Genomic DNA, 56,042 nt, shown 5'->3' on the forward strand with positions numbered 1-56,042 from the left:
CGGGCACGCTCCTGCCCGCCAGGCGTCGCCTCAGTTGCTGCAGCGTCCGGCCTGGAAATGGCCCTGGGCCGTTTCCCGCACCCAGGTGCTGAGCCCGGACAGGCTGCCCAGGTACTGGTTGCCGCCGACGGTGTAGTAACCGTAATAGGCACGGCCGGCCATCACGTGGCTGAGGTTGCTGGCGTTCCACTCCTGGCAGGTGAAGGCCTGGCCGCTGCCGCCGCAGGCGGCGGGCCGCTGCGCGTACCAGCGTCCCGGCTCGCCCTCGTACAGCGGAACGTTGCTCCAGGTGTCGAACGAGCCACCGATGTCCACGCCGTCGTCCTTGGCGTAGGCACGCAGGTTGGAGGTGCCGCCGGCGTAGGCGCGACCGGCGCCGATGTGGGCGGAGGGCGAGGCGCTGACGACCTGGCAGGTTTCCACCGGGGCGTTGGGATCGTAGACCTCGACGGTACGGGTGAGCGTGCTGCGGTTGCCGTCGCTGTCGGTGGCCGAATACAGGCAGCTGTAGCTGCCGACGACGCTCGGGTTCACCGCGCTGCAGTCGGCGCTGACCGGCAGGCTGCCGTCTTCCGCGTCGCTGGCGCTGGCACCGGGGTCATTGAAGGTGCTGCCCAGCGGCACCGACAGCGGGTTGTCGCCCTGCAGAACGATCACCGGATGCCCCTGCGGCTGGCTGCCGTCACGGCTGTGGCGGCTGAAGAAGTCCCAGATGATGTCGGGATAGCTGGGGCCGACCTGAAGCGACCATTTGCCGTTGTTGCCCTGGGCACCGCCAATCCAGTAGTGGCCGTGATTGGTGTCCTGGGGGTTGGGCGTGGCCAGGGGGCCGTCGTAGATGACGGTTTCCACCAGCGAGCGAGTCGCCGTGGTGCTGTCCTGGGTGTAGGCGATATGACGGCAGCCGTAGTCGTTCTGATGGTAGGGCGAGCAACCGGTATCGGAGGCCTTGGTGGTCGCCGGGGTGTTGCGGCTGGCACTGCCGAACACCTGCAGGTGGGCGTCGCGCATGTTGTTGGCCGCGGTCTGCAGCACGGTGCAGTCGTTCCTGTTCTGCAGAATCATCAGGGGAATCGGGTAGGCATCGTTGACTTCGCTGCGCATGTCGGCCGCGACCTGGCTGACGCTGCGGAAGGTGGCCGAGCCCGGGCATTGCCCGGACAGCGAGACCGAGGACGCCGTTTCCCGGTACGGCAGGCCTGCCGCCGGCGCTGCCGCCGCCCAGTACTCGTTGTACGCCACGGCAGCGACCAGGGCCATGGCGCCGCCGGACGACAGGCCGGTGATGAAGCGCCGGTTGGCGTCGATGACGAAGTTGGCTTCCACCTGCTGGGCGATGCGGTGCAGGTCCGCGACCTCCCCGCCACCCTGGTGGATGTGCTGCTCGAACCAGAAGCCCCAGCAGTTCTCGTTGCGCAGCCCGTCGTAGCTGGTGATGAAGGGCGCCACCAGAATGAAGCCGTAGCGATCCGCCGCCGCCTTGAGGCCCCAGTCGTTGAGCACGTCGTCGTTGGTCTGCCGGCAGCCATGCAGCGCCATCACCATGGGGGCAGGCGTGCTCAGGCCGGTAGGGACATACACCTTGTAGCTGCGCTCGCGCGAGCCGCTGTAGGCCTGTTGCGGGGAGGTGTAGGAGAAGGTTTGCCCCGCCGTGACCGTGGTCGGCCACAGCAGGATCATCAGCAGGGAACACAGGGCAGCAGTGAAAAAGCGGCAAAGACGCTGATCCGCCATGCCTTGGGGCAAGGATTGCTTGGTCATGGGCGTACTCCGTTATTGACGTTGTTTTCTGGAGGTGCGCGACCACCCTGGGACAGCTCCGAACTGCGGCTGCCCGCCAGACGCTCGCCCTGACGTCTTTGGAATATTCGTGCCAACCGGCAAGGCCCAATGTTTTCAATGAGTTGGCATCAGCGGCGGGCTGAAGCGCAGGTCGTTTCCAGGATCTCGGACAGTTTTATCCGGCCGGCGCCCGCGCAGCGGCCCTTTGTGTCCAGAAGTCGGGAGAAGGCTGTCCAGCGGGTCAGACCCTGGCCCGGCAGCGCCCCGTCCCAGAGCGCCCTGCCCCGCTCCACCGGCATGCGCTCGACCAAGTCCGTCACGGCCTGGATGCCGGCAGCAGCCGCACCAGCAGCGCACCGCAGGAGGCGACGATGGCCAGCGCCACCACCCCACTCCAGCCCCACTGCGCCAGCGCCATGCTGCCCAGCCCGGCACCGCTCGCCATGCCGACGAACACCCCGGTGAACAGCACCGCATTCAGGCGGCTGCGCGCCGGCGGGTCGATGCCGTAGACGATGGTCTGATGGGCGACCAGCGTGGCCTGGATGGCGAAGTCGAAGCCGATGGCGGCGACCACGATCAGGCCCAGCTGGGCCTCGAACGGCAGCGTCTCGACCAGGCCCAGCAGGGCGAACGAGCCCAGCGTCAATGCCGCGCCGAGGCGGGTCACGCCTTCGGGACCGCGACGATCGGCCAGGCGTCCGGCGAGCGGCGCCGCCAGGGCACCGGCCGCACCGGCCAGGCCGAACGCCCCGGCCGCCGCGCTGCCCAGGCCGAAGCGGGCATGCAGCATCACCGCCAGCGTCGACCAGAACGCGCTGAACGCCACCGACAGCAGGCCCTGGGCCAGCGCCGCGCGGCGCAGGGCCGGATAGCGCGACCAGAGCTTGAGCATCGAGCCGAGCAGCGCGCCATAGCCCAGCGCGGTGGTCGCGGCGAAGCGCGGCAGGCCCCGCCAGGCACCGATGGCGAACAGCGCGATGGAGATCGCCGCCACCCCATACACCGCGCGCCAGCCGAACTGCTCGGCGATCAGTCCGCTCATCACCCGCGACAGCAGAATGCCGAGCAGCAGACCGGTCATCACCGTGCCCACGACCGTGCCGCGCTCGCTCTCCGGGGCCATGGTGGCGGCGGCCGGGACGATGTCCTGGGCCATGGTGGCGGCGAGGCCGATGGCCAGGCTGGCGACCAGCAGGGCTCCCACGCCCGGCGCGATGCTGCTCAGCAGCAGGGCCAGCATCAGCATGCCGGCCTTGGCCAGGATGATCCGCCGCCGGTCGTAGCGGTCCCCCAGCGGCGCCAGCAGCAGGATGCCCAGGGCGTAGCCGAGCTGCGTCAGCATCGGCACCAGGCCGACGGCACGCTCGCCAGCCTGGATGTCGGCGCCCAGCACGCCCAGCATCGGCTGGCTGTAGTAGAGGGTGGCGACGCTCAGCCCGGCCCCCGTGGCCAGGAGAAGCACGAGCCCGCGCGATAACGCGGGTGCGCTGTGCGCCAGCGCGGGGGAGCAAGGTGTCGAGGTCATGAGCGTTTTCCCAGAGGTTTGAACGAGGGCGTCATTCTCATCGCGTATCGAAAGACGCTGTAGTAGCCTTCCAGGCAAATCAGTTATGCACTTTACGTATGAGCGAACTCGTCACCAGCCTCGATCGTATCGAACTGCTGCGCACCTTCATCCGCATCGTCGACGCCGGCAGCCTGTCGGCCGCCGCCGCGCAGCTGAACACCACGCAGCCCACCGTCAGCCGTCGCCTGCAGACGCTGGAGCGCTCGCTGGGCCTGCAGCTGCTCAACCGCACCACCCACGGCATGCAGCTGACCGGCGATGGCGAGCGCTGCTACACCTACGCCCGGCAGGTGCTGGAAAGCTGGGCGGAGATGGAGGACGAGCTGATCGGCGCACGCGAAGACCCTCGCGGCACGCTGCGCGTGCAGGTGCCTCACGCCTTCGGCCAGGACCAGCTGATCGCCCCGCTGGGCGAATACCTGCGTCGCTACCCCAACGTGAGCGTGGAGTGGGTGCTGCACGATCGCAGCCCCGACTTCACCGCCGAGGGCATCGATTGTGCGATTCAGGTCGGCTTCATCGAAGACCCGTCGGTGGTCGCCATCCGCCTCGGCGAAGTGCCGCGGATCGTGGTCGCGGCGCCGCAGCTGCTCGGCGACGAGCCGCTGCCCGCCTCGACCGAACAGCTGCAGCGCCTGCCCTGGCTGGCGCTACGCACCTACTACACCGACGAGGTGGTGCTGACCTGCCTGCGTGACGGTCGCTCGCACCGCTTTGCGATCCAGCCGCGGATGAGCACCGACAGCCTCTATGCCCTGCGCAGTGCCGCGCTCGCCGGGCTCGGCGCCTGCGTCAGCTCGGCCTGGATAGTCGCCCGCGATATCGAGGAAGGCCGCCTGGTCCAGCTGATTCCGCAATGGCAGGCCGCGCCCCTGCCGGTCTACCTGATCTACCCGCATGCGCGCAGCTACCCGGCCAAGCTGCGCCTGTTCGCCGAGCTGATCCGCAGCCGCATGCCGAACCTCGTCGGCCTGCGCGCAGCAGGTGCCGAAGGTGCGCAGCCGGGCAGTCGTCACTGACGCGCCGTGCTCAGCGCAGCTTCTCCAGCATCTGGTAGTACCACATGCCGGCGGCCAGCATCGGGTTGCCGAGCTGGTCGCCCAGCGGCACCTTGATGTGTCTGCAGGCGGCGAAGGTGTCGTACTGCTCCAGGTCGCCGGTGATGGCCTTGGCCATGATCTCGCCCATGATGTGGGTGGTGGCGATGCCGTGACCGGAGTAGCCCTGGCAGTACCAGACGTTGCTCGACAGCTTGCCCAGCTGCGGGATGCGGTTCATCACGATGCCCATGGCGCAGCTCCACTGGTAGTCGATCTGCACGCCCTTGAGCTGCGGGAAGGTGCGCTCGATGCACGGGCGCAGCTCGCCGGCGATATCCCGCGAATCGCGCCCGGAGTAGTTGCAGCCGCCGCCGAACAGCAAGCGGCCGTCGGCGGTCAGGCGGTAGTAGTCGAGCACGAAGCGGCAGTCGTACACCGCCAGGTCCTGCGGATTGATCTCTTTCGCCAGCTCGCCCAGCGGCGCGGTGGTAACGATGCCGCCCATGGCCGGGAAGATCAGGCCCTTGAGCTTGCGCCGCTCCAGCTTGTGATAGACGTCGCCGGCCAGCAGTACCTGCTTGGCCTCGATCCGCCCGCCGCGGGTGACCACCGCCGGACGCGCGCCGTGGACGATCTCCAGCACCTCGGAATGCTCGAAGATCAGCGCGCCCAGGCTCTCGGCGGCCCTGGCCTCGCCGATGCACAGGTTGAGCGGGTGCAGGTGCATGTTGCGGGTGTTCCTGATCGCCCCGCAGTAAAGCTCGCTGCCCAGTTGCGCACGCACGCCGGCGGCGTCGAGCAGGGTCACCTCGTCACCCATGCCGCGGCGCTGCGCCTCTTCAAAGGAGGCCTTGAGCTCGTCCATATGGCTGGGCTTCATCGCCGCGTGCAGATGGCCGTGCTTGAGGTCGCAGTCGATGCCGTATTTGGCCACGCGGTTCTTGATGATCTCGTGGCCACGCCAGCGCAGGTGCCAGATGAAGTCGTCCACATCCTCGCCCAGGCTGTTGCGCATCTGCTTGCGCATGGCCTCGTCGCCGGACAGGCTGCCGGTGACCTGGCCGCCGTTGCGCCCGCTGGCGCCCCAGCCGACCTTGTTGGTTTCCACCACGGCCACTTTCAGGCCGCGCTCGGCCAGCTCCACCGCCGTGGCGATGCCGGTGAAACCGCCGCCGATGATGGCCACGTCCACCGTCACGCTGCCCTGCAGCGTCGGGTAGTCGGTCTCGAAGTTGAGCGAGGCCGAGTAATAGGACGGCGCGCGCTCGGCGGCGGGTTTGACGGGTTGGGTGATGGCGTTCATTGCAAAGTCCTCGAAGCGGCTATACGCCGTAGGGTGCGCCGTGCGCACCATGTATGGGTTCGGTGCGCCCAGCGCACCCTACTCAGGCGTTACTCAGATACCAGCGCCAGTCCTGCTCGCCGACCTCGCCCATGAACTGGCGATACTCGGCGCGCTTGACCGCGAGAAACACCTTGAGGAACTCCGCACCGAAGGCGTCGCGCGCCCAGCCGGAGCGCTCCAGCGCCTGGATCGAAGTCAGCCAGTCGGTGGGCAGCAGCTCCTTGGCCTGGGCATAGCCGTTGCCCTGCACCGGCTCCCCCGGATCCAGCCCCTCGCGAATGCCGCGGTGGATGCCGGCGAGGATCGCCGCCGCGGCCAGATAGGGGTTGGCGTCGGCGCCGCAGATGCGGTGCTCGACATGCCGGGTCGGCGCCGGGCCGCCCGGCACGCGCAGGCTGACGGTGCGGTTGTCCACGCCCCAGCTCAAAGCCAGCGGCGCGTAGCTGTTGGCCTGAAAGCGCCGGTAGGAGTTGGCGTTGGGGCAGAACAGCAGCAGCGAGTCGAGCAGGCTGGCGAGCATGCCGCCGACCGCCTGGCGCAGCAGCGGCGTACCGGCAGGGTCTTCACTTGCGAACAGGTTGGCGCCGTCCGCATCGGCCAGGCTCACGTGCATATGCATGCCGGTGCCGGCGATCTCGGCGAACGGTTTGGCCATGAAGCAGGCCTGCATGCCGTGGGCATGAGCGACGCCCTTGACCAGGCGCTTGTAGCGCACCGCCTGGTCCATCGCCGCGAGCGCCGGGCCGTGTTCCAGGGTGATCTCGACCTGGCCGGGGGCATACTCGGAAATGGCCGTGCGCGCCGGGATGCCCTGGGCCTTGCAGGCGGCGTAGAGATCACGCAGGAACGGCTCGATCTGTTCCAGCTCGCGCAGGCCGTAGACCTGGGTCTGCCGCGGGCGACCGCCGTCGGCGTCCAGCGCCGGCTGCGGGCGGCCCTGGGCATCGCGTTTCTGATCGAGCAGGTAGAACTCCAGTTCGCAGGCCATCACCGGGTGGTAGCCGTCGGCCTCGAGCTGCTCGATCACCCGCACCAACAACTGACGCGGATCGGCCGGCGTGGCCGGCAGGCCTTCGCTGGGGTGCATCGATACCTGCACCGCGGCGGTGGGGATCTGCCGCCAGGGCAGACGCACCAGGCTGCCGGGCAGCGGGTAGGCGCGGCAGTCGATATCGCCCACCTCCCAGACCAGGCCGGAGTCCTCGACGTCCTCGCCCTGGATGGACAGGCCGAGCATGGTGCTCGGTAGTGGCCGGCCGCTCTGGTACAGCGCCCGCAGCTCCTCGCGGTGCAGCAGCTTGCCGCGCGGCACGCCATTGGCGTCGAGGATGAACAGCTCGATCAGCTCGATATCGGGGTTGTGCGCGAGGAAGTCCAAGGCTTCCTGCACGGGGGCAAAAGTCGTCATATCGCACTCGCTTGCGCCAGTCGGGCGCTCGGTGTCCGCACGGCCCATTCGATTCTCGAACAGGTTGCACAGGCAGACAAATGGGCATCAGCGGCTGCGGACATGGCGCAGCCATCGGAGTCAGCGGGTGGGGACGATGTCCGGCGGGCGCGCGTGGCGGCAATGCCACAGCGCCCAGAAGGCGAGGATGATGGTCAGCAGCGGGTTGAGCCGCTCGAGCAGGCGGCGCCGCGCCGGGGCGCGGTGGAGCGGAACAGGGACTTGGCAGGCCGGGGAGTTCATGGCTTGGCAGCGTCGCACAGGGTCTGACGTGCGTTAAATCGGGATTTTCATACGCTTGGTTATGCGCCAGCTAAACAAAGCCATACCAGATAATCCGCCGCGATGGAAATCCTGCGCCCTGGCAGCGTTGCTACCCGCGCCCGTCACTCATGCGCTTCAGGCGCCGAGAAATCTGAGAAAAAATGTGCAGAATCTTTTCCAATAAACACCTCTATACTCTGCCAAGAGTATGATTATAAAGGCCTGAACAGGTCCTCTAAATCCGCAGAAAAATGTGCAGAATACATTCATGATCAGTGACAAGAACTACCTGCTCCCCGCCCTACCTGGGGAGCTGCCGGTAGACATTCTGGAAAAGGCCTCGCTGTTGCCCGCCAAAGCTGCCTTTCTCGATGGCCGTCTGGCGCCTGCCACTCGGGCCAGGCTGGTCTCGCTACTGGAAGTCACCAACACCTATTACTCCAACTTGATCGAGGGGCAATACTCTGCCCCGGCCGATATGCAGCGCGCCCAGGCAGCGCCAAAGCGCGAGCGCAAGCAACTCAACGACCTGGCGATGCAGCAGTTAGGCGTACAAACCAGCTTTGAGCGCATCCTGCGTCGCTGGGATGAAGACATTACCTGGTCGACCATGTTTTCCCCCTGGCTGGTCAAACAGGTGCATAAAGCCCTGTTCAAGCACGCTCCTGCCGAGCAGCTTAAGTTGCATGACAGCGAACGCTACCTGGTGCCGGGCAAACTACGCGCTGAACCTGACGAGCAGGTCGAGGTGGGCCAACATCTGGCGCCCGATGCTCAGGTAGTGCACCCCATGCTAGAACTGCTGCAACAGTTCATGGGTGGCTATAAAGACCCTCGCACGCGTTTGATCGCCGCCCTTGCCTATCATCACCGACTCGCCTGGGTTCACCCTTTCATGGATGGTAACGGTCGCCTGGTAAGGCTGATGACCCATCTGCAACTGGTATATCTTGATCTGCGGCCCAACCTATGGTCGCTATCCCGCGGGCTGGCACGCCGCCAAACCGACTACTACGCGATGATGGCTAATGCCGACCGACCCCGTGAAGGCGATCTGGACGGTCGAGGCCAGCTCTCGCTCAAGCATTACCTGGATTTCATCCGCTTTATGCTGGATGTATGCCTGGACCAGATCGACTACATGAGCGAGGCGCTTGACCCGGCCAGGATGCGACAGCGCATCGAGCGCTTGTTCAAATACCATGAGCGCATCAATGCCGCGAAAATCCGCCCGGGCTCTGCAGCAGCCGTGCATGCATTGCTGAGCATGGGCACGATGCCGCGTGCGACCTTCAAAACCTTTCTCGGCCTGAGTGAGCGTCTGGCGATCGACGAGCTCAAGCGCCTCATCGAACTGGGCGTCGTCCTTAGCCCAACGCCCAAATCACGGAACGTGGAACCAGGCCTACCGGTATGGTTCGCGCAGGAAATTTTCCCCGATCTGCATCGTCGCTTTACCTAGCCGGCCAGGCCGCCCCTACGGCTCTGGCCGATAGCCCAGACGCAAGCCGCCCCAATGCCGCCCCTGCACCATGATGGGCACCGACAGGTCATGCATCAGCTCGCCGGTATCGCGCATGTAGGTCTGCAGCAGCAGGGCCTGCCTGTGGCTGCCGCAACGGATACCGGTGCGGTCGTTGAACAGGCGCTTGCCGCGGCTCTTGGCGGCATCCACCGCGGCATCGCCGGTGGGCGGGTGGTTGAAGGCGGCGTTGTGCGTGGGCACGTAGCCTTCCGGAGTCGTGGAGATGGCGAACACCAGCCCTTCGTGGCGCTTGAGCAAGGGCTCCTGCAGCGCCGGCAGCACCTGATCGGCGTACTGGTCGAAGCGGGTGCGGTACTTCTGCGGCTGGGTGCCGGGGATCGGCTGGTAGTGACGATCGAACAGGTCGTCGAGGCTGATACGCCCGGCCTGCAGGTCTTGTTCGAACTGTGCGGCGATGGCTGCCGCGCCCTCGCGGGCGAGGTCGTAGGCGCGCTGGTGATAGTCGTCCAGACCCACTTCGGCGAGCTGCTCGCTGACCGTCTCGGCCTGGCCGACCAGCTGTTCGGCGGCAGCGGCCAGTTGCCGCGTCTGCCCCTCGCTGCCCTGTACATCGTCCTGCAGCTGCAGCGCAGCCGCCGACAGGCTGGCCAGGCGCTGGTGATTGTCGGCGGTGCCGGCGCTGATCTGCGCCACCTGCTGCTCGACCTCCTCGGCCTGGTCGGCAATGCCGTGCAGACGGCTGCCGGCGGTCTCGATCTGCTGCGCGGCCTGCTCCAGCTCGAGGCTCTGACGCTGGATATGGGCGACCACCGCCGTACTCTGCTGGCGGATGTCGGCGATCATCTGGCTGACTTCCTCGGTGGCACTGGCGGTGCGCGCGGCGAGGTTGCGTACCTCGTCGGCGACTACGGCAAAGCCGCGGCCCATCTCGCCGGCGCGCGCCGCCTCGATGGCGGCGTTGAGCGCCAGCAGGTTGGTCTGGCTGGCGATGGACTGGATCACCTGGGTGACCTGCTCGATCTGTTCGGTGCGGCTGCCCAGACCGTCGATCAGCTCGCGGCTGGCCAGGGTCTGCGCGCTGAGCTGCTGCATGCGCGCGATGGCCTGATTGAGCTCGGCCTGGCCGCTGGCACTGGCTTCACGCACATGCTGCGCAGCCGCCAGGGTGTGTTCGGCGCGGGCCGCGCTGTCCTGCTCGGTATGGGTGATGGCTTCGGCCGCCTGGCTGACCTGCTGCACCGCCGCCAGTTGCGACTGCAGGCGCTCGGCCAAATGCTTGACGGCATGGGCCACCTTGGCCGCGGACAGCGCGTTGTGGCAGGTATGCCGCGACAGGCCGCGGCTGAGTTCGACGAAGTCCGTGCTGGCGGCCTGCCGCACGGCGGGCGCGGCATCGTCACGGCGCTGCCATGGACCAAGCCAGGGCCACAGCGCCAGCAGCAGGAAGGACGGCACGCTGATGTAAGCCGGCAGCTGCACCTGCTGGTAGACCAGCATCAGCGCGGCCAGCCCCACGGCATGGAGGAAACAGGCAACGGGTGAACGGATAAAGGCAGCTTGCATGACCGACCTCAGAGTTCTTGTTCTGGTGCGCGGCGAGGCGCTGTAGGCGGACGGGGTCACGACGGGTACTCTCCCTGAATATCCCACGCGACCTGGGCAGCAGGCTACGTGGATGCAGGCCCGGCGAAAAACACGCTATCAGAGCCGGGCACCATGGCCGCGATTCGAGCAGCTTGGAAGCACCGGCACCATAAAACTTTGGTAGCACCCTGCCATGAATTTAGACGGTCCTCCACCTGGCAGGCCGATAAATCCAACGCCGCCTTGCGCAGCCGCCGCGCCTCGGGGCAAGGCTGTTCCAGCACGCAGGCGGGTTGGCTGCCGGCATACACTGTATCGACGGCAAAGGCAGTGGCATGAGCGGATCGTGCAGAAGCCCGCTTCGGCCTTGACCCGTTGCGTCGCCACCCAAGCGGTTCGACGGCGGCTACCCCACCATGCGATGGCGCTTGACGAAACGTCGGTCCAGCCAGTCCTTGCAATGCCCGTACAGCTGCCCGCCAGCGCTCCAGTCATGCCAGCCCAGCAAAGCTCCACCATCACCGGTGGCGAGCAGCGCCAGGCTCTGCCATTGCGCCCGGTACTGACGCAGCGGGCGGCCCTGCAACGCGGCCTGCAGGTTGGCGCCGAGCACCGGCGCCTGGCGCACCGCGAAGCGCCCGCTGCGGCGCATGCCGTCGAGGCTGGCGCTGTCGCCGACGGCGAAGATCTGCGCGTGGGATTCGCTCTGCAGGGTCGGACGAATGGCGATGAACCCGGCTGCATCGCTGGCCAGCTGGCTGGCCGTCAGCCACGGCCAGGGCCGCGCACCACTGGCCAGCAGCAGGCGCCGCCCGCGCCATACCGGCTCGTCGCCGCTGAGCAGCCAGTCATCCTCGATCCGCCCGATCGGACAATGCTCGCGCACCTGCACGCCGCGCTGACGCAGATGGCCCAGTGCACGCAGGCGCAGCCCCGGCGACAAGCCATCGAGCAAGGTGCCGCCGCAGAACAGCGCCAGCGCCGGCACCTGGTCGGCCAGCGCCAGGGCCAGCTCCACGCCGCCGGCCCCGCCACCGAGAATGGCCATGCGCCGCGGCTCGGCCTGCCACTGCTGCCAGCCTTCGAGCAGCTTGTCGATGGGTCTGGCGGCCAGTACCTGCATGGCATCGCCCTGCTGCGGCGGGATGGCCATGCCGGCACCGACATTGAGCGACAGCCACTCGCCCGCAAGGCTGCGCCCATCGGCCAGGCGCAGCACGCGGGCATCGGCATCCAGCGCAGCGATCTCGCCCTCGATCAGATCGACCTTGGCCGCGCGGCACAGTGGCTGCAGTTCCACCCGGCAGTCCGCGGCGCTGAAGCGGCCGCTGATCAGCCCCGGCAACATGCCGGCGTACCAGGCTTCGGGGCCGAGGCTGAGCAAGGCGATGCGACCGGGCGGGCGCTCCACCAGGGCCCAGCGGCGCAATACACCGAGATGGGCATGGCCGGCCCCGGCCAGGATCAGGTCGTACTGGATCATGCGTTGTTGCATCCGTCGCGGTACTGGCTCGGCGTCTGCCCGGTCCAGCGTTTGAAGGCCCGGCCGAAGCTGCTGCTGTCGCTGAAGCCGAGCAGGTAGGCAATTTCGCTGATCGAACAGCGCGGGTCGCGCATATGCCGCAGGGCCAGGGCATGGCGTGTCTCGCCGAGCAGCGCCTCGTAGCTGGTGCCCTCGTCAGCAAGGTGGCGCTGCAGGCTGCGCAGGCTCAGGTGCAGGGTCTGGGCGATGCGCTCGGCGGACGGCTCTCCGTCGGGCAACTGCGCCTCCAGGCAGCTGCGCACCCGCTCGCTGCAACTGGCCGCCTGCAGTTGTTCCAGGTTGCGCCGCAATACCGCCTCGTTGTGTTCGGCCAGTTCCGGGTTGCCGTCGTCCAGGCGCTGCTCGAAGGCGGCGCGGGGAAAGCGCAGCAGGCTCTCGTCAGCCTCGAACTGCAGCGGCGCGCGGAACACCGCCTGCCAGGGCGTCGGGTCAGCCGGTCGCGGCCGTTGCAGCTGCACCAGCAACGGCGAGAAATCCCGGCTCAGACGATTGCGACAGCTACGCACGTAGATCGCGGCGAAGGCGTCCAGTGCCTCGGGCGCAGGTGCCGGGCTGCCTGGCGGTACACGAAAGCGAAACTCGTAGGCCTCGCCCACCTCGCGCAACTCCAGCTGCAGTGCATCGCTGACCACCCGGTGGTAACGCACGATGCGTTCGAACATCTCGCGCAGGCTGCTGCTGGCGATCAGCGCATAACCCAGGGCGTGGAAGGTGGTCGGGCTGACGTACTGCGAGGTCTTCAGGCCCAGTGCCGGGTCACCGCTGGCGGCCACCGCCAGTTGCCACAGGCGCGTGGTCAGCGATAGCGGGCAGCGTGCGTTGGGGTCGTCGAGCAGCGCCGGGTCGAGCCCCGCTTCGCGGCACAGGGCAGCGCTGTCGAGCCCGAGGGCATCGAGCTGCTTGCGCAGGGCGCGGGTCCAGCTGGCCAGGGTGGTGGGTTCGGCGGTCATGCAGATTGGCGTATCCGGTAGGCAGGTTGGCGTGCACGGTCGGGCGCTCTGACGACCGTCACGGCACAGTGAAGTCACAACCGATAACAAGAGGATGTCGGCATGTCCCCTTCTCCCGCAAGCCTTAATGACCAGCAACGCGCCGCTTATATCCGTGAACAGGTGATGGCCCACGGCAACGCCCTGCGTCAGCGCTACCCGATCCTGCAGCATCAGGACGCCCTCGGTGCCGGCATCCTGGCCTTCGCCCTGCTCGGCATGATCGGCTCGGCGGCGCTGTACATCGGCGGCCATCTGCCCTGGTGGGCCTGCCTGCTGCTCAATGCCTTCTTCGCCTCGCTGACCCACGAGCTCGAACATGACCTGATCCACTCGATGTATTTCCGCAAGCAGCCGCTGCCGCACAACCTGATGCTGGCGCTGGTCTGGCTGGCGCGGCCGAGCACCATCAACCCCTGGGTGCGCCGCCACCTGCACCTGAACCACCACAAGGTTTCCGGCAGCGAAGCCGACATGGAAGAGCGCGCCATCACCAACGGCGAGCCCTGGGGCATCGCGCGCCTGCTGATGGTCGGCGACAACATGATGAGTTCGTTCATCCGCTGGCTGCGGGCGAAGACCCCCGAGCACCGCAGGCTGATCCTCACTCGTACGCTGAAGGTCTATGCGCCGCTGGGGCTGCTCAACTGGGCGACCTGGTACCTGTTCCTCGGTTTCCATCTGCTGGACTGGGCCAGCGCCGCCCTCGGCGCGCCGATCGCCTGGTCGGCCACCACGCTGAGCGTGATGCAGGTGGTGAACGTCGCCGTGGTGGTGCTGGTCGGCCCCAATGTGCTGCGCACCTTCTGCCTGCACTTCGTCAGCTCCAACATGCACTACTACGGCGATGTCGAGCCGGGCAACGTGATCCAGCAAACCCAGGTGCTCAACCCCTGGTGGCTGTGGCCGCTGCAGGCGTTCTGCTTCAACTTCGGCAGCAGCCATGCGATCCATCATTTCGTGGTCAAGGAGCCCTTCTACGTTCGCCAGCTGACCGTGCCCTTCGCCCACCGGGTGATGCGCGAGATGGGCGTGCGCTTCAACGACTTCGGCACCTTCGCCCGGGCCAATCGCTGGACCCGCGCAGCGCAGGCGCGCGAGGAGCGCACGCAGGCGGCCTGATCGAGGCGCTGGGGGCGGCCTTTGCTCGTGCGATCCCGACGGATGAGACTCGCCGCGCAATCATCGCGCCAGTAGTCGGCTAGAATCCATCTGCGCCTGACCGCTCCCAGACCCGACTGCGTCCACCGGACTTCGGCGCCCTCGTAGTAGCCATGAGGCGCCAAGGATGCTTCGACCGCTTCGCTCACTGCTCTTGCTGCTATGCCTGGCCTGCACCTTGCCGGCCTGGGCCGGCGACGCGCTGCCACTGCTGAAGCTCAGCGCCGCCGAGCTGGCCAGCCCGGTGAGCATCGAGCACAGCCTGCTGCTGGAAGACCCCAGCGGCCAGCTGAGCGCCAGCGAGGTGCTGCAGCGCATCGCCCGCGAAGGCCAGCCGGTCGAGGGCACCGCCCGCATCGGCTACACGCGCAGCGTCTGGTGGCTCGCCGTGCAGCTGCAGGCGCCGCCGGCCGAGCGCCTGCAACTGATCATCGGCCAGACCTTCCTCGATGATCTGGAGGTCTGGCTGTTCGACGGCGAGCAGCCCCTGGGTCCGCTGTACAGCGGCGCGAAACGTCCGTTCGACGAACGTGGCGAACCCTATCCGCAGTTTCTGCTCAGCCTGCCTCGGCTCGATGATGGCCCGCACAGCCTGCTGCTGCGCGTGCAGAGTCATTCGGCGATCAACCTGCCGCTGCAGCTGGTCGGTGCCCAGCAGGGCCAGCAACTGATTGCCCACAGCTGGCTGCAGAGCGGTCTGCTGATCGGCGTGCTGATCGCCCTGGCGCTGTTCTATCTGGTCAAGTACAGCACCCTGCGCGAAGCGCAGCTGGCCTACTTCAGCCTCACCTCGCTGTGCGTGGCGCTGTACAACGCCAGCCTGTACAACCTGGCCGGGCTGCTCTGGCCACAGTGGCCGCATCTGCCCAAGCTGCTGGTCAATCTGCCCACCGCAGGCATGATGATCTTCAGCTCGCTGTTCATCGCCAGCGCCCTCGGTCTGCGACTGGGGCGCCTGCGCTGGCTGCGCAATGCGCTGTTCGCCGCCACCCTGGCGGTCAGCGTGGGCGGCCTGCTGGTCGAACATCCCTACGCCTACCAGACGTTGAACCTGCTGACCCTGGCCACCGGCCTCTATCAGCTGCTGCTGATGGTGCTCGGCATCGTCCAGCGCCGCCCCTACGCCCCCGGCTACCTGCTGTGCTGGAGCGCCGCGCTGGTGCTGATGCTGCTGGTGCCGCTGAGCCGCGCCGGGCTGATTCCGCTGCCGGCCGGCTTCTATGCGCTGTACGCCTACCTGCCGGCATTGAGCATGCTGCTGTTCGGTGCCCTGCTCGACAAACAGCTGGAACGCGTGCGTCGCGTGCTGCTGAGCAGCCAGGCGCAGGCCATCGACAACCTGGAGCAGTACCAGGCGCTGTTTCGTCACAGCGGCGAGGGCATCTTCCGCTGCCAGCGCGACGGCCGCCTGCTGGAGGCCAACCCGAGCCTGGCGCGCCTGCTCGGCAGCGACCTCCTGCCGGATGACCTCGACAAGCTGTCCCTGCAGCGCCTGGTGGGGGAAGCGCAGTGGCGTTCACTGCTGCGCCAGCTCGACGAGCAGGGCGGCGCGGTCAGCTGCGAATGCGAGCTCTACGACCTGGCGCAACGCCCGCGCTGGGTCTACCTGTCCCTGCACCTGCGCGCCCAGCAAGACTGCATCGAAGGCATAGTGGTCGATCTCAGCGAGCGCCGCGCCCTGGAAGAACGTCTGCAGCAACTGGCCGCACACGACGCCCTGACCGGCCTGCTCAACCGCCGCGAGCTGGAGAGGCTGCTCTCGGAAACCCTCGGCGGCACCGCCAAGCGGCGCTTCAGCCACCTGTTGCTACTGGGACTGGATCGCTTCAAGCAGGTCAACGACCTGTGCGGCCATTCGGCTGGCGACCAGTTGCTGCGCCAGCTGGCCGCCCAGCTGCAGCATCAGTTGCCGCGCCATGCCGAACTGGCCAGGGTTGGCGGCGACGAGTTCGCCGTGCTGCTGCGCGAGGTCGATGACGCAGCTGCGCTGGACCAGGCCGAGCAACTGCGGCGGGCCGTCGAGCAGTTCGTCTTCACCTGGCAGGGACGGCCGTTCCGCCTGCATGTCAGCATCGGCATGCTGGCGCTGAGTTCCGGCGTACGGGACTGGGAAACCGCGCTGAACTGGGCCAGCAGCGCCAGCCAGCTGGCCAAGCATCAGGGCCGCAACCGCGTGCAGCAGTTCAACCCGGCCGACGGCGCCCTGCTCGAGCATCAACGCCAGCTGCAGTGGATCACCCGCCTGCGCGAGGCCTGCGAACGCGGCCATTTCGAGCTGTTCTTCCAGCCGGTGCTGGCCCTGCAGAACGCCGCCGCCGGCCTGCACTACGAGGTGCTGCTGCGTTACCACGACCCGCACAGCGGCGAGTGGATCAGCCCGGTACAGTTTCTCGACGCAGCGGCGCGCTACGACTTTCTCGGCGCCATCGACCGCTGGGTGATCCAGCACCTGTGCGCCTGGCTGGCAGCCAACCCGCGCCACCTGGCGCAACTGGCGCAGGTCAATGTCAACATCAGCGCCAGTTCCCTGCTCGACTGCGGCTTCCATCGCCTGCTGCAGGACGAACTGCAGCGCCACGGCCTGCCGCCCGCCAAGCTGTGCATCGAAGTGACCGAGATGGTCGCCCTGGGCGAGCTGGGCGTTTCCGCGCAGTGGATCGAGGAACTGCGCAGCCAGGGCCTGCAGGTCGCGCTGGACGACTTCGGCAGCGGCTTCGCCTCCTATGCCTACCTGCGCCACCTGCCGCTGGACATCCTGAAGATCGACGGCAGCTTCATCCGCGGCATCGAGCACGATCCGATCAACCAGGCGATGGTCGGCTCGATGCGCCAGATCGCCACGCAACTCGGCCTGGTCACCGTCGCCGAGTTCGTCGAGACCCAGGCCAGCCTGGACTGCCTGCGCCGCCTGGGCATTGACTACGCCCAGGGTTATTTCGTCGGCCACCCGCAACCCCTGCGCCAGCTGGCCGATGACGCGCGCCGTCACGGTACTCAGCAGGCCTGATAGAGCTCCGCCGGTACGCGCTCGAGCAGCCCCTGCTGCAGACGCAACAGGCGCACGCAGCGCGCCTCGGCCAGGCTCGCCGGCTGCTCGCCGGGCGGCAGCGCCAGCAGCAGGCCGCTGAGATTGAGCACCAGTGCCTCGCGCGAGAACACGCCGCTGCCCAATCCATAGAACGCCGCGATCAGCTCGCGCAGGCCGAACGGCAGGCGCCAGCGGATACGCAGGGCCGAACCGAAGCTGGCCGCCCGGCGCTGCATGGCCTGCTCGATCTGCTCGTCGCGCAACTCGCCGCCCGCCTCCAGCCAGTCCTGCAGGCTGCGCAACAAGGCCAGCTCGCCCAGGTTGTGCAGCAGACCGGCGGTGTAGCACAGCTCGGCATCGAGCCGCAGTTCGAGCGCCAGCCAGCGCGCCAGGTCGGCACTGCGTCGCGCCTGCTGCCAGGCATGAGAAGCCAGCTCGGCCAGACGCGGATCGCGCAATTGCGCATTGCGCTGCAGGGCCAGCCCCAGCACCAGGTTCAGCGTACGCGCCACGCCCAGGCGATGCAGCGCCTGGGCCAGCGTCTGACAGGGCACGCCCTGATGCTGGGCGGCGGTGCTGGCGGCAGCGATCAGCAATGCAGTGATCTGCGGGTCGCTGGCGAATATCGCCTCCAGCTCGCCCAGGTCCTGCTCGCCGGCCTGCAGGCCCTGGCTCACCGCATTGCGCACATCGCTGAGCAGCGGCGCCCCCTGCCCTTCCTCGCGCACCGTATCGAGAAAATCATGCAGCTCGCTGACCAGCAGCGGCTGACGCACCACCACCGCGGCCGTAGCCGAAGGCAGCAGGGCCTGCAGGCGCTGGCGCAGACCCTCGGCATTGAAGGGTTTGGCCAGATAGGCACTGGGCGCCAGCGGGCGCGCCGCACGCACGCTGCTGGCATCGAAGCGACCACTGATGAGCACGAACGGCAGCGCCGGAGTCCGCGGGTGTCGGCGCAACTGGCGCAGCAGCTCCAGGCCATCGAGGCCGGGCAGCTCGCCATCGGCGATCACCAGGTCGGGCAGCCGACGCTTGCAACGCGCCAGCGCCGCCTGGCCATCGCTGACCTGCAGCACGCGGGCATCGCCACGCACGTCCAGCACCAGCTGCTGGAGCAGGTTGGAGGTCCAGGGATCGGCTTCGGCAATCAGGACTTCGACACAATGAGCTGGAGCGGTCATGCAAGCCTCTGGGCGAATGACGAACGTGCCCGAACCCGCATGCGCCCACACCCCCCAAAAGCTGGCGGATGAGTCAGTTCCATGGCAACGGCGCAGTCTAAACCGCGGTTTTGCGTGACGTAAGTCGCAGAAGGTCGAGTTGCGCAAAAAATTGCGCGACCAAAGGCCGCGCCAGCCGGCCCGTCAGGCATAAAAAAAGCCCGCCGATTAGGGCGGGCTTCTTCGACAGGCAGCCGATCAATTACTTGATCTTGGCTTCCTTGTACATCACGTGCTTGCGTACGACCGGATCGTATTTCTTGATTTCGATCTTGTCGGGGGTAGTGCGCTTGTTCTTGTCGGTGGTGTAGAAGTGGCCGGTACCGGCGCTGGACACCAAACGGATCAGTTCACGCATGACTCTCTCCTTAAACCTTTTCGCCGCGAGCGCGCAGCTCGGCCAGCACTACATCGATGCCACGCTTGTCGATCACACGCATGCCCTTGGCGGATACGCGCAGACGCACGAAGCGCTTCTCGGACTCGACCCAGAAGCGATGGTGCTGCAGGTTCGGCAGGAAACGACGACGGGTTTTGTTGTTTGCGTGGGAAATGTTGTTCCCGGTTACCGGACCCTTACCGGTAACTTGACAGACTCTCGACATGCCTCAGCCCTCTAAAACCACATGCCCAACCCGGCATGGGTTGGCCGCTTAAACTCAATGTCATTGGCGCTCAGCGCCGCGTTTCTCGAGGGTCTTACCGGGCGCACTGGATAGCGCAAGAACCGGGCCCCTAGAAAAGAGCGCTGCTTTATACCAGAAAGCCCCGGGGGCAACAAGGGAAACCGCAGGATAAAACACGAGGCCTGGCACACCGACAGGCCAGGGGCCGGGCTCCAGGGGCCTGATCAAGATTCGACCGCTCGTCGCCTTCTCCCGGTATTCATGCCCGCGCAAATCGACTAGGGTTGCAAGCCTAGCGTTCCACAGGGAACAAGGAGTTCGCCATGCGTCTGTTACTCGCCACCCTGCTATGCACCCCGCTACTGGCCCAGGCCGCCACCCTCAGCGTTTGCACCGAAGCCAGCCCGGAGGGTTTCGACGTGGTGCAGTACAACTCGCTGACCACCACCAACGCCTCGGCCGATATGCTGATGAACCGTCTGGTGGAGTTCGATGCCGAGCAGGGCAGGCTGCTGCCGAGCCTGGCTCGCAGCTGGTCGATCTCGGACGATGGCCTGGTCTACGACTTCAAGCTGCGCGACGACGTGCGCTTCCACCAGACCGCCGAATTCACCCCGAGCCGCACGCTGAATGCCGATGACGTACTGTTCAGCTTCCAGCGCATGCTCGACTCCGCACATCCCTGGCACCCGGTTGCCGCCAGCGGTTACCCGCACGCCCAGTCGATGCAGTGGCCCAGCCTGATCGCCAGGATCGAGGCGCCGGATGCGCACAGCGTACGCATCACCCTGACCCGCCGCGACGCCACCTTCCTTGCAACCCTGAGCATGGGCTTCGCCTCGATCTACTCCGCCGAATATGCCGACCAGCTCCTGGCCGCCGGCACACCGCAGAAGCTCAACAGCGCGCCGGTGGGCAGCGGCCCCTTCGTCTTCGAGCGCTTCCAGAAGGACGCCGTGGTGCGCTACCGCGCCAATCCCGATTACTTCGCCGGCAAGCCCGGCGTGGACCGGGTGATCTTCGCCATCACCCCGGACAGCGCCGTACGCCTGCAGAAACTGCGCCGCGGCGAATGCCAGATCGCCCTGTCGCCCAAGCCGCAGGACGTGCAGGCCATCGCTGGCGACGCCAGGCTGAAAAGCGCACAGACCGCCGCCTTCATGACCGCCTTCGTCGGTATCAACAGCCAGCACCCACCGCTGGACAAACCGCAGGTGCGCCAGGCGATCAACCTGGCGTTCGACAAGGCCAGCTACGTCAAGGCGGTGTTCGAGGGCAGCGCCGAGCCGGCCAATGGCCCCTACCCACCGAATACCTGGAGCTTTGCTCGCGAGCTGCCCGGCTATGCCCATGACCCGGCCAGGGCCCGCGCCCTGCTGGCCGAAGCCGGTTTGGCCGAAGGCTTCAAGACCACCATCTGGACGCGCCCCAGCGGCAGCCTGCTCAACCCCAACCCCAGTCTCGGCGCGCAGCTGCTGCAGGCCGACCTGGCCAAGGTCGGTATCGATGCCGAAATTCGCGTGATCGAGTGGGGTGAGCTGATCCGCCGCGCCAAGGCTGGCGAGCATGATCTGCTGTTCATGGGCTGGGCCGGCGACAACGGCGATCCGGATAACTTCCTCACCCCGCAATTCGCCTGCGCCTCGGTCGAATCCGGCCTGAACTTCGCCCGCTACTGCGACGAGGCGCTGGACAAGCTGATCGCCGAAGGCAAGGCCAGCAGCGACCAGAGCGAGCGCAGCCGCCTGTATCAGCAGGCGCAGAAGATCATCCAGGAGCAGGCGCTATGGCTGCCGCTGGCGCATCCCACCGCCTTCGCCCTGCTCAGCGAAAAGGTGCAGAGCTACATGGTCAGTCCCTTTGGCCGGCAGAACTTCGCTGCGGTGCGGTTGGCGCCCTGAGCTACATCATGGCGGGCTGAAGCCCACCCTACGCAGCGAATCCTCGTCGGGAGGGCGGGCTCCGACAGGTAGGGCGGGTGCAACCCGCCACCATCGCCGTGGCTGCCGCTGGCGCATCCCACCGCCTTCGCCTGCTCAGCGAAAAGGTACGGGGTTACAAGGTCAGCGCCTTTGGCCGGCAGAACTTCGCTGCGGTGCGGTTGGCGCCCTGAGCTACATCATGGCGGGCTGAAGCCCACCCTACGCATTGAATCCTCGTCGGGAGGGCGGGCTCCGACAGGTAGGGCGGGTGCAACCCGCCACCATAGCTACGGCGGGTTGCACTCGCCCTGCCTTTGCCGGCAAGCCCCTACATCCAGCCCAGCTCCGCCATGGATAGCGGCTCGCCGTCACCGACGATGAAGTGATCGAGCACGCGCACTTCCACCAGCGCCAGGGCATCCTTGAGGCGCTGGGTCAGCACGCGGTCGGCCTGGCTGGGTTCCGACACGCCCGATGGGTGGTTATGGGTGAGGATCACGGCAGCGGCATTGTTGGCCAGCGAGCGCTTGACCACCTGCCTTGGATAGACGCTGGCGCTGTCGATGCTGCCGCGAAACAGCACCTCGAACGCCAGCACGCGGTGCTTGGCGTCGAGAAACAGGCAGCCGAATACCTCATGCGGCTCGTGACGCAGTTGCGCCTTGAGGTAGTCGCGCACGGCCTGCGGGCTTTCCAACGCCGAATCGTGACGCAGGCGCTCGGCCAGATGCCGCCGCGACATTTCCAGCACCGCCTGCAGTTGCGCGTACTTGGCCGGGCCCAGGCCGAGGTGCTGGCTGAAGCCGGTCAGATCGGCTTCCAGCAAGGCTCTCAGGCTGCCGAATTCGCTTAGTAGATAGCGCGCCAGGTCCACCGCACTCTTGCCGGTCACCCCGGTGCGCAGGAAGATCGCCAAGAGCTCGGCGTCGGTCAGCGCCGCCGCGCCCTGCTCCAGCAGTTTTTCCCGCGGACGCTCTGCCGCGGGCCAATCACGAATGCTCATGTACACCTCCCTGTACGGCACCTCTAAAAACTACCTGCGTTGCCATCACTGCGTTAAAAACAAGCTCAAAATGCTCATTTACAGCTCGTAAACTCCGCTTTTTCGCTTGTTTTTGCCTTGTGCTGGCTGCCTCGCCTACGTTTTTTAGAGGTGCCTCATCTAGCCAGGCGCCCGCTGTTCCGCTGCGGGCGCTGTGCTATCGTAGCCCATCTTTTTACACGGGGCCGGCCTGGGGAGGCGTTGGTCACGTGGCGCACATCCACCGGTATATAAAAGGCAGGCCTATGCAGCGGCTGTATCGCAAACGCATCATCGTCGGCGTGGGAGGCGGTATTGCTGCCTACAAGAGCGCCGAACTGGTTCGCCGGCTGAAGGATCAGGGCGCCGAAGTCCGTGTGGTGATGACTCAGGGCGGGCGCGAGTTCATCACCCCGCTGACCCTGCAGGCCCTGTCCGGCCATCCTGTGCACCTCGACCTGCTCGACCCCGCGGCCGAGGCCGCGATGGGTCATATCGAACTGGCGCGCTGGGCCGACCTGATTCTCATCGCCCCGGCCACTGCCGACCTGATCGCACGCCTGGCCCAGGGCGTGGCCAATGACCTGCTGACCACCCTGGTACTGGCCACCGATGCACCCATCGCCCTGGCCCCGGCGATGAACCAGGCCATGTGGCGCGACGCCGCCACCCAGGCCAATCTGGAGCTGCTGCAAGGCCGCGGCATGCGCCTGTTCGGCCCGGCCTCCGGCAGCCAGGCCTGCGGCGACGTCGGTCTTGGCCGCATGCTCGAGCCCAACGATATCGCCCTGCTCGCCGCCGACTGCTTCCAGCGCCAGGCGCTGGACGGTCTGCACATCCTGATCACCGCCGGCCCGACCCAGGAAAACATCGACCCGGTGCGCTACATCACCAATCACAGCTCCGGCAAGATGGGCTTCGCCCTGGCCGAAGCCGCTGCCGAGGCAGGCGCCAAGGTCACCCTGGTCAGCGGCCCGGTGCACCTGCCGACGCCGGACCGGGTCAGCCGCATCGACGTGGTCAGCGCCCGCGACATGCTGGCCGCCTGCGAAGCCGCCATGCCCTGCGACGTGTTGATCGCCGCTGCAGCAGTGGCCGACTACCGCCCGGAAGTGGTCGCCCAGCACAAATTGAAGAAAGACCCCAGCAGCGGCGAAGGAATGCTCCTGCAAATGGTGCGCAACCCGGATATCCTCGCCACCATCGCCGGCCGCGACGACCGCCCCTTCAGCGTGGGCTTCGCCGCCGAGACCGAGAACCTGCTCGAATACGCCTCGCGCAAGCTGCGCGACAAGAATCTCGACCTGATCGTCGCCAACGATGTAGCCAACCCCAGCATCGGCTTCAATAGTGAAGAGAACGCCATCACCGTGATCGACCGCGAACTGCAGCAGATCAGTTTCGCCCAGACCAGCAAGGGCAAGATCGCCCGCCAGTTGATCACCCTTATCGCCGAACGACTGAACAAGAACTGACCATGCACGCTCTGCAAGCCAAGATCCTCGATCCTCGCCTCGGCCAGGAATTCCCGCTGCCGCAATACGCCACCCCCGGTTCGGCCGGCCTCGACCTGCGCGCCATGCTCAAGGAGGACGTCGTCCTCGAACCGGGTCAGACCCTGTTGATCCCCACCGGTCTGTCGATCTACATCGGCGACCCCGGCCTGGCGGCAATGATCCTGCCGCGCTCGGGCCTGGGCCACAAACACGGCATCGTGCTCGGCAACCTGGTCGGCCTGATCGACTCGGACTACCAGGGCGAGCTGATGGTGTCGTGCTGGAACCGTGGCCAGACGCCCTTCACCATCGCCATCGGCGAGCGCATCGCGCAGCTGGTGCTGGTACCGGTGGTGCAGGCGCATTTCGAGCTGGTCGAGCAGTTCGACGAAACCCAACGCGGCGCGGGCGGCTTCGGCCATTCCGGCAGCCACTGATCATCCCATCACAGGACGACCCGCCGAGGAGCACCGACGTGAAACTCTTCAAGCGCAGCGCCAAGGAAGCCGACACTGCCGCCAGCCTGATGCCGAGCGAGCCCAGGAGCAAGGCAGCCAAACCCTCGCTGGGCCAGCTCCTGCCGGGCCTGCTGGCAGCCCTGATCGGTACGGGTGCGGCCGGGGCTCTGCTGTGGTTCGCCGACAGCAGCAGCAACCAGGCGCGCCAGGCCGAACTGGCGCAAGCCCTCGGCAGCAACCAGGCCGCTGCCGTGCAGCAGGCGCTCAAGCAGATGCAGGCCGACAGCCTGGCCGCGGCTCGCAACCCGGAGCTGCTGCAGGCGCTGCAGAGCGGCGACAGCCTGCAGATCGGCGAAGCCGAACGCCGCCTGGGCTATTGGGATGGCGTGATCGATGCCCATCTCAATCGCCGCGGCGAAGCCGTGCAGAACACCAGCCGCGCCGCGCCGATGAATTTCGCCGGCCTGGACATGCTGCGCCGCGCCGAAAGCGGCCAGCAACCGGCCGTCGAAGCCTACCGGGTCGGCCAGCGCTGGCTGGCCTATAGCGCCGTGGCCCTGCGCGTCAGCGAAAGCCAGCCGGCCCAGGGCACGCTGCTGCTGGCCTTCGACCTGCAACGCCTGCTCGCCGCGCTGCCGACATTGCCGGCCGAATACGGCCAGGTACAACTGGTCCAGCAGTTCGCCAACACCCCGGAACAGGTGCTGCTGCAACGCGGTCAGCCTGGCGAAGGCGCCGCGCAGACCTTCGCCACTGGCAACCCCTACTGGAAAATCAGCTTCATCCCCGGCCCCGGCCTGGCCCAGGGCAGCCTTCCCCCGACGATGCTCGGCCTGGCGCTTCTGCTGGCCCTGGGCGGCGCCCTGATTGGCCTGATCCTGGTCCAGGGTGCCCTGCAGCGGCGCATCAATGGTGATGTCCAGCAGCTCGGAGAAATGCTGAAAGAACTCTCTGCGGGCAAGAACGTCAAAGCCTTCAGCCTCAGCGTACCGGCACTCGATACGTTGGCGCAGAGCCTGGCGCGCCTGCCGCGCCGCAGCAGCCCCGAAGGCAGCAGTACCGCCACTAAAGGAACAGCAGCGGCCCCTGCCACTCCGCCGGTCAGCAAACCTGCCGAGCTGGTCGATCCGCTGTTTCAGGACACCGATATCCTCGATATCGACATTCTCGATGAAGACCAGGATCTCCTGGGACTGGAGCAGAGCCCCGCAATGAGCACTAGCCAAAGCGCCCCGAAACTTCCCGCCGACATCTTCCGCGCCTACGACATTCGTGGCGTGGTGGGTGACTCCCTGACCGCCGAATACGCCTACTGGATCGGCCGCGCCATTGGTTCGCAGAGCCTGGCGCAGGGCGAACCCAAGGTGATCGTCGGCCGAGATGGCCGCCTGTCCGGCCCCGAACTGCTGCAACAACTGGTGCAGGGCCTGCTGGACTGCGGCTGCGAAGTCACCGACATCGGCATGGTGCCGACCCCGGTGGTCTACTTCGCCGCCAACGTACTGGAAGGTCGTTCGGCCGTGATGCTGACCGGCAGCCACAACCCGCCGGACTACAACGGCTTCAAGATCATCATCGCCGGCGACACCCTGGCCAACGAGCAGATCCAGGCGCTGAAAACCCGCCTGGACAACAACGACCTGGCCACGGGCGTCGGCAGCGTGCAGCAGGTCGACGTCCTGCCGCGCTACTTCAAGACCATCCGCGACGACATCGCCCTGGCCAAGCCGCTCAAGGTGGTGGTCGACTGCGGCAACGGCGCCGCCGGCGTGATCGCCCCGCAGCTGATCGAAGCGCTGGGCTGCAGCGTCATCCCGCTGTTCTGCGAAGTGGACGGCAACTTCCCCAACCACCACCCGGACCCGGGCAAACCGGAGAACCTGGTCGACCTGATCGCCCGCGTCAAAGCCGAGAACGCCGACCTGGGCCTGGCCTTCGACGGCGACGGCGACCGCGTCGGCGTGGTGACCAACACCGGCAGCATCGTCTACCCGGACCGCCTGCTGATGCTGTTCGCCAAGGACGTGGTCTCGCGCAACCCGGGTGCCGACATCATCTTCGACGTCAAGTGCACCCGTCGCCTGACCCCGCTGATCAGCGGCTATGGCGGCCGTCCGGTGATGTGGAAGACCGGCCACTCGCTGATCAAGAAGAAGATGAAGGAAACCGGCGCGCTGCTGGCCGGCGAGATGAGTGGTCACATCTTCTTCAAGGAGCGCTGGTACGGTTTCGACGACGGCATCTACAGCGCGGCGCGCCTGCTGGAGATCCTCAGCCTCGACAAGCGCAACGCCGAACAGGTGTTCAGCGCCTTCCCCAGCGACATTTCCACGCCGGAAATCAACATCAAGGTCACCGAGCAGACCAAGTTCGGCATGATCGAACGCCTGCAGCGTGAAGGTCAGTGGGGCGAGGCGAACATCACCAGCATCGACGGTGTGCGCGTTGACTATCCCAAGGGCTGGGGCCTGATCCGTGCCTCCAACACCACGCCGGTGCTGGTGCTGCGCTTCGAGGCCGATACCCAGGAAGAGCTCGAGCGCATCCAGGATGTGTTCCGCGCCCAACTGCTCAAGGTCGCCCCCGACCTGCAACTACCCTTTTGACCGATCTGCCTCAGGAGCCCCTGCATGACCCTCGAGCGTGACGCTGCCGCCCAGGTTGCCAAGGTACTGTCCGAAGCCCTGCCCTACATTCGCCGCTTCGTCGGCAAGACCCTGGTGATCAAGTACGGCGGCAACGCCATGGAAAGCGAGGAACTCAAGCAGGGCTTCGCCCGCGATATCGTGCTGATGAAGGCGGTGGGCATCAACCCGGTGGTGGTACACGGCGGCGGCCCGCAGATCGGTGATCTACTCAAACGTCTGAACATCGAGAGCCACTTCATCGACGGCATGCGCGTCACCGACACCGCCACCATGGACGTGGTGGAGATGGTGCTCGGCGGCCAGGTCAACAAGAGCATCGTCAACCTGATCAATCAGCACGGTGGCAGCGCCATCGGCCTGACCGGCAAGGACGCCGGCCTGATCCGCGCGAAGAAGCTCAAGGTCACCCGTCAGACACCGGAGATGACCCAGCCGGAAATCATCGATATCGGTCATGTCGGCGAAGTCACCGGGGTCAACACCGAGCTGCTCAACATGCTGGTCAAGGGCGATTTCATCCCGGTCATCGCGCCCATCGGCGTCGGCCCGGATGGCGAGTCGTACAACATCAACGCCGACCTGGTGGCCGGCAAGGTGGCCGAAGCGCTGAAGGCCGAAAAGCTGATGCTGCTGACCAACATCGCCGGCCTGCTGGACAAGCAGGGTGAAGTGCTCACCGGCCTGACCACCGAACAGGTCGACGGCCTGATCGCCGACGGCACCATCTACGGCGGCATGCTGCCGAAGATCCGCTGCGCGCTGGAAGCGGTGCAGGGCGGCGTGCACAGCGCGCACATCGTCGACGGCCGCGTGCCCAACGCGGTGCTGCTGGAAATCTTTACCGACAGCGGTGTCGGCACCCTGATCACCAACCGCAAACGCCCCTAAACAGCGGCCGCAACGCGGCCTTCTGATGACCCTCTCCCCCTGGGAGAGGGTGCCCGCAGGGCGGGAGAGGGTATTGCAAGCGCACCGTCAAACCGGTGCGCGCAGCGCACCCTACGAGATGGCGCAGGCCATCGAGCGAGCTTATCGCGGGCCATCGCCACACCAACTCGAACTTGCCGCAACCCTCCTCAACATGCACGCTCGCCAGGCAACCTTGATCGAGGAGCGCCCATGAGCAGCCTGCCCGAACCCGGCCAGTTCACCTTCTTCCACACCCTGCGGGTGCGCTGGGCCGAAGTCGATCCGCAAAGCATCGTCTTCAACGGCCATTACCTGACCTACGCGGACGTCGCCATCACCGAATATTTCCGCGCCCTCGGCGTCGCCTATCCGGCCGACCTGGCACAGGATGGCGGCGATTTCTTCGCCATCCGCACCCTGCTCGAATACCGCGCCCCGGCGCGCTTCGACGATGAACTACAGATCGGCATTCGCAGTGCGCGCCTGGGCCGCTCCAGCCTGACCTTCGCCCTCGGCATCTGGCGTGACGGCGAGCTATTGACCAGCGGCGAGATCGTCTATGTTCATGCAGACGGCGCGACACGCAGCAGCGCCCCGCTGCCGCAGTGGCTCAGGGAAAAGATCGAGAGTTTCGAGAAGACTCGGCCGCAAGGCTGAATGGCTGGCCCTAAGGCTTCTTCTGCGGCTCGCCGAACAGCTCGGCCAGCCGCGCGCGATCGGCGGCAAAACCGGCTTCGGCCTGGGTGCGCGCTTCCTTGTAGCGGGCGATGTCGCGCTGCAGACGCTTCTGTTCTTCCTTGAGATTGTTGATCTGCGCCAGCAGGTGCTCCGGCACCTGGCGTCCGGCACGCTCGTGGTCGGCGGCCTGGCTCTGCAGGTTGGCCTGCTGGGTGCGCACCGACTGCAGGTTGCCACGGGCCACCCCGGTCACCGCATCCAGCTCGGCCAGCTTGCGCTCGCGGGCGCGATCGACATCGTCGAGATTGGTGTACAGCCGCAGCAGCTGGGCATCGCTGCTGGCCCGCGCCTTGTCCGCCTGCATGCGGGCGAACTCTTCCGGCGTCGGCGCCGGCGGGATCACGCGCAGCACGCGGCCCTGATCGTTGAGCACCTCGTAACCCTTGCCGATGAACTCCGGCGGCACGCCCTGGCGGCTGAGCACCGTCACGCCCTTGTCGTCGACGTAGCGATACAGCTCGGCAGCCACCCCGGACAACGGCAGCAGCAGGCTACAGAGCAGCGTACAGCGGGTCAGGAGCGGTGCAGGCATAGGACGACCTTGTGCTAGGGCTAGATTCCGTACTCGGCGCGATAGGCTTCGACGGCCGGCAGATATTGCTTCAGTTCAGCATCCCCCGCCAGATATTCCAGTACCTGTTGCAGTGACACGATGCTCACTACCGGCATGCCGAAGTCGCGCTCAACTTCCTGGATGGCGGAAAGCTCGCCCTGACCGCGCTCCTGACGGTTCAGCGCGATCAGGGTGCCGGCGGCCTGCGCGCCCTGCCCCTGGATGATCTGCATCACTTCGCGAATGGCGGTACCGGCGGTGATCACGTCGTCGACGATCAACACCCGGCCCTTGAGCGGCGCACCGACCAGGGTGCCGCCTTCGCCATGGTCCTTGGCTTCCTTGCGATTGAAGCACCAGGGCAGATCGCGCTGATGGTGCTCGGCCAGCGCCACGGCAGTGGTTGCCGCCAGCGGAATACCCTTGTAGGCGGGGCCGAACAGCACATCGAAGTCGATGCCGCTGTCGACGATGGCGGCGGCGTAGAAACGCCCCAGCTGGGCCAACGCCAGGCCGCTGTCGAACAGACCGGCATTGAAGAAATAGGGGCTGGTGCGCCCGGACTTGAGGGTGAACTGACCGAAACGCAGAACCCCGCGTTCGATGGCGAAGCGAATGAAATCGCGCTGATACGCTTGCATGAAAAAGTCCCGGACGGCACGGATTTAGCTAATTGAGGTGAGCTCGGGTATCATACACGCACGTGTTTTTGGGGGCCATTTATGCGGATCATCAGTGTGAACGTGAATGGTATTCAGGCTGCGGCCGAGCGAGGATTGCTCAGCTGGCTGCAAGCCCAGAATGCCGACGTGATCTGCCTGCAAGACACCCGTGCCTCCGCCTTTGAAATGGACGACCAAGCCTTCCAACTGGATGGTTATTTCCTCTATGCATGCGACGGTGAAGTGCCCAGCCAAGGTGGCGTGGCGCTGTATTCGCGTTTGCAACCCAAGGCGGTGATCAGCGGCCTCGGCTTCGAGATGGCCGATCGCTACGGGCGCTACCTGCAGGCAGATTTCGACAAGGTAAGTATCGCCACCCTGCTCCTGCCCACCGGGCGGGACGGCGACGAGAGCTTGAATCAGAAATTCAAGTTCATGGACGACTTCACCCATTATCTGGACAAGCAACGGCGCAAGCGCCGCGAGTACATCTACTGCGGTTCGCTGCACGTGGCGCACCAGAAGCTGGACGTGAAGAACTGGCGCGACTGCCAGCAATCACCCGGCTTCCTTGCGCCCGAACGCGCCTGGATGGATGAAGTGGTCGGCAACATGGGCTATGTCGACGCGCTGCGCGAAGTCAGCCGCGAAGGTGACCAGTTCAGCTGGTGGCCGGACAACGAGCAGGCCGAGATGCTCAACCTGGGCTATCGCTTCGACTACCAGTTGCTCACGCCGGGCATGCGCCGCAGCGTGCGCAGCGCACGCCTGCCACGCCAGCCGCGCTTCTCCCAGCACGCGCCGCTGATCGTCGACTACGACTGGATTCTCAGCGTCTGATCGACAGATACGAAAAAGCCGGCATACGCCGGCTTTTTCATGCCAGTCGCCGACTACTTCACCAGACGCCAGGCGAAGGGATAGCGGTAGGCCTGGCCTTCGTTGGCCTTGATCCCGGCGATGATGGTCAGCACCAGCGCAGCAATGCCCAGCAGCATCAGCAGCGGGAAGCCGATCACCACCACCATCAGGATGAAGCAGACGATCGCCGCCAGCGCCACGCTGATCTGGAAGTTCAGCGCCTCCTTGCCCTGCGCATCGACGAAAGGGTCGAGGTCCTTCTTGATCTGCCAGACGATCAGCGGCCCGAGCAGATTGCCGAAGGGGAACACCAGGCCGAGAAACGCGGCGAAGTGGCAGAACATGGCCCACTGACGGGCTTCCTGACTGGGTGTCGGAAGCGGGCTTTGCATATCGTCGTTCATCCTGATGCTCCTTGCTGGTTGCGGGGTTTCAGTCGACCAGAGCGGCTTTCTGCAGTTCAAAGATCTCGTTCATGCCCTTCTGCGCCAGCGCCAGCATGGCATTGAATTCCTCCGGCTGGAACGGCGCGCCTTCGGCGGTGCCCTGCACCTCGATGAAACCGCCAGCATTGGTCATCACCACGTTGAGGTCGGTCTCGGCGGCGGAATCTTCCAGGTAGTCGAGATCCAGCACCGGCTCGCCCTGGTAGATGCCCACCGACACCGCGGCGATCATCTGCTTGAGCGGCTCGCCCTTGAGCGCGCCGCGCTTCTTCAGCACCTTCAGCGCGTCGATCAGTGCCACCATGGCGCCGGTGATGGAGGCGGTACGGGTGCCGCCGTCGGCCTGGATCACGTCGCAGTCGACGTACAGGGTGTTCTCGCCCAGCTTGCTCATGTCCAGCGCAGCGCGCAGCGACCGGCCGATCAGGCGCTGGATTTCCAGAGTACGGCCGCCCTGCTTGCCGCGGCTGGCCTCGCGCTGGTTACGCTCGCCGGTGGCGCGCGGCAGCATGCCGTATTCGGCAGTCAGCCAACCCTGGCCCTGGCCCTTGAGGAAACGCGGCACGCCGGATTCGACGCTGACGGTGCAGATCACCTTGGTATCGCCGAACTCGACCAGTACCGAACCCTCGGCATGCTTGGTGTAGTTGCGGGTGATGCGAATCGAGCGCAACTGATCGGCGGCGCGGCCACTGGGACGTTTCATCGAGCGATACCTACTTCATTAAGTGAAAACAGCACGCATTATAGGGGGCGGTCGACCCCGGCGACATGACGAATTGGCGCCAGACCGGCAAGGCTTGATCGCCCGCACATGAAATGGGCGGGCGCCGTGGGCTACAATCCTGCGCTTTTCGAGCTGACTTTCGCGAGGTATCCCATGGTTCACAGCATGACGGCCTTTGCCCGCAGCGAGCAGGCAACCGCCCACGGCACCCTGAGCTGGGAACTGCGCTCGGTCAACCACCGCTACCTGGAGCCGCACCTGCGCCTGCCCGAGGCCTTCCGCGATCTCGAAGGCGCAGTGCGCGAGGCGCTACGCCAGGGTCTTTCGCGCGGCAAGGTGGAATGCACCCTGCGCTTCGCCGAGGAAAGTGCCGGCAAGCCGCTGCAGGTCGACGCCGACCGCGCCCGCCAACTGATCGCCGCTGCCGAACAGGTCGCCGCACTGATCCAGCAACCGGCGCCGCTCAACCCGCTGGAAGTGCTGGCCTGGCCCGGCGTGCTGGTGGCCGACTCGGCCGACCCGCAAGCGCTCAATGCCGCCGCGCTGAAGCTGTTCGACCAGGCACTGGGCGAGCTCAAGGCCGGCCGCGCCCGTGAAGGCGCCGAGCTGGCCAAGCTGCTCAACGAGCGCCTCGACAGCATCCTCGAGGAGGTGGCGGCCCTGCGCGAACTGGTGCCGCAGATGCTCGCCGGCCAGCGCCAGAAGATCGAAACCCGCTTCGCCGAGATGCAGGCCGAACTCGACCCGCAACGCCTGGAGCAGGAGCTGGTACTGCTGGCGCAGAAGAGCGACGTGGCCGAAGAGCTGGATCGCCTGAGCACTCACGTCAGCGAAGTGCGTCGCGTACTCAAGGCCGGCGGCGCTGCCGGGCGGCGCATGGACTTCCTGATGCAGGAACTCAACCGCGAAGCCAATACCCTCGGTTCCAAGGCCTTCGACCCGCGCAGCACGCAGGCTGCCGTGAACCTCAAGGTGCTGATTGAGCAGATGCGCGAGCAGGTGCAGAACATCGAGTAAAAACTACTGCGCTAGGCTATGCCGCGTTGAAATCAGGTTCGAAATGCTCATTTACAGTCGTAAACTCCGCTTTCTCGCCTGATTTCGCCTTGCCTAGCCGTCGCTCGCTACGCTTTTAAAATTCCGCAAGATTTCTCAGGACGTTTTTCATGGCCATCACTACCGGCACCCTCTACATCGTTTCCGCACCCTCCGGCGCCGGCAAGACCAGCCTGGTCAAGGCCCTGATCGAGAGCGAGGCGCAGATTCGCGTCTCGGTTTCGCACACCACCCGCGCCATGCGCCCGGGCGAGGTGGACGGGGTCAACTACCACTTCGTCGATCATGCGCAGTTCAACGCCATGATCGAGCGCGGCGAGTTTCTCGAACACGCCCAGGTGTTCGACAACTTCTACGGCACCTCGCAAAAGTGGGTCGAGCAGACCCTGGCCGAAGGCTTCGATCTGATCCTGGAGATCGACTGGCAGGGCGCGCAGCAGGTGCGCAAGCTGATGCCGCAGGCCAAGTCCATCTTCATCCTGCCGCCGACCCAGGAGGCACTGCGCCATCGCCTGACCAACCGCGGCCAGGACAGCGGCGAGATCATCGAACGCCGTATGCGCGAGGCGGTCAGCGAAATGAGCCACTACGTCGAGTACGACTACCTGGTGATCAACGATGACTTCAATCACGCCCTGAGCGACCTGAAGGCCATCTTTCGCAGCAACCAGTTGGCCCAGGCTCAGCAACAACAGCGCCATGCCGGCCTGCTCAGTGAACTGCTGGCGTAAAACAGCGCTTCCATTGTCGCTGGTGATTTTTTAGACTATTCAGTCCGCTCGCCCGCTCGGGCCAAGCTTATCCGCACAAGTTACGAGGAACACCATGGCTCGCGTTACCGTCGAAGATTGCCTGGACAACGTTGATAACCGCTTCGAACTGGTCATGCTCGCGACCAAGCGTTCGCGCCAGCTGGCCACCGGCGGCAAAGAGCCGAAAGTGGCCTGGGAAAACGACAAGCCCACCGTGGTGGCCCTGCGCGAAATCGCTGCCGGCCTGGTGGACTACGAAGTGGTCGCCCAGGAAGACATCGTCGAAGAAGAACCGCTGTTCGCTGCCTTCGAGGAAGAGGCCAACGAGCCTCTGTAAGTCGATGATGCCGGGTCGAAGTCGCGCGGCGCAGGGCCATACCTGCCAAAGGAGGAACCTCCCATGGCTGGCATAGACGCTCTCGCCGATCGACTTTCGACCTACCTCGGCCATGACCAGGTCAACCTGGTTCGCCGCGCCTACTTCTACGCCGAACAGGCGCACGATGGCCAACGCCGCCGCAGCGGCGAAGCCTACGTGACCCATCCGCTGGCCGTGGCCAGCATCCTCGCCGACATGCACATGGATCATCAGAGCCTGATGGCCGCCATGCTGCACGACGTCATCGAAGACACCGGCATCGCCAAGGAAGCGCTCAACGCGCAGTTCGGCGAAACCGTGGCCGAACTGGTCGATGGGGTCAGCAAGCTGACCCAGATGAACTTCGAGACCAAGGCCGAGGCGCAGGCCGAGAACTTCCAGAAGATGGCCATGGCCATGGCCCGCGACATCCGCGTGATTCTGGTCAAGCTCGCCGACCGCCTGCACAACATGCGCACCCTCGATGCCATGCCGCACGAAAAGAGCCGGCGCATCGCCAAGGAAACCCTGGAAATCTACGCCCCCATCGCCAACCGGCTGGGCATGCACAACATGCGCGTGGAATTCGAAGACCTGGGCTTCAAGGCCATGCACCCGATGCGCTCCGAGCGCATCCGCGCCGCCGTGCGCCGCGCTCGGGGCAACCGCAAGGAAATCGTGGCCAAGATCGAGGAATCGATCCAGATGTGCCTGCAGCGCGAAGGCATGGAAGGCGAAGTGATCGGCCGCGAGAAGCACCTGTACAGCATCTACCAGAAGATGCGCGGCAAGCGTAAGGCGTTCAACGAGATCATGGACGTCTACGCCTTCCGCATCATCGTCGACAAGGTCGACACCTGCTACCGCGTCCTCGGCGCCGTGCACAACTTGTATAAACCCTTGCCCGGCCGCTTCAAGGATTACATCGCGATTCCCAAGGCCAACGGCTACCAGTCGCTGCACACCACGCTGTTCGGCATGCACGGCGTGCCCATCGAGATCCAGATCCGTACCCGCGAGATGGAAGAGATGGCCAACAACGGCATCGCCGCGCACTGGCTGTACAAGTCCAACGACGACGAAGTGCCCAAGGGCAACCACGCCCGCGCACGCCAGTGGGTCAAGGGCGTGCTGGAACTGCAGCAGCGCGCGGGCAACTCGCTGGAATTCATCGAGAGCGTGAAGATCGACCTGTTCCCCGACGAGGTCTACGTGTTCACGCCCAAGGGCCGCATCATGGAGCTGCCGAAAGGCTCCACCGCGGTCGACTTCGCCTACGCGGTGCACACCGACGTCGGCAATACCTGCATCGCCTGCCGCATCAACCGCCGCCTGGCACCGCTGTCGCAGGCGCTGGAAAGCGGCTCGACGGTGGAAATCGTCACCGCGCCGGGCGCGCGGCCGAACCCGGCCTGGCTCAATTTCGTGGTCACCGGCAAGGCGCGCACGCATATTCGTCACGCCCTCAAGCAGCAGCGCCGCTCGGAATCCATCAGCCTCGGCGAACGCCTGCTGAACAAGGTGCTGGCCAGCTTCGACACGCACCTGGAGAAGATCGCGCCCGAGCGCGTGCAGGCTGTGCTCGGCGAATACCGCCAGGAAGTCATCGAGGACCTGCTCGAAGACATCGGCCTGGGCAACCGCATGGCTTACGTCGTGGCCCGCCGCCTGCTGGCCGAAAGCGGCGACGAAACCCTGCCGAGCAGCGAAGGGCCGCTGGCGATTCGCGGCACCGAAGGCCTGGTACTGAGCTACGCCAAGTGCTGCACGCCGATTCCGGGCGATCCGATCGTCGGCTACCTGTCCGCCGGCAAGGGCATGGTGGTGCACATGGAGAGCTGCCGGAACATCGTCGACATCCGCCACAACCCGGAAAAGTGCATCCAGCTCAACTGGGCCAAGGACGTCACCGGTGAATTCAACGTCGAACTGCGCGTCGAGCTGGAACACCAGCGCGGCCTGATCGCCCTGCTGGCCAGCAGCGTCAATGCCGCCGATGGCAACATCGAGAAGATCAGCATGGACGAACGAGACGGCCGCATCAGCGTCGTGCAACTGGTGGTCAGCGTACATGACCGCGTGCACCTGGCCCGGGTGATCAAGAAACTGCGCGCACTCAAGGGCGTGATGCGTATCACCCGAGTACGCGCCTGACACAATTCCCCTATTTCGATTCTGTAGGCTGGGCGCTCGACCCAGCCAGTTCTCACAAGGAGCGATTCATGAGCAAGACCGTCATCACCAGCGACAAGGCCCCCGCCGCCATCGGCACCTACTCCCAGGCGATCAAGGCCGGCAACACCGTCTACATGTCCGGCCAGATCCCGCTGGACCCGGTGAGCATGGAGCTGGTCGAAGGCTTCGAAGCACAGACCGTGCAGGTGTTCGAAAACCTCAAGGCCGTTGCCGAAGCGGCCGGCGGTTCGTTCAAGGACATCGTCAAGCTGAACATCTTCCTCACCGACCTGTCGCACTTCGCCAAGGTCAACGAGATCATGGGCCGTTACTTCGAGCAGCCCTACCCGGCGCGTGCCGCCATCGGCGTCGCTGCCCTGCCACGCGGTGCGCAGGTGGAAATGGACGCTATTCTGGTCATCGAGTAAGAGCCTGCTCAGGATCTCGCGAGCTAGAGCCAGGCAAGGCGAAATCAGGCGAAAAACGCTCGGAGTCGCGCTCGACTTTACGAGCTGTAAATGAGCATTTTGAGCCTGGTTTCAACGCAGCATGGCCGACGCGCAGCAGATCATGAACAGGTTCTAAGTCGTTCGAGCGGGGTGCCAGACCCCGCTCTCTCCCTTTCCCGGCATGGAGATCGCCATGCGTCTGCTTCCTCTGCTGTTACTGGGTGCCCTGCTCGGTGGCTGTGCCAGCACGCCGAACAACGACCCGAGCGGGACCTGGATCAACCAGGCCGCCATCGACGCCGCCCGCGAAAGCGGTCGCCTGCGCGAGGCCCTGCTCGCCTATGGCCCGAACCTCGAATGGCATATCGATCCCGAACGGCAGCAGGCCAGCTACAGCAACGGCTTCGAACTGGCCGAGGGCCGGCTGCAGAGCGCTGGTGAAGGCCGCTGGCAGGTGACCTTCTACGGCGACTACAAGGAGCAGCTCAGCATTCAGAACGGCGAGCTGGTACAGGTCGCCAGCGGCTACTGGCCCGAGCAGCACTTCACCCGCTTCCAGGGCTCTGGCGAGGCCAAGCCGCTGGGCAGCAGCTTCGAACAGGCGCTGTATCGCGACTACCTCGGTGGCGACTGGCTGATCGAGGAAGGTCTCGGCCAGGGCGGCCTGGTGCGCTTCAACAGTGACGGCCAGGTGCAGGGCCTGCCCGGCGCCGAACGTTTCGCCCTGTGCCTGGCTGGCGACTGCGCGGCCATGAGCGGCGAACATGACAGCATCTGGCTGCAGGCCGGCGACCAGGGCAGCCCCTGGCTGTTCGTGCACGAGGGCAACCGCTTGCGCATCTTCGAGGCGCAGAACCGTGCCCAGTTCGACGAGATGCCGGAGTACCAGCCCGGCCCGCAGCGCTGGCTGCTCAAGCGTCGCTGAGCAACAGGCGCCGCCTCCGGGCAGGAGCGTCGCCGCGCTAAAGCGCCCCCAGCAACAGCCAGCCACCCAGCGCCAGCAACAGACCGCCGCAGCCGCGATCCAGCCAACGTACGCGTCGCTGCAACCAGGCGCGCCAGCGCGCCTGATCGAGCAGGCGCACCAACGCCAGATCCCAGAACAGCACCACCAGGGTCATCCACAGCATTGCCAGGCCCAGCCCCCAGGCCGGCATCGCCGACTCGCGCAGCACCCCGAACAGCCCGGCATAGAACAGCGGCACCTTGGGATTGAGACTGCAGGACAGCAGGCCCTGGCGCATACCCTTGTACACCCCGCCCAGCCGCAGCTGCTCGCCCTGCGGCAGGACCAGATCCCGCCGCGAGGCCAGGGCCTGCAGACCGATCCAGGCGAAATACAGCCCGCCGACGACCTGCAGGCCGCGCCACAGCCAACTGCCCTCGGCGGGCAACAAGGCCATGACGAACAGCACCAGCAGCATGATCAGCAGGTTGGCCAGGGCAATGCCACAGGCACAACCGTCGGCCTGGCGCCGGCCTTTCGTCAACGCAGTGCGAATCAGCAGAAAGAAGTCCGGCCCCGGCGACAGCAAGGCGGCGAAGTGAGTACCGGCAACCAGCAGAAACAGCGCGAACATGAAACCTCCGTTTGGCGGAGGCAGTGTCGGCAAATGCCGGTAGCGCTGTATTGGAAAAAACTCAGATTCGCCAGCATCACGGCAGCTTGGACCTGCGTGCTAGGGCCTTGACTTGCTCACGGATGCCGCAACGCGCCGCATCAGGACTGCGCCAGCACGCGAAAACGGCCCGGAGTCACCCCGGTGAAGCGGCGGAACACGCCGTTGAAATGCGCCTGGTCATAGAAGCCCAGGCCCAGCGCGACATCGGCCAGCGCCTGGCCCTGCAGCAACCTGCGCTTGGCCTCACGCACCCGGCGCTGCAGCAGATAGGTATGCGGCGGCACGCCATAGGCACGGCGGAAGGCCTCGATCAGGTGGCGTGGATGACGCTGCACCAATGCGGCCAGCTGCTCCAGACTGACGGCCTCGGCGTAGTGCGCTTCCAGGTAATCGCGCAGGTACGCCGTCACCCCGCTGTCGCGAAATGCCGCACCCGCCTCGCGCAAGCCGCCGTGGCGCACGAATACCAGCTCCAACAGCGCCAGCAGTTCGCTCTCCAGCCCCAGCGCATCGCCGCGCTCGAACTCGCCCGCCAGTCGCGCCAGACCTGCCGCGACCTGGCCGTCGTCATGCGGGTTGAGCGTGCCGAAGCCATTGGGCAGGCGCTTGCGCCCGAGCAGCGCCGGCAGCCGCGACTCCTCGACATAGAGCATGCGATAGACCACACGCGCCGATTCGGCGTGCCCGGTATGCGGCTCTTCGGGGTTCATCAGCGACAGGGTGCCGGCAGGCAACGCATAGCGCTGACCCCGGCACTGGTAGCCCCCGACACCCTGCACGATAGCGCCGATGGCAAAGGCATCGTGACTGTGACGGCCAAAGGCCTGCCCGGAGAAGTCGGCGTGAAACAGCTCGACGCCCGGCAGCCAGGGCTTGGCCAGCAGACGGTTGGCGTCCATCTCAGTCTCCAGCGAGGATCGCCGCATAGCCTTCGCGATAGCTGGGATATTGCGGCGCCCAACCTAGGGCGCGAGCACGGGCATTGCTGCAACGCTTGCTGCCGGCGCGGCGCACGCGCTGCTCATCGCTCCAGTGGCTGACGCCCAGGCGTTCGCGCAACCAGGCCACCACCTCGTGCAGCGGCGCCGGCTCGTCGTCCACACCCAGGTAGCAATCGGCCAGGGGCACGCCCGCAGCATCGGCCTGCAACAGCGTGGCAAGCAGCCCCGCGGCGTCATCGACGTGAATGCGGTTGCCGTACAGCGGCGGCGTCTCGCTGACCCGATAGCCACCGCGCACCTGGCTCAGCAGCCATTCGCGCCCCGGTCCGTAGAGCCCGGTCAGGCGCACAGCGGTCGCTGGCAGGCCGCTGTCGAGCGCGACGCGCTCGGCCTCGCGCATGATCACAGCAGAAAAGCTCTGGGCTTCGGCCGCAGATTCCTCGTCGATCCATTCGCCATCCTGCTGCCCATACACGCCGCTGCTGGAGGCGAACAGGATGCGCCGCGGTCGCTGGCCATGCAGCGCCAGCCAGCCCAGCACGCGGCGCAGGCCGTCGACATAGGCGGCGCGGTAGCCGGCTTCATCGTGCTGGATGGCCGCCGCGCAGTACACGAGGTAGTCCAGCGGCCCCTGCGGCCAATCTGCCGGACAGACGTCGGCCTGCAGATCACCGGCCAGCGGCTCGATGGCGGCCGGCAACGCAGCCACGTTGCGGCGCATGCCCAGCACGCGCCAGCCCTGCGCCGCCATACGCAGACCAAGACGGGTACCGACGTCCCCGCACCCGGCAATCAGCAGGCTATTGCCTTGCGACATGCTGTTCTCCTGACTTTCTATGCGATGGCGCAGTGTAACAGGCCGCTCGAAGGCGTCGGCGCAGCAGTCAGCGACCCATCCGGATGCCGGAGGCGGGGCGAGGCCAACGCCAAAGTCGAGATAGTTTTGCAACAGTCTATTAGCGCGGTTGGTTCATCTGTTTGCAAAGGCTATGCTTGGCGGCAACTTAATGGATAAACACTATGACCCTCACCGAACTGCGCTACATCGTCACCCTCGCCCAGGAACAGCACTTCGGTCGAGCGGCCGAACGCTGTCACGTCAGCCAGCCGACCCTGTCGGTGGGCGTGAAGAAGCTGGAGGACGAGCTCGGCGTACTGATCTTCGAACGCAGCAAGAGCGCCGTACGCCTGACCCCGGTCGGTGAGGGCATCGTCACCCAGGCGCAGAAGGTGCTGGAGCAGGCCCAGGGCATTCGCGAGCTGGCCCAGGCCGGCAAGAACCAGCTGGCCGCGCCGCTGAAGATCGGCGCCATCTACACCGTCGGCCCCTATCTGTTCCCGCATCTGATTCCGCAGCTGCACCGGGTCGCCCCGGACATGCCGCTGTACATCGAGGAAAACTTCACCCATATCCTGCGCGACAAGCTGCGCACCGGCGAGCTGGACGCCATCATCATCGCCCTGCCTTTCCAGGAAGCCGATGTACTGACCAAGCCGCTGTACGACGAGCCGTTCTACGCCCTGCTGCCGGCCGGCCACCCCTGGGCGGCGATGGACACCATCGACACCAAGCTGCTCAACGACAAGAGCCTGCTGCTGCTCGGCGAAGGCCACTGCTTCCGCGATCAGGTGCTGGAAGCCTGTCCGACCCTGCGCAAGGGCGGCGACGACCACGGCAAGCACACCACGGTGGAATCCAGCTCGCTGGAAACCATCCGCCATATGGTCGCCTCCGGCCTGGGCGTGTCGATCCTGCCGTTCTCGGCGGTGGACAGCCACCACTACGCACCGGGCGTGATCGAAGTGCGTCCGCTCAGCGCGCCGGTGCCCTTCCGCACCGTGGCCATCGCCTGGCGCGCCAGCTTCCCGCGGCCCAACGCCATCGAAGTGCTGGCCGACTCGATCCGCCTCTGCTCGGTCGCCCGCAGCCCGCAGACCAAGGCAGTCTGAGGCCGGACGTGAGCGAGCTGTCAGCGGTTTCCGTCACCGCGCTGAAAGGCGTAGGCGCCGCGCTGGCAGAAAAACTGGCCAAGGTCGGCCTGGAAAACCTGCAGGACGTGCTGTTCCACCTGCCGCTGCGCTACCAGGATCGCACCCGCATCACCCCCATCGGCGCGTTGCGTCCGGGGCAGGATGCGGTGGTCGAGGGCATCGTTGCCGGCGCCGACGTGGTCATGGGCCGGCGCCGCAGCCTGCTGGTGCGTCTGCAGGACGGCAGCGGTACGCTGAGCCTGCGCTTCTTCCATTTCAGCCAGGCGCAGAAGGAAGGCCTGAAACGCGGCACGGCGCTGCGCTGCTATGGCGAAGTGCGCCCCGGCGCCACCGGCCTGGAGATCTACCACCCGGAATACCGCGCGCAGAGCGGCGACGAGCCGGCACCAGTGGAACAGAGTCTGACCCCCATCTACCCGACCACCGAAGGCCTGACCCAGCAGCGCCTGCGCCAGCTCAGCCAGCAGGCCTTGGCGCGGCTCGGCCCGCGCAGCCTGCCGGACTGGCTGCCCGACGAGCTGGCCCGCGACTATCGCCTGGCGCCGCTGGATGAAGCCATCCGTTACCTGCACCGACCGCCACCGGACGCCGATCTCGAAGAGCTCGCCGAAGGCCGTCACTGGGCCCAGCATCGCCTGGCCTTCGAAGAGCTGCTGACCCACCAGCTGTCGCTACAGCGCCTGCGCGAACAGGTGCGCGCGCAGCAGGCGCCGGCCCTGCCGCCAGCGAAGAGGCTGCCGCAGCAGTACCTGGCCAACCTCGGCTTCGCCCCCACCGGCGCGCAACAGCGCGTGGGGGCAGAGATCGCCTACGATCTGGCGCAGAGCGAACCCATGCTGCGCCTGGTGCAGGGTGACGTCGGCGCCGGCAAGACCGTGGTCGCCGCGCTGGCCGCGCTGCAGGCGCTGGAGGCCGGTTACCAGGTGGCGCTGATGGCCCCCACCGAAATTCTCGCCGAGCAGCACTTTCTCAACTTCAGCAAGTGGCTGGCGCCGCTCGGCCTGAATGTCGCCTGGCTGGCAGGCAAGCTCAAGGGCAAGGCACGCGCGGCCGCGCTGGAGCAGATCGCCGCCGGCTGCCCGATGGTGGTCGGCACCCACGCGCTGTTCCAGGACGAGGTGAAGTTCAAGCGCCTGGCCCTGGTGATCATCGACGAGCAGCACCGCTTCGGCGTGCAGCAGCGCCTGGCCCTGCGCCAGAAGGGCATCGACGGGCGTCTCTGCCCGCACCAGCTGATCATGACCGCCACGCCCATCCCACGCACCCTGGCGATGAGCGCCTACGCCGATCTGGACACCTCGATCCTCGACGAGCTGCCGCCGGGGCGCACCCCGGTCAACACCCTGGTGATCGCCGACAGCCGCCGCATCGAGGTCATCGAGCGGGTGCGCAATGCCTGCCAGCAGGGGCGTCAGGCCTACTGGGTGTGCACCCTGATCGAGGAATCCGAGGAGCTCACCTGCCAGGCCGCGGAAACCAGCTTCGAGGAGCTCTCCGCCGCGCTCGGCGAGCTGCGCGTCGGGCTGATCCACGGGCGCATGAAGCCGGCCGAGAAGGCCGCGGTGATGGACGAATTCAAGCAGGGCCACCTGCAACTGCTGGTGGCCACCACGGTGATCGAGGTGGGCGTCGACGTGCCCAACGCCAGCCTGATGATCATCGAGAACCCCGAGCGCCTGGGCCTGGCCCAGTTGCACCAGCTGCGCGGCCGGGTCGGTCGCGGCAGCGCCGCCAGCCATTGCGTGCTGCTCTATCACGCGCCGTTGTCGCAACTGGGGCGCGAACGCCTGGCGATCATGCGCGAAACCACCGATGGCTTCGTCATCGCCGAGAAGGATCTGGAACTGCGCGGCCCCGGGGAAATGCTCGGTACCCGACAGACCGGTCTGCTGCAATTCAAGGTCGCCGACCTGATGCGCGACGCCGACCTGCTGCCCGCCGTGCGTGATGCCGCGCAGGCCCTGCTGGAACATTGGCCACAACATGTGGCTCCATTGCTGGAGCGCTGGTTGCGTCACGGCCAGCAATACGGTCAAGTGTGAACCTGTTCACAGGACAGCCGTCGCCACGAACCTTTGCACAAAGCCTCGCTGGTTATACTCCGAGGCACATGCGCCAACGCTGGATACCGATATGACTGAAGTCGCCCTCGCCGCCAACGCCAATCCGCAACCGCCCGCCGTGATCGTGCAACTGCTGAAGAAACTCGCCGTGCCCTATCAGGTACGTGCCGAGCGCCCGGGCCAGCCGAGCGAGGCGCGCCTGCAGGCCGTGCTGGTGGACGACGCCGTCGGTGCCCTGCTGGTGCTCTACCCGCGCAGCCAGCTGCTGGATCTGTCGCGCCTGGCGGAACTGACCGGGCGCCAGCTCACCGCGGTCAAGCCGGAGCGCCTGGAGCGCATGCTCGGCAAGCACAACCTGACCGCCCTGCCCGGCCTGCCGCCGCTGACCAGTTCGCCCTGCCTGTACGAGGAACGCCTGCTGCAGGTGCCCAGCCTGCTGATCGACTCCGGTCAGCCCGGCGTGCTGCTGGAAATTCCCACCGAGGCCTACAAGAGCCTGCTGAGCAAGGCCAGCGCAGCGCGTTTCGGTGAACCGGTCAGCGCGATCAGGCCGAACCTGGATCGCCCGCACGACGACCGCGCGGAGATCACCCAGGCCGTGCAGGCCTTCACCGCACGCCGAATTCAACAGCGCCTGGAAGAAACCATCGAGATTCCGCCGCTGCCGGAAACCGCACAGAAGATCATCAAGCTGCGGGTCGATCCCGATGCCACGGTGGACGACATCACCGGCGTGGTCGAAACCGACCCGGCGCTGGCGGCCCAGGTGGTCAGCTGGGCCGCCTCGCCCTACTACGCCGCACCCGGCAAGATCCGCTCGGTGGAGGACGCCATCGTCCGCGTGCTGGGCTTCGACCTGGTGATCAACCTGGCGCTCGGCCTGGCGCTGGGCAAGACCCTCAGCCTGCCCAAGGACCAGCCGCAGCACGCCACGCCCTACTGGCAGCAGGCGATCTACACCGCTGCGGTGATCGAAGGCCTGACCCGCGCCATGCCGCGTGCGCAGCGCCCGGAAGCGGGCCTGACCTATCTGGCCGGCCTGCTGCACAACTTCGGTTACCTGGTCTTGGCGCATGTGTTCCCGCCGCACTTCTCGCTGATCTGCCGTCACCTGGAGGTCAACCCGCACCTGTCGCACAGCCATATCGAGCAGCACCTGCTGGGCATCACCCGCGAGCAGATCGGCGCCTGGCTGATGCGCCACTGGGACATGCCGGAAGAACTGTCCAGCGCCCTGCGCTTCCAGCACGACCCGAGCTATGCCGGTGACAGCGCGGCCTTCGCCAACCTGGTGTGCCTGGCGGTCAGCCTGCTGCGCAACCGTGGCATCGGCGCCGGCCCGCAGAGCGAGATCCCGGACGAATTGTTCGAGGCCCTGGGCCTGAGTCGGGAAAAGGCCGAAGACGCCGTGAGCAAGGTGCTCAGCGCCGAAGTCGCCCTGCGTGAGCTGGCGGCGCAGTTCCACCCGCACTGACTGTCATTACGGCCTGCGCGCCGTCTTGCGCAGCTGCTCGCGACGTTCGGCGAACAGCTGCGGCACCTCCTCCAGGCTGATGGCGAGCAGCTGGCTGACGCTGGCGTGCTCGTACAGCGCTGCGTATTCGGCCAGCTGATCGCTGGGCATCTGCCGGTAGGCATAGAACATGAAGGTTTCCACCGCCTGCTCGCTGGACTGGCGAATGGCCTCGGCCTGTTTCTGCGTCTGCGCCTGCAGCTCGACCTCGTCGAGGTTTTCGCCGCGCGCCCTGAGCGCCAGCAGCGCCTGGGTCTTGCCGACTTCGTAACGCAGCAGGCTGGCCAGTTCGGTGGTGCGTGCGGCCGCATCGAGCCGCTTGACCAGCGCCAGACGGGCGCCGCGCGGGGGTTGCTGTTGCAGGCGCTGGCGATATTCGGCCAGGCCGTCAGGCTCTTCACCGACGGCCCGCTCGGCGGCGGTGAAGCGCCGCGCCAGCGGGCTGTCGAGGCGTTCGCGGGCCTGCTCGCTCTGCTGCGCATCGAAACGGGCAGCGACGCGTTTGGCCAGCTCCAGACAGAACGTCTCGCCGGCGAACAGCTGCGCAAGACGTTTCTGTTCGGCTTCGTTCTGGCCGCGCTGCAGCAGCGGCGTGCTCTGCTCGCAGAGCAAGTGGATGCCCGCCAGTTCGAACAGCGGCAACAGGGCCTTGGCCGAGGCCGGCTCGGCTCGCGCGGTGGCGGCCGCCAGCAACAGCAGGGGCAGGAGGAAAAGACGCATGCTCAGGCCTTCCACAGGTACATGCCTGGCAGCCTACCCAAAGCGCAGCGTCGCAGCCAGCCGCGACGCACATCGAGGCCTGTCAGGCGTAACGCTGTTCACTTAAGTTGCACACGCTTTGCTCCCCTCTCCCATTCATGGGAGAGGGGCTGGGGGAGAGGGCCGAAAACACCGCGAAACCGCCTGTTTCCCCTCTCCGAACGCGGCCCTCACCCTCTCCCCAAAGGGGCGAGGAGACGTATTGCGTTCGACCGTTTCTTAAGTGAACAGCATTGCCTGTCAGGCAGCCTTTTTCGGCGCCTCGGTCTTCTTCTTCGGCATCAGGTACTTGGTCAGGCCCTGGAACCACATGACCAGCGCCGGGTTGCCCTGGATCTGGATGTCCTTGTTCTGGATACCCTGCATGAAGGCCAGCTGCTTGTTCTTTGCGGTCATGGTTTCGAAGCCGTAGGCGGCGTCCTTGAAACCGATGGCGAAGGCAGGCTCCCTGGCGGTGCCGCGCTTGCTGGTCACGCGCTGGCCAGCCACGATGAAGTGGCGTGCCACCTTGCCGTCCAGGGTGTGTAGCTGAAAGACCATGTCGCGCCCTTCGAGCTGCTGACGGAAGGCCGGATTGTCACGGCTGGCCTTGGCCATCAGGCGACCCAGCATCCACAGGAGAAAACGGAATTTCATGCTCAGGCCCTCGTGATCGAAGATGATGGCCGCGCATTGTAGTGGTTTTATCGCAAGACTACAGCCTGTCCAAGGCATGGCTGCCGTTTCGGGATGCAGGATGAGCAGAGGGGAGAAACCCGGAGCCGAGCGGCTCCGGGCGACGGACTCAGTTGACTGCGTCCTTGAGGGACTTGCCCGGTTTGAAAGCGACGGTGTTGCTGGCCTTGATCTTCACCGGTTGACCGGTTTGCGGGTTCTTGCCAGTGCGAGCACCACGGTGGCGCTGGACGAAGGTACCGAAGCCCACCAAGGTCACACTGTCCTTGCGGTTCAGTGCACCGGTGATTTCTTCCAGTACGGCGTTGAGTACACGATTGGCCTGATCCTTGGTCAGATCAGCCTTTTCGGCGATGGCGGCGGCGAGTTCCGGTTTACGCATAAATGCCTCTTTGACGGTTTTTTGTTGTTGTGTCCGTGCTGTTCTTCCAGAACAGCGCCCAAGGCGCCGCAACAGCTCTGCGCTGCGGCAGACCCTCTGGAGAATGGCATGCCGCATCGCACTGCGCCAGTGTTGTCCGACACTTTAGCCGGGCAATTTAGCGGCGTATGCGACAGAACGGCAGGCGATCATGCCAGCAGTGCGGGCAGTTCCCGGTTCAGCGCCAGTTTCTCCTGCACCGCCGCACCGGTCAGCGCATAGCCCAGCAGCGCGCCGGAAGCCTCGCGGCAGAGCGCCTTGATATCGCTGCCGCTGCCTTCGACCGTCCATTCGCCGTGGCTGCCACGCGGCGGCGGCGAAACCACCAGCGGGCACACCGGCGTCTTCACCGTCACCGGCATCGGCCCGTAGCTGACCGCCGTCGGCTCACCGGCCAGGGTCTTGGCCAGCGCCCGGGCGCAGGCCATCAGCGGCATGACGTAGAGCAGGTTGAGCCCCTCGACCTCGGCGCAGTCGCCCAGGGCGTAGATGTTGGCGTGCGAGGTGCGCAACTGGCGGTCGACCATCACCCCGCGGTTGATGTCGAGACCGGCCGCCGCCGCGAGGGCGGTGCGCGGGCGCAGGCCGACAGCGGACACCACCGCGTCGCAGGCGATCAGGCTGCCGTCGGACAGCGTGGCCTGCAGCGCATCGCCCTGATGATCGAGGCTGGCCAGCACCGGCCCGAGGTGAAAACGCACGCCCAGTCCCTCCAGGCCGGCCTGCACCGCAGAGGCGGCGGCCGGGTGCAGCAGCCCGGGCATCACCTGTTCGCAGGGCGCCAGCAGCTCGACCTGATAGCCGCCGGCGCTGAGGTCGTTGGCGAACTCGCAGCCGATCAGGCCGGCGCCGAGGATCAGCACGCGGCGCTTGCCGGCGACCGCAGCGCGAAAACGCGCGTAGTCTTCCAGGTCGTTGATGGGGTAGATGGCATCCTGGGCATCGCCCTCCACCGGTACGCGGATCGGCTCGGCGCCCCAGGCCAGCACCAGGTCGCGGTAAGCCACGGCTTCTTCGCCGATCCACACACGCTTGTGCCCGGGGTCGATGCCGGTGATGCGGGTATGGGTGCGAATCTCCGCATCGAGCTGCTCGGCCATGGCGCCCGCCTCGGCCATGGCCAGGCCGTCGGCGTCCTTGTTCTTGCCGAAGCCGGTGGACAGCATCGGCTTGGAGTAGGAGCGCCCGTCATCGGCGGTGATCAGCAGCAGCGGCGTCTGCGTATCGAGCTTGCGCCACTCCTTGGCCAGGTTGTAGCCGGCCAGACCGGTACCGACGATGACGACAGGTGCACTCATGCTGTGATTCCTCTGCGAAAACGACGCGACGGCCGCGCGGCCGTCGTCATTAGTTGGCTTTGCCGGGGCGGGTCAGGCGATCTCGATCATGTCGAAATCCGCCTTGCCCGCGCCGCAGTCCGGGCATACCCAGTCGGCGGGAACGTCCTCCCAGGCCGTACCGGGCGCGATGCCCTCTTCGGGCAACCCCTCGGCTTCGTCGTAGATGAAGCCGCAGACCACGCATTGCCATTTGCGCATCGCCTTCTCCAGGGAAAGTTACCCAGGCCGACCCTACTCCAGATCGGGTTCGCCAGCCAAGAGCGCGACGGCGCCTCCAGCCGGAGGTTGGGTCGCGACCAGGCCGTAATCGGAGCACCAGGTGACGTCCTCGGGCATGTGCAGCCGCCAGGCTTGCCGCAGTATCCAGAGCCCCCGGAGCGAAACCGGGCACGTCCAATAAGAAGCCACGAGGCCACGCACCGATGTCCTTGATTCTCTCCACAGCAATTCTCGCCCTGCTCGCGCTGACCCTCTGGGTGCTGCTGCGCTGGGGCAAACTGCGCTGCAGCGGCAGCGAGCCGGTGGGTTTGTTCACCTTCCTGGCCATCCTGTTCACCTCCGGCCTGGACATGGGCCTGATCATCTTCCCGCTCACCGAATTCCCCACCTACGCCAGCGAGGAGCCCTACCAGTTCTCCAACCCGCTGGCGGTGGCCTTCGGCTTCTGGGGCTTCTTGATCTGGGTGTTCTACTTCATCACCACCTTCTACTTCTGCGTGATCGAACCCAGGGTGAGGTTGTTCGAACTGCGCCCGGTGAAGCTGGTGAACAATCTGGTGATCGTCTCCACCTGCGCCTTCACCGCCTACCTGTTCCTGGTCAACATCGCCTGGTACGCCCCCGAGGTGAGCGAGGCCTGGCACTACCTCACGGTGGTGGCGATTCTTCTCGCGGCGATCTACTCGAGTACCGACATCCGTTACCTGAAGATTCTCAGCGTCGCCTCCACCTGGCTGTTCTTCGCGCTGATTCTGGGCATGGCGCTGGTCGGCGGGTTCACCCCCGACCATCTGGCCCGGGCCGCGACGGACATCGGCAGCGGCTACTTCGCCGAGCTGCCACGCTTCATCCTGCCGCTGAGCGACTACCACGCCTTCTATCTGTTCTGGTGGTTCGCCTGGAGCATCATGATCGGCCAGTTCGTCTCGCGCTTCGTCGGCGGCCTGCGAACCTATCAGCTGCTGCTGGCGCTGCTGATCATCCCGTCGATTCCGCTGGCGATCTGGTTCGCCGTGCTGCACCACTATTTCGCCGCGGACATCACCGTCGCGCCGCAGTGGAAGCTGGCCATGCTGGCGGTCGGGGTGATCTTCGTGATCAATTCGGTGGACTCGCTGGTGCGCCTGTACAGCGACAACCTGGGGCTGAGCGTGCAACGCCTGGGCCGTGGGTGCTTCATCGCCTGCCACTTCATCCTGCTCGGCGCGCTGGTGCTGGCGTTCAGGTTCACCCCGTTCCAGATCCAGTGGGTGGGTCTGGCGGTCATCGGCCTGTACGCCGTGACCCTGGGGCTGCTGCTGCGCCGTTGCCGACCGGCGCTACGGGGTATCGACGCGGTGCGCGCCAGCCACGCGAAGTCCTCCTCCGCCTGAGGCCGGCGCGCACGCCAAGTGTGCCCGATGCCGCCGGGGCATCGGGCCGCAGGCGCCTTAGAACGCCAGGCCGACGCGCAGGCCGACCTGCTCCTGCTTGAGCTTGCTGCGCTCAGCCAGCTCGCTGTTGCTGTCGAGCTCGTAGCGGGTCTGGGTGTAGTACAGGCTGGTGCTGATCGGCAGATTGTTGATGCCCTTGTTCCACAGCATGGTCAGCTCGCCATAGGGGTTGACCTTGTTCTTCAGGTCCACCGAGTCGCTTTCACCATCGATCTTCAGGCGTGCCTCGGGGTCGATGGAATAGCGCGCGCCGACTTCCAGGCGCAGGGTGTAGTCCGGGGTCAGATAGTTGTAGCCGAGCCCGGCCTTGGCGAAGGGCGATTTGCTGGTGAGCTTGACGGTGCTGTCGAGCGGGCCGACGTCGTCCTGCTCGATACGCCCCCAGTCGTAGCCGCCACCGACGATCACGTCGATGTAGTTGTTGGTGCTCAGCGCGGCACGCAGACCGAGGTCGAGGTCGGCGCGCGAGGACTTGTACTCCACGTCGTCCTTGTCACGGTACTGGCCTTCGATGCCGGCCTGGTAGATGAAGCCTTCCTGCCCAGTCAGCTTGTTGCCGAAGTTGAAGAACAGGCCGCCCTGGTTGAGGCGTTCCTTGTCGCTTTCATCATCCACGGTGAGCTTGTACTGGTTGTGCGAAGCGATGACACCGAGGGTGGAGATCGGGTCGGTGACCGAGTCTGCATAGGCCTGCGAGGCGCCCGCCAGGCACAGGGCGAGTGTTGCTTTGGGGGTTATGCTGGACAGCTGCATGACGATTTCCTTGGCAATGAATGGATAACGCCGCCCACCGAGGTGGGACGCAAGTACCTAGACTGCCGAGGCCGTGGGTGATTCGCTAAACCTGATGGGCGGTTGCGAAACTGAACAAGCACTGAACGGACATGGATGAGCGGGACGATTGACCGAACGGTCCGACCAGGGCGGTGGTCTTCGTCGACAGCGGCGCGCCGGGTTGGCGCCCGACCGATTCAGTCGAGCTTGACCACCTTGGCCAGAACCACCTTCGGTCCCTTCATTTTCTTGACGATTATGCGCAAGCCATCGGTTTCCAGCACTTCCTCTTCCTCGGGCATGCGCTTGAGCGTCTCGTAGATCAGCCCGGCGAGGGTTTCCGCCTCGATATGATCGAGGTCGACGCCAAGCAGGCGCTCCACCTTGGCCAGCGGTGTGTCGCCACGCACCAGCAGCTTGCCCGGCTGGTAGGCAAGGATGCCGCGCTCGGCCTTGCGGTGTTCGTCCTGGATATCGCCGACCAGCGCCTCCAGCACGTCTTCCATGGTCAGGTAGCCGATCACCTTGCCGTCGGCCTCCTCGACCAGGGCGAAGTGCGCGCCACCCTGACGGAACTGCTCGAGCAGCTGCGACAGCGGCATGTGCCGGTTGACCCGCTCCAGCGGATGCATCAGATCGGCCAGCCTGAGCGCGGACGGCAGCATCTCCAGCAGCGACAGGTGCAGCAGCAGGTCCTTGATGTGCAGCACGCCGACGAACTCGCCCTTGCTCTCGTCGAAGATCGGGTAGCGGCTGTACTTGTGCCGGCGGAAGGTGGTGAACACCTGGTCGAGGCTGGCGTTGAGCTCGAGGAAGATCAGGTCCTCGCGCGAGTTGGCCCAGTCCACCACTTCCAGCTCGCCCAGCTCCACCGCCGAGGCCAGCACGCGCAGGTCCTGGTCGTTGTCGCTGGAGGCACGGCTGGAATGCAGGATCAGCTTGAGTTCTTCACGGCTGTAGTGGTGCTCGTGGTGCGGCCCCGGCTCGCCTTGCCCGGCGATACGCAGGATGGCGTTGGCGCTGGCGTTGAGCACGAAGATCGCCGGGTACATCAGCCAGTAGAAGGCGTATAGCGGCGCGGCCGTCCACAGCGAGAGCAGCTCGGGCTTGCGGATGGCCCAGGACTTGGGCGCCAGCTCGCCGATGACGATGTGCAGGTAGGAAATGATCGAGAACGCGGTAAAGAACGCGATGCCGTGAATCAGTTTCGGTGACTCGATGCCGATGGCTGCCAGCAGCGGGGTGAGCAGCTCGGCGAAGGCCGGCTCGCCGACCCAGCCCAGGCCCAGCGAGGCCAGGGTGATGCCCAGCTGACAGGCCGACAGGTAGGCGTCCATCTGGTTGTGCACGGTGCGCAGGATATGCCCGCGCCAGCCATGCGCCTCGGCCAGGGCATCGACCTTGGTGGCGCGCAGACGCACGATAGCGAACTCGGCGGCGACGAAGAAGCCGTTGAGCAGGACCAGGAACAGGGCGAACAGAACGAGGCCGAAGTCGGCGAAGTAGACGGAAGCGGGGAGACTCGTGGAAGGGTCCATGAAGGTTCGAATTGGCCAATGACCGCTAGAGGGTGGGGGCTCGCGACAACGAATGCAAGCCCTCAGCGTGCGCGCTGCACCACCTGCGACGCGACGAAGTGGCAGGTGAAGGTGCTGCCCTTGCCCGGCACGCTGCTGATCTCCAGATTGCCGCGGTGGCGCAGCAGCACATGCTTGACGATGGCCAGGCCGAGGCCGGTGCCACCGGTGTTGCTGGCACGGCTGGAATCGACCCGGTAGAAACGCTCGGTCAGACGCGGCAGGTGCTTGGCCTCGATGCCCATACCGGTATCGCTGACCGCCAGGTGCGCGCCGCGCTCGTCGCCCCACCAGCGAATGCGGATCTCGCCACCGGCCGGGGTGTATTTCACCGCATTGAACACCAGGTTGGAGAAGGCGCTGCGCAGCTCCGCCTCGCTGCCCTTGAGCTTGAGATGCGGGTCGGCCTCCAGGCTGATGCGGTGGTTCTGCTCGCCGGACAGCGCCTGGGCGTCGTTCTTGATCGACAGCAGCATCAGGTCGACCGCCACCGGCTGGTTGTCCGAGGGATAGTCGGTGGCTTCCAGCTTGGCTAACAGCAGCAGGTCGTTGAGCAGGGTCTGCATACGCGCGCCTTGCTGCTGCATCTGCTGCAGCGCGCGCAGCCAGCGTGGATTGACCGCCTCGACGTTGTCCAGCAGGGTTTCCAGGTAGCCGGCGATCACCGTCAGCGGCGTGCGCAGCTCATGGGACACGTTGGCAACGAAGTCCTTGCGCATCTGCTCGAGCTGATACAGACGGGTGACGTCACGCACTAGCAGCAGGTGCTCGCGATTGCCGTAGCGGGTGATATGGAACTGCAGGCGGCGGCGGTCGTTGACCGGCGAAGGAATCTCCAGCGCGTCGGCGTAGTTGCCGCGCTCGAAGTACTCCTTGAAGCGCGGATCGCGCACCAGGTTGGCCATGGGCTGACCGCTGTCCTGCGGCGTCTTGAGGCCCAGCAGGGTCTCGGCGGCGCGGTTCCACCACTCTAGGTTGCCCTGGCTGTCGAGCATCACCACCGCATCCTTGAGCGCCGCGGTGGACTCCTGCACGCGGTCGATCACCGCCTGCAGGCGGCCACGCGCCTTCTGGTTGCGGCGCTGCAGGTGGTAGATGCTGTCGAACACCTCGCCCCACAGGCCGTAACCATCGGGCGGCGGCTCGTCGGGTTTGTGCTCGCGCAGCCACTTGTGCAGGCGCAACAGCTGGCTGAGGGTCCAGCCCAGATGAATCGCCAGGCCCACGGCCAGCACCCAGGCGTATTCGCCGGTGATCGCGCCCAGCAGCAGGCAGGCGCCAACCAGCAACAACAGGCGGCGCACCACGGCGCCACGCCAGTCTTGATTCACGATGGAGCGCATCCTTGTGAGAAGAGCGAACCCGCAGAAGCTGATTTACGATCTCGCGAGCTAGAGCCATGCAAGGCGAAAGCAGGTGAGGAACGGTCGGAGTCGCGGGCGACTGTACTTTTGTACATGAGCATTACTCACTACGTTCGCCCCTACGGGGCCGCACTAAAGCGTTGGCCGCTAGCGGCCTGCCGAACCTGTTTTCAACGCAGCAGGGCCGACGCGCAGCAGATCGTAAACAGCTTTTCAGCCTTTGGTGGAGAAACGATACCCAGTCCCGCGCACGGTTTGTACCAGGTTTTCGTAGGCATCGCCGAGGGCCTTGCGCAGGCGGCGGATATGCACGTCGACGGTGCGTTCCTCGACGTAGACGTTGCCGCCCCAGACCTGATCGAGCAACTGACCACGAGTGTAGGCGCGTTCCTGATGGGTCATGAAGAACTGCAGCAGACGGTATTCGGTCGGGCCCATCTCGGCCGGCTTGCCGTCGATGGTGACGCGGTGGCTGATGGGGTCGAGCAGCAGGCCGCCGACTTCGATCGGGGCCTCGCTGTCGCTCGGCCCGGCACGGCGCAGCACGGCCTTGAGGCGGGCCACCAGTTCACGCGGCGAGAAGGGCTTGGTGATGTAGTCGTCGGCGCCGACCTCCAGGCCCTGGATCTTGTTGTCCTCTTCGCCCTTGGCGGTGAGCATGATGATGGGGATGTCGCTGGTCAGCTCGTCGCGCTTGAGGCGCCGGGCCAGCTCGATGCCGCTGGTGCCGGGCAGCATCCAGTCGAGCAGGATCAGATCGGGTTTACGGTCGACGATCACGGCGTGAGCCTGCTGGGTGTTCTCCGCCTCAAGGCACTCGTAACCGGCCATTTCCAGGGCCACCGCGATCATCTCGCGGATCGGTGCTTCGTCATCGACGATCAGGATGTTCTTGCCAACCATGGTCCTGCCTCGGTTCGTTCAACTGTCTGCGCCGCATTAGATAACGGAATTATTGCAGCGATATGACAGGTCGGCGGCAGTGCCCAGAGTGTTGTCACGATTTCGCGAGCTAGAGCACTACAAGGCAAAAACAGGCGAGGAAGCGGAGTTTACTCAAGTAAATGAGCATTCTGAGCCTGTTTTTAACGCAGTAGGGCCGACGCGCAGCAGATCGTGATCACGCTCTCAGCGCAATGCGTAGTTCAGCACTATGCCAACGAAGATCGCCAGCCCCGCCCAATGGTTGTGCAGGAAGGCGTTGAAGCAGGCCATCGGCTTGCGGTTGCGGGTCTTGTGGTATTCCCAGGCGAAGCAGGCAACGGCCACCAGCAGACCGGCGTGGAACCAGACGCCCAGTTCGAAGCGCGCGCCGGCCAGCAGCAGGCAGAGCAGCGCCAGACCCTGCAGGCTGGCGATGATCAGACGGTCGGCATCGCCGAAGAGGATGGCAGTGGACTTCACCCCGATCTTCAGGTCGTCCTCGCGGTCGGCCATGGCGTAGTAGGTGTCGTAGGCCACGGTCCACAGCAGGTTGGCGATATACAGCAACCAGGCCTCCGGCGGCAGGCTGCCGGTCTCGGCGGTAAAGGCCATCGGCATGCCCCAGGAAAAGGCCGCGCCGAGCACCACCTGCGGGTAGAAGGTGTAGCGCTTCATGAAGGGGTAGCAGGCGGCCAGGGCCAGGCCGCCGAACGACAGCCAGATGGTGGTGGCGTTGGTGAACAGCACCAGCACGAAGCTCAGGGTCACCAGCACGGAGAACAGCAGCAGTGCCTCGCGCGGCTGGATCTTGCCGCTGGCCAGCGGGCGCGCCCGGGTACGGCTGACGTGGCCGTCGAAGTTGCGGTCGGCGTAGTCGTTGATCACGCAACCGGCGGCGCGCATCAGAATCACGCCGAAGACGAAAATGAACAGGTTCTTCGCACTCGGCACGCCACCTGCCGCCACCCACAGCGCCCACAGGGTCGGCCACAGCAGCAGGTAGATGCCGATAGGCTTGTCCAGGCGCATCAGCTGGATGAAGTCCCAGGCGCGCGGGTGCAGGCGGGTGGTCGATTGCAGCAGGCGGGTGTACATCGAGGCGTCTCCGTGCAGGTTGCGCGGATTATAAGGGCAAGCGCGTGTGGGAGGCGCTGTAGCGGCGATGCTCACTGCCACAGGCGGCCAGATCGCACTCGGCTTTGGCTTACTGCGTCGCTCTACCTCCTGCATCCATGCAGTCGTCGCGAGGCAGTAAGCCATGGGCCGACGGACAACGGGATGGCCTGAGTAGGCAATGTAGTGGAAGCTCTAGGGCTCGATACCTGCCGCTTGCCAGAACGCAGGCAGAAACACCTCAGCCACCAGCACGCCAAGCGCCCCGCGGCTGAAGCACGAACGTCGTGCCCACAGACGCTCCTCTCGCACCTCATCCGGCAGCCAGGCCGCCGGATAACGGCAGGCCTGCAACTCGCCGCGGTCGAAGGCGCGATCGCTGAACAGCAGCTCACCCAGCGAGCGGCTGCCCAGCTCGGCCAGATTCAGCCCGGAGCCTTCCAGCACGCTGCGCGCGGCAACACTGCGGGCGAACACCCAGGGCTGGCCGTGACCACGCAGGTACACCTCGCGTACCCAGCCCTGGCTGCCATCAGCCACGCCGAGCAGGGCACACTCATCTGTACGCAGACGCTGCCAGCCCTGCTGCAGCGGCGTTACCGAGAAACCGTCGTTGGACAGCGCGGTCAGGCGGCGGGTCAGCGAATCCTCGTTGAACAGCCAGTCGCGCACGCCGGCGGCCGGCTGCGGATGCAACTGGGCATTGGTCAGCCAGCGCGGCGGATGGGCAAGGGCGGCGTGAGGCACGAAGAGAAATCACCACAGATCGGAAGCGCGCGAGTCTAGCACGACGCGGCAGGCGCTTTGCGGCCGGGACATGAGCTGCAGGGCGTTGGGTGGACGGGGCGGCGATCCGCCTCAACCTACCGACGATGGTCCGCGTGGGCTGAAGCCCACCCTACAAGCCGTCCGTGCCTGAGCCCGGTAGGGTGGGCTTCAGCCCACCAGTGATGTTCAGCCCACCAACGGCGTTCAGCATGGACCAATGCGGATCGC

At 65.8% G+C, this 56,042-nt stretch carries 52 protein-coding genes; 22 read left to right on the forward strand and 30 right to left on the reverse strand.

What is annotated here, in order from left to right:
- Positions 1-30 precede the first annotated feature (30 nt).
- Positions 31-1,761 carry an extracellular catalytic domain type 1 short-chain-length polyhydroxyalkanoate depolymerase gene (locus BLS61_RS08380; protein ID WP_090429769.1) on the reverse strand — a complete coding sequence of 577 codons (1,731 nt, stop codon included), beginning with the start codon at positions 1,759-1,761 and terminating at the stop codon, positions 31-33.
- A 337-nt stretch (positions 1,762-2,098) separates the two neighbouring features.
- A complete protein-coding gene (locus BLS61_RS08385) occupies positions 2,099-3,310 on the reverse strand; it encodes an MFS transporter (RefSeq protein ID WP_090429771.1) in 1,212 nt (403 codons plus the stop codon).
- 98 nt (positions 3,311-3,408) lie between these two features.
- Here BLS61_RS08385 and BLS61_RS08390 point away from each other — a divergent pair, with 98 nt between their 5' ends.
- A complete protein-coding gene (locus tag BLS61_RS08390; RefSeq protein WP_090429773.1) occupies positions 3,409-4,371 on the forward strand; it encodes a LysR family transcriptional regulator in 963 nt (320 codons plus the stop codon).
- A 10-nt stretch (positions 4,372-4,381) separates the two neighbouring features.
- Here BLS61_RS08390 and BLS61_RS08395 read toward each other — a convergent pair whose 3' ends face one another.
- The 3 genes from BLS61_RS08395 to BLS61_RS23385 all read right to left on the reverse strand — a co-directional run bounded on the left by BLS61_RS08395 (position 4,382) and on the right by BLS61_RS23385 (position 7,445).
- A complete protein-coding gene (locus tag BLS61_RS08395) occupies positions 4,382-5,695 on the reverse strand; it encodes an NAD(P)/FAD-dependent oxidoreductase (protein ID WP_090429776.1) in 1,314 nt (437 codons plus the stop codon).
- An 82-nt stretch (positions 5,696-5,777) separates the two neighbouring features.
- Entirely contained in the window at positions 5,778-7,145 is a 1,368-nt protein-coding gene (locus tag BLS61_RS08400; RefSeq protein ID WP_090429906.1) for a glutamine synthetase family protein, read from the reverse strand.
- A gap of 120 nt (positions 7,146-7,265) precedes the next feature.
- Complete coding sequence (locus BLS61_RS23385) at positions 7,266-7,445, reverse strand: hypothetical protein (RefSeq protein ID WP_139205544.1); 180 nt, start codon at positions 7,443-7,445, stop codon at positions 7,266-7,268.
- A gap of 271 nt (positions 7,446-7,716) precedes the next feature.
- Here BLS61_RS23385 and BLS61_RS08405 point away from each other — a divergent pair, with 271 nt between their 5' ends.
- Positions 7,717-8,910 carry a Fic family protein gene (locus BLS61_RS08405; protein ID WP_090429778.1) on the forward strand — a complete coding sequence of 398 codons (1,194 nt, stop codon included), beginning with the start codon at positions 7,717-7,719 and terminating at the stop codon, positions 8,908-8,910.
- A gap of 15 nt (positions 8,911-8,925) precedes the next feature.
- Here the strand turns inward: BLS61_RS08405 and BLS61_RS08410 are convergent, their stop codons facing one another.
- The 3 genes from BLS61_RS08410 to BLS61_RS08420 all read right to left on the reverse strand — a co-directional run bounded on the left by BLS61_RS08410 (position 8,926) and on the right by BLS61_RS08420 (position 13,011).
- Positions 8,926-10,497 (reverse strand): methyl-accepting chemotaxis protein, encoded by a 1,572-nt coding sequence (locus BLS61_RS08410; RefSeq protein ID WP_208598783.1) that lies wholly within the window; start codon positions 10,495-10,497, stop codon positions 8,926-8,928.
- A gap of 427 nt (positions 10,498-10,924) precedes the next feature.
- Positions 10,925-12,001, reverse strand: coding sequence for an FAD-dependent oxidoreductase (locus tag BLS61_RS08415; protein ID WP_090429780.1), 1,077 nt, complete (start codon positions 11,999-12,001; stop codon positions 10,925-10,927).
- Positions 11,998-13,011: an AraC family transcriptional regulator gene (locus BLS61_RS08420; RefSeq protein ID WP_090429782.1), complete on the reverse strand. Its 1,014-nt coding sequence runs from the start codon at positions 13,009-13,011 to the stop codon at positions 11,998-12,000. The genes BLS61_RS08415 and BLS61_RS08420 overlap by 4 nt, the downstream gene beginning before the upstream one ends.
- A 102-nt stretch (positions 13,012-13,113) precedes the next feature.
- On the opposite strand from BLS61_RS08420, the gene BLS61_RS08425 reads away from it, so the two are divergent.
- Positions 13,114-14,172 (forward strand): fatty acid desaturase, encoded by a 1,059-nt coding sequence (locus tag BLS61_RS08425; RefSeq protein ID WP_090429784.1) that lies wholly within the window; start codon positions 13,114-13,116, stop codon positions 14,170-14,172.
- Positions 14,173-14,338: 166 nt separating this feature from the next.
- Entirely contained in the window at positions 14,339-17,218 is a 2,880-nt protein-coding gene (locus BLS61_RS08430) for an EAL domain-containing protein (RefSeq protein WP_090429786.1), read from the forward strand.
- Here the strand turns inward: BLS61_RS08430 and BLS61_RS08435 are convergent.
- The 3 genes from BLS61_RS08435 to rpmB all read right to left on the reverse strand — a co-directional run bounded on the left by BLS61_RS08435 (position 17,206) and on the right by rpmB (position 19,064).
- Positions 17,206-18,420, reverse strand: coding sequence for an HDOD domain-containing protein (locus BLS61_RS08435; RefSeq protein ID WP_090429788.1), 1,215 nt, complete (start codon positions 18,418-18,420; stop codon positions 17,206-17,208). The two genes, BLS61_RS08430 and BLS61_RS08435, sit on opposite strands and share 13 nt — an antisense overlap.
- Positions 18,421-18,661: 241 nt before the next feature.
- Positions 18,662-18,817, reverse strand: coding sequence for a 50S ribosomal protein L33 (rpmG, locus tag BLS61_RS08440; protein WP_003242516.1), 156 nt, complete (start codon positions 18,815-18,817; stop codon positions 18,662-18,664).
- 10 nt (positions 18,818-18,827) lie between these two features.
- Positions 18,828-19,064, reverse strand: coding sequence for a 50S ribosomal protein L28 (rpmB, locus tag BLS61_RS08445; protein WP_003242523.1), 237 nt, complete (start codon positions 19,062-19,064; stop codon positions 18,828-18,830).
- Between the two features lie 344 nt (positions 19,065-19,408).
- Here rpmB and BLS61_RS08450 point away from each other — a divergent pair, with 344 nt between their 5' ends.
- Positions 19,409-20,986, forward strand: coding sequence for an ABC transporter substrate-binding protein (locus BLS61_RS08450; RefSeq protein ID WP_090429790.1), 1,578 nt, complete (start codon positions 19,409-19,411; stop codon positions 20,984-20,986).
- 77 nt (positions 20,987-21,063) lie between these two features.
- Positions 21,064-21,198, forward strand: coding sequence for a hypothetical protein (locus BLS61_RS23990; protein ID WP_279615163.1), 135 nt, complete (start codon positions 21,064-21,066; stop codon positions 21,196-21,198).
- A 137-nt stretch (positions 21,199-21,335) separates the two neighbouring features.
- Here the strand turns inward: BLS61_RS23990 and radC are convergent, their stop codons facing one another.
- Positions 21,336-22,010 (reverse strand): RadC family protein, encoded by a 675-nt coding sequence (gene radC, locus BLS61_RS08455; RefSeq protein WP_090429792.1) that lies wholly within the window; start codon positions 22,008-22,010, stop codon positions 21,336-21,338.
- Between the two features lie 284 nt (positions 22,011-22,294).
- Between radC and coaBC the strand changes: the two genes are divergently transcribed.
- From coaBC to BLS61_RS08485, 5 genes are all read left to right on the forward strand, one after another.
- A complete protein-coding gene (gene coaBC / locus BLS61_RS08460; RefSeq protein WP_090429794.1) occupies positions 22,295-23,503 on the forward strand; it encodes a bifunctional phosphopantothenoylcysteine decarboxylase/phosphopantothenate--cysteine ligase CoaBC in 1,209 nt (402 codons plus the stop codon).
- A gap of 2 nt (positions 23,504-23,505) precedes the next feature.
- The gene (gene dut / locus BLS61_RS08465) at positions 23,506-23,961 is read left to right on the forward strand and encodes a dUTP diphosphatase (protein WP_090429796.1); all 456 of its coding nucleotides are present in this window, start codon (positions 23,506-23,508) and stop codon (positions 23,959-23,961) included.
- Positions 23,962-25,193: 1,232 nt separating this feature from the next.
- Complete coding sequence (gene algC / locus BLS61_RS23745) at positions 25,194-26,588, forward strand: phosphomannomutase/phosphoglucomutase (protein ID WP_208598787.1); 1,395 nt, start codon at positions 25,194-25,196, stop codon at positions 26,586-26,588.
- A 24-nt stretch (positions 26,589-26,612) separates the two neighbouring features.
- Positions 26,613-27,518, forward strand: a complete 906-nt coding sequence (gene argB, locus BLS61_RS08475) for an acetylglutamate kinase (RefSeq protein ID WP_090429800.1) — start codon at positions 26,613-26,615, stop codon at positions 27,516-27,518.
- A 231-nt stretch (positions 27,519-27,749) separates the two neighbouring features.
- Positions 27,750-28,196 (forward strand): acyl-CoA thioesterase, encoded by a 447-nt coding sequence (locus tag BLS61_RS08485; RefSeq protein ID WP_090429804.1) that lies wholly within the window; start codon positions 27,750-27,752, stop codon positions 28,194-28,196.
- 10 nt (positions 28,197-28,206) lie between these two features.
- Here BLS61_RS08485 and BLS61_RS08490 read toward each other — a convergent pair whose 3' ends face one another.
- Complete coding sequence (locus BLS61_RS08490) at positions 28,207-28,809, reverse strand: DUF4124 domain-containing protein (protein WP_090429806.1); 603 nt, start codon at positions 28,807-28,809, stop codon at positions 28,207-28,209.
- A 20-nt stretch (positions 28,810-28,829) separates the two neighbouring features.
- Positions 28,830-29,471 carry an orotate phosphoribosyltransferase gene (gene pyrE, locus BLS61_RS08495; RefSeq protein WP_090429808.1) on the reverse strand — a complete coding sequence of 214 codons (642 nt, stop codon included), beginning with the start codon at positions 29,469-29,471 and terminating at the stop codon, positions 28,830-28,832.
- An 81-nt stretch (positions 29,472-29,552) separates the two neighbouring features.
- On the opposite strand from pyrE, the gene BLS61_RS08500 reads away from it, so the two are divergent.
- The gene (locus BLS61_RS08500; protein ID WP_012020145.1) at positions 29,553-30,332 is read left to right on the forward strand and encodes an exodeoxyribonuclease III; all 780 of its coding nucleotides are present in this window, start codon (positions 29,553-29,555) and stop codon (positions 30,330-30,332) included.
- Positions 30,333-30,385: 53 nt separating this feature from the next.
- Here the strand turns inward: BLS61_RS08500 and BLS61_RS08505 are convergent, their stop codons facing one another.
- Together BLS61_RS08505 and rph are read right to left on the reverse strand one after the other, a co-directional pair.
- Positions 30,386-30,757, reverse strand: coding sequence for a DUF4870 domain-containing protein (locus BLS61_RS08505; RefSeq protein WP_090429810.1), 372 nt, complete (start codon positions 30,755-30,757; stop codon positions 30,386-30,388).
- Positions 30,758-30,785: 28 nt separating this feature from the next.
- On the reverse strand, positions 30,786-31,505 hold the full coding sequence (gene rph / locus BLS61_RS08510) for a ribonuclease PH (protein ID WP_090429812.1): 720 nt from the start codon (positions 31,503-31,505) through the stop codon (positions 30,786-30,788).
- Positions 31,506-31,679: 174 nt separating this feature from the next.
- Here rph and BLS61_RS08515 point away from each other — a divergent pair, with 174 nt between their 5' ends.
- The 6 genes from BLS61_RS08515 (at position 31,680) to BLS61_RS08540 (ending at position 37,241) form a co-directional block, all read left to right on the forward strand.
- A complete protein-coding gene (locus tag BLS61_RS08515) occupies positions 31,680-32,543 on the forward strand; it encodes a YicC/YloC family endoribonuclease (RefSeq protein ID WP_090429910.1) in 864 nt (287 codons plus the stop codon).
- Positions 32,544-32,692: 149 nt separating this feature from the next.
- Positions 32,693-33,313 carry a guanylate kinase gene (gene gmk, locus BLS61_RS08520; protein WP_090429814.1) on the forward strand — a complete coding sequence of 207 codons (621 nt, stop codon included), beginning with the start codon at positions 32,693-32,695 and terminating at the stop codon, positions 33,311-33,313.
- 94 nt (positions 33,314-33,407) lie between these two features.
- Positions 33,408-33,671, forward strand: a complete 264-nt coding sequence (gene rpoZ, locus BLS61_RS08525) for a DNA-directed RNA polymerase subunit omega (RefSeq protein WP_003242550.1) — start codon at positions 33,408-33,410, stop codon at positions 33,669-33,671.
- Positions 33,672-33,734: 63 nt separating this feature from the next.
- Positions 33,735-35,846 carry a bifunctional GTP diphosphokinase/guanosine-3',5'-bis pyrophosphate 3'-pyrophosphohydrolase gene (gene spoT, locus BLS61_RS08530; RefSeq protein WP_090429816.1) on the forward strand — a complete coding sequence of 704 codons (2,112 nt, stop codon included), beginning with the start codon at positions 33,735-33,737 and terminating at the stop codon, positions 35,844-35,846.
- Positions 35,847-35,914: 68 nt separating this feature from the next.
- Positions 35,915-36,295: a RidA family protein gene (locus tag BLS61_RS08535; RefSeq protein ID WP_003464610.1), complete on the forward strand. Its 381-nt coding sequence runs from the start codon at positions 35,915-35,917 to the stop codon at positions 36,293-36,295.
- Between the two features lie 214 nt (positions 36,296-36,509).
- Complete coding sequence (locus BLS61_RS08540) at positions 36,510-37,241, forward strand: hypothetical protein (protein WP_090429818.1); 732 nt, start codon at positions 36,510-36,512, stop codon at positions 37,239-37,241.
- Between the two features lie 37 nt (positions 37,242-37,278).
- On the opposite strand, the gene BLS61_RS08545 is transcribed toward BLS61_RS08540, so the two are convergent.
- From BLS61_RS08545 to BLS61_RS08555, 3 genes are all read right to left on the reverse strand, one after another.
- On the reverse strand, positions 37,279-37,896 hold the full coding sequence (locus tag BLS61_RS08545; RefSeq protein WP_090429819.1) for a LysE family translocator: 618 nt from the start codon (positions 37,894-37,896) through the stop codon (positions 37,279-37,281).
- 140 nt (positions 37,897-38,036) lie between these two features.
- Positions 38,037-38,837: an AraC family transcriptional regulator gene (locus BLS61_RS08550; RefSeq protein WP_090429821.1), complete on the reverse strand. Its 801-nt coding sequence runs from the start codon at positions 38,835-38,837 to the stop codon at positions 38,037-38,039.
- Position 38,838: 1 nt separating this feature from the next.
- On the reverse strand, positions 38,839-39,696 hold the full coding sequence (locus tag BLS61_RS08555; RefSeq protein ID WP_090429823.1) for an NAD-dependent epimerase/dehydratase family protein: 858 nt from the start codon (positions 39,694-39,696) through the stop codon (positions 38,839-38,841).
- Positions 39,697-39,899: 203 nt separating this feature from the next.
- On the opposite strand from BLS61_RS08555, the gene BLS61_RS08560 reads away from it, so the two are divergent.
- The 3 genes from BLS61_RS08560 (at position 39,900) to BLS61_RS08570 (ending at position 44,408) form a co-directional block, all read left to right on the forward strand.
- Positions 39,900-40,829, forward strand: a complete 930-nt coding sequence (locus tag BLS61_RS08560; protein ID WP_074860499.1) for a hydrogen peroxide-inducible genes activator — start codon at positions 39,900-39,902, stop codon at positions 40,827-40,829.
- Between the two features lie 8 nt (positions 40,830-40,837).
- Positions 40,838-42,913 carry an ATP-dependent DNA helicase RecG gene (gene recG, locus BLS61_RS08565; protein WP_090429825.1) on the forward strand — a complete coding sequence of 692 codons (2,076 nt, stop codon included), beginning with the start codon at positions 40,838-40,840 and terminating at the stop codon, positions 42,911-42,913.
- 91 nt (positions 42,914-43,004) lie between these two features.
- Positions 43,005-44,408, forward strand: coding sequence for an aminoacyl-tRNA deacylase and HDOD domain-containing protein (locus tag BLS61_RS08570; RefSeq protein WP_090429827.1), 1,404 nt, complete (start codon positions 43,005-43,007; stop codon positions 44,406-44,408).
- 6 nt (positions 44,409-44,414) lie between these two features.
- On the opposite strand, the gene BLS61_RS08575 is transcribed toward BLS61_RS08570, so the two are convergent.
- The 5 genes from BLS61_RS08575 to BLS61_RS08595 form a co-directional block, all read right to left on the reverse strand.
- Positions 44,415-45,167 carry a hypothetical protein gene (locus tag BLS61_RS08575; protein ID WP_208598784.1) on the reverse strand — a complete coding sequence of 251 codons (753 nt, stop codon included), beginning with the start codon at positions 45,165-45,167 and terminating at the stop codon, positions 44,415-44,417.
- Between the two features lie 279 nt (positions 45,168-45,446).
- On the reverse strand, positions 45,447-45,842 hold the full coding sequence (locus BLS61_RS08580) for a helicase (protein WP_090429831.1): 396 nt from the start codon (positions 45,840-45,842) through the stop codon (positions 45,447-45,449).
- A gap of 148 nt (positions 45,843-45,990) precedes the next feature.
- Positions 45,991-46,263, reverse strand: coding sequence for an HU family DNA-binding protein (locus BLS61_RS08585; protein ID WP_003242571.1), 273 nt, complete (start codon positions 46,261-46,263; stop codon positions 45,991-45,993).
- Between the two features lie 188 nt (positions 46,264-46,451).
- Complete coding sequence (locus BLS61_RS08590) at positions 46,452-47,600, reverse strand: FAD-dependent oxidoreductase (RefSeq protein WP_090429833.1); 1,149 nt, start codon at positions 47,598-47,600, stop codon at positions 46,452-46,454.
- 72 nt (positions 47,601-47,672) lie between these two features.
- Positions 47,673-47,840: a rubredoxin gene (locus BLS61_RS08595; RefSeq protein WP_090429835.1), complete on the reverse strand. Its 168-nt coding sequence runs from the start codon at positions 47,838-47,840 to the stop codon at positions 47,673-47,675.
- A gap of 224 nt (positions 47,841-48,064) precedes the next feature.
- Between BLS61_RS08595 and BLS61_RS08600 the strand changes: the two genes are divergently transcribed.
- On the forward strand, positions 48,065-49,234 hold the full coding sequence (locus BLS61_RS08600) for a BCCT family transporter (RefSeq protein ID WP_090429839.1): 1,170 nt from the start codon (positions 48,065-48,067) through the stop codon (positions 49,232-49,234).
- A gap of 57 nt (positions 49,235-49,291) precedes the next feature.
- Here the strand turns inward: BLS61_RS08600 and BLS61_RS08605 are convergent, their stop codons facing one another.
- From BLS61_RS08605 to BLS61_RS08630, 6 genes are all read right to left on the reverse strand, one after another.
- On the reverse strand, positions 49,292-50,047 hold the full coding sequence (locus BLS61_RS08605) for an outer membrane beta-barrel protein (RefSeq protein WP_090429841.1): 756 nt from the start codon (positions 50,045-50,047) through the stop codon (positions 49,292-49,294).
- Positions 50,048-50,265: 218 nt separating this feature from the next.
- On the reverse strand, positions 50,266-51,606 hold the full coding sequence (locus BLS61_RS08610; RefSeq protein WP_090429843.1) for a hemolysin family protein: 1,341 nt from the start codon (positions 51,604-51,606) through the stop codon (positions 50,266-50,268).
- Positions 51,607-51,668: 62 nt separating this feature from the next.
- A complete protein-coding gene (gene phoR, locus BLS61_RS08615; protein WP_090429845.1) occupies positions 51,669-52,988 on the reverse strand; it encodes a phosphate regulon sensor histidine kinase PhoR in 1,320 nt (439 codons plus the stop codon).
- Between the two features lie 234 nt (positions 52,989-53,222).
- Positions 53,223-53,912, reverse strand: coding sequence for a phosphate regulon transcriptional regulator PhoB (gene phoB, locus BLS61_RS08620; RefSeq protein WP_003242584.1), 690 nt, complete (start codon positions 53,910-53,912; stop codon positions 53,223-53,225).
- Between the two features lie 225 nt (positions 53,913-54,137).
- A complete protein-coding gene (ubiA, locus tag BLS61_RS08625; protein ID WP_090429847.1) occupies positions 54,138-55,028 on the reverse strand; it encodes a 4-hydroxybenzoate octaprenyltransferase in 891 nt (296 codons plus the stop codon).
- A 213-nt stretch (positions 55,029-55,241) separates the two neighbouring features.
- A complete protein-coding gene (locus BLS61_RS08630) occupies positions 55,242-55,793 on the reverse strand; it encodes a chorismate--pyruvate lyase family protein (protein ID WP_090429849.1) in 552 nt (183 codons plus the stop codon).
- Positions 55,794-56,042 lie beyond the last annotated feature (249 nt).

Origin of the sequence: Ectopseudomonas guguanensis, from assembly GCF_900104265.1 — a bacterium.
GTDB classification, from domain to species: domain Bacteria; phylum Pseudomonadota; class Gammaproteobacteria; order Pseudomonadales; family Pseudomonadaceae; genus Aquipseudomonas; species Aquipseudomonas guguanensis.

Coding starts and splice junctions, on each gene's coding strand:
- BLS61_RS08380 (WP_090429769.1), bottom strand. CDS start 1,761: ATGACCAAGCAATCCTTGCCCCAAGGCATGGCGGATCAGCGTCTTTGC.
- BLS61_RS08385 (WP_090429771.1), bottom strand. CDS start 3,310: ATGACCTCGACACCTTGCTCCCCCGCGCTGGCGCACAGCGCACCCGCG.
- BLS61_RS08390 (WP_090429773.1), top strand. CDS start 3,409: ATGAGCGAACTCGTCACCAGCCTCGATCGTATCGAACTGCTGCGCACC.
- BLS61_RS08395 (WP_090429776.1), bottom strand. CDS start 5,695: ATGAACGCCATCACCCAACCCGTCAAACCCGCCGCCGAGCGCGCGCCG.
- BLS61_RS08400 (WP_090429906.1), bottom strand. CDS start 7,145: ATGACGACTTTTGCCCCCGTGCAGGAAGCCTTGGACTTCCTCGCGCAC.
- BLS61_RS08405 (WP_090429778.1), top strand. CDS start 7,717: ATGATCAGTGACAAGAACTACCTGCTCCCCGCCCTACCTGGGGAGCTG.
- BLS61_RS08410 (WP_208598783.1), bottom strand. CDS start 10,497: ATGCAAGCTGCCTTTATCCGTTCACCCGTTGCCTGTTTCCTCCATGCC.
- BLS61_RS08415 (WP_090429780.1), bottom strand. CDS start 12,001: ATGATCCAGTACGACCTGATCCTGGCCGGGGCCGGCCATGCCCATCTC.
- BLS61_RS08420 (WP_090429782.1), bottom strand. CDS start 13,011: ATGACCGCCGAACCCACCACCCTGGCCAGCTGGACCCGCGCCCTGCGC.
- BLS61_RS08425 (WP_090429784.1), top strand. CDS start 13,114: ATGTCCCCTTCTCCCGCAAGCCTTAATGACCAGCAACGCGCCGCTTAT.
- BLS61_RS08430 (WP_090429786.1), top strand. CDS start 14,339: ATGCTTCGACCGCTTCGCTCACTGCTCTTGCTGCTATGCCTGGCCTGC.
- BLS61_RS08435 (WP_090429788.1), bottom strand. CDS start 18,420: ATGACCGCTCCAGCTCATTGTGTCGAAGTCCTGATTGCCGAAGCCGAT.
- rpmG (WP_003242516.1), bottom strand. CDS start 18,817: ATGCGTGAACTGATCCGTTTGGTGTCCAGCGCCGGTACCGGCCACTTC.
- rpmB (WP_003242523.1), bottom strand. CDS start 19,064: ATGTCGAGAGTCTGTCAAGTTACCGGTAAGGGTCCGGTAACCGGGAAC.
- BLS61_RS08450 (WP_090429790.1), top strand. CDS start 19,409: ATGCGTCTGTTACTCGCCACCCTGCTATGCACCCCGCTACTGGCCCAG.
- radC (WP_090429792.1), bottom strand. CDS start 22,010: ATGAGCATTCGTGATTGGCCCGCGGCAGAGCGTCCGCGGGAAAAACTG.
- coaBC (WP_090429794.1), top strand. CDS start 22,295: ATGCAGCGGCTGTATCGCAAACGCATCATCGTCGGCGTGGGAGGCGGT.
- dut (WP_090429796.1), top strand. CDS start 23,506: ATGCACGCTCTGCAAGCCAAGATCCTCGATCCTCGCCTCGGCCAGGAA.
- algC (WP_208598787.1), top strand. CDS start 25,194: ATGAGCACTAGCCAAAGCGCCCCGAAACTTCCCGCCGACATCTTCCGC.
- argB (WP_090429800.1), top strand. CDS start 26,613: ATGACCCTCGAGCGTGACGCTGCCGCCCAGGTTGCCAAGGTACTGTCC.
- BLS61_RS08485 (WP_090429804.1), top strand. CDS start 27,750: ATGAGCAGCCTGCCCGAACCCGGCCAGTTCACCTTCTTCCACACCCTG.
- BLS61_RS08490 (WP_090429806.1), bottom strand. CDS start 28,809: ATGCCTGCACCGCTCCTGACCCGCTGTACGCTGCTCTGTAGCCTGCTG.
- pyrE (WP_090429808.1), bottom strand. CDS start 29,471: ATGCAAGCGTATCAGCGCGATTTCATTCGCTTCGCCATCGAACGCGGG.
- BLS61_RS08500 (WP_012020145.1), top strand. CDS start 29,553: ATGCGGATCATCAGTGTGAACGTGAATGGTATTCAGGCTGCGGCCGAG.
- BLS61_RS08505 (WP_090429810.1), bottom strand. CDS start 30,757: ATGAACGACGATATGCAAAGCCCGCTTCCGACACCCAGTCAGGAAGCC.
- rph (WP_090429812.1), bottom strand. CDS start 31,505: ATGAAACGTCCCAGTGGCCGCGCCGCCGATCAGTTGCGCTCGATTCGC.
- BLS61_RS08515 (WP_090429910.1), top strand. CDS start 31,680: ATGGTTCACAGCATGACGGCCTTTGCCCGCAGCGAGCAGGCAACCGCC.
- gmk (WP_090429814.1), top strand. CDS start 32,693: ATGGCCATCACTACCGGCACCCTCTACATCGTTTCCGCACCCTCCGGC.
- rpoZ (WP_003242550.1), top strand. CDS start 33,408: ATGGCTCGCGTTACCGTCGAAGATTGCCTGGACAACGTTGATAACCGC.
- spoT (WP_090429816.1), top strand. CDS start 33,735: ATGGCTGGCATAGACGCTCTCGCCGATCGACTTTCGACCTACCTCGGC.
- BLS61_RS08535 (WP_003464610.1), top strand. CDS start 35,915: ATGAGCAAGACCGTCATCACCAGCGACAAGGCCCCCGCCGCCATCGGC.
- BLS61_RS08540 (WP_090429818.1), top strand. CDS start 36,510: ATGCGTCTGCTTCCTCTGCTGTTACTGGGTGCCCTGCTCGGTGGCTGT.
- BLS61_RS08545 (WP_090429819.1), bottom strand. CDS start 37,896: ATGTTCGCGCTGTTTCTGCTGGTTGCCGGTACTCACTTCGCCGCCTTG.
- BLS61_RS08550 (WP_090429821.1), bottom strand. CDS start 38,837: ATGGACGCCAACCGTCTGCTGGCCAAGCCCTGGCTGCCGGGCGTCGAG.
- BLS61_RS08555 (WP_090429823.1), bottom strand. CDS start 39,696: ATGTCGCAAGGCAATAGCCTGCTGATTGCCGGGTGCGGGGACGTCGGT.
- BLS61_RS08560 (WP_074860499.1), top strand. CDS start 39,900: ATGACCCTCACCGAACTGCGCTACATCGTCACCCTCGCCCAGGAACAG.
- BLS61_RS08570 (WP_090429827.1), top strand. CDS start 43,005: ATGACTGAAGTCGCCCTCGCCGCCAACGCCAATCCGCAACCGCCCGCC.
- BLS61_RS08575 (WP_208598784.1), bottom strand. CDS start 45,167: ATGCGTCTTTTCCTCCTGCCCCTGCTGTTGCTGGCGGCCGCCACCGCG.
- BLS61_RS08580 (WP_090429831.1), bottom strand. CDS start 45,842: ATGAAATTCCGTTTTCTCCTGTGGATGCTGGGTCGCCTGATGGCCAAG.
- BLS61_RS08585 (WP_003242571.1), bottom strand. CDS start 46,263: ATGCGTAAACCGGAACTCGCCGCCGCCATCGCCGAAAAGGCTGATCTG.
- BLS61_RS08590 (WP_090429833.1), bottom strand. CDS start 47,600: ATGAGTGCACCTGTCGTCATCGTCGGTACCGGTCTGGCCGGCTACAAC.
- BLS61_RS08595 (WP_090429835.1), bottom strand. CDS start 47,840: ATGCGCAAATGGCAATGCGTGGTCTGCGGCTTCATCTACGACGAAGCC.
- BLS61_RS08600 (WP_090429839.1), top strand. CDS start 48,065: ATGTCCTTGATTCTCTCCACAGCAATTCTCGCCCTGCTCGCGCTGACC.
- BLS61_RS08605 (WP_090429841.1), bottom strand. CDS start 50,047: ATGCAGCTGTCCAGCATAACCCCCAAAGCAACACTCGCCCTGTGCCTG.
- BLS61_RS08610 (WP_090429843.1), bottom strand. CDS start 51,606: ATGGACCCTTCCACGAGTCTCCCCGCTTCCGTCTACTTCGCCGACTTC.
- phoR (WP_090429845.1), bottom strand. CDS start 52,988: ATGCGCTCCATCGTGAATCAAGACTGGCGTGGCGCCGTGGTGCGCCGC.
- phoB (WP_003242584.1), bottom strand. CDS start 53,912: ATGGTTGGCAAGAACATCCTGATCGTCGATGACGAAGCACCGATCCGC.
- ubiA (WP_090429847.1), bottom strand. CDS start 55,028: ATGTACACCCGCCTGCTGCAATCGACCACCCGCCTGCACCCGCGCGCC.